The sequence below is a fragment of the Streptomyces pseudoechinosporeus genome, from assembly GCF_054783935.1.
On record NZ_BAAGPS010000017.1, the window covers coordinates 1 to 57,671 of the forward strand.

General features: G+C 69.6%; 41 protein-coding genes and 1 pseudogene (1 of these 42 running past the window's edge). 13 read left to right on the forward strand and 29 right to left on the reverse strand.

Going from position 1 to position 57,671, the window contains the following annotated elements; genetic code table 11:
* Positions 1-604: 604 nt before the first annotated feature.
* From ACYVO6_RS22045 to ACYVO6_RS22055, 3 genes are all read right to left on the reverse strand, one after another.
* Positions 605-1,024: a type II toxin-antitoxin system VapC family toxin gene (locus ACYVO6_RS22045; protein WP_461063637.1), complete on the reverse strand. Its 420-nt coding sequence runs from the start codon at positions 1,022-1,024 to the stop codon at positions 605-607.
* Positions 1,021-1,251, reverse strand: coding sequence for a FitA-like ribbon-helix-helix domain-containing protein (locus ACYVO6_RS22050; protein WP_461063639.1), 231 nt, complete (start codon positions 1,249-1,251; stop codon positions 1,021-1,023). Before ACYVO6_RS22050 ends, ACYVO6_RS22045 begins: the two co-directional genes overlap by 4 nt.
* 73 nt (positions 1,252-1,324) lie before the next feature.
* Complete coding sequence (locus tag ACYVO6_RS22055) at positions 1,325-2,314, reverse strand: hypothetical protein (protein WP_461063641.1); 990 nt, start codon at positions 2,312-2,314, stop codon at positions 1,325-1,327.
* A gap of 180 nt (positions 2,315-2,494) precedes the next feature.
* On the opposite strand from ACYVO6_RS22055, the gene ACYVO6_RS22060 reads away from it, so the two are divergent.
* Entirely contained in the window at positions 2,495-4,765 is a 2,271-nt protein-coding gene (locus tag ACYVO6_RS22060) for a heavy metal translocating P-type ATPase (protein ID WP_461063643.1), read from the forward strand.
* Between the two features lie 107 nt (positions 4,766-4,872).
* Positions 4,873-5,091 (forward strand): heavy-metal-associated domain-containing protein, encoded by a 219-nt coding sequence (locus ACYVO6_RS22065; protein WP_033325961.1) that lies wholly within the window; start codon positions 4,873-4,875, stop codon positions 5,089-5,091.
* A gap of 268 nt (positions 5,092-5,359) precedes the next feature.
* Here the strand turns inward: ACYVO6_RS22065 and ACYVO6_RS22070 are convergent, their stop codons facing one another.
* The 4 genes from ACYVO6_RS22070 to ACYVO6_RS22085 all read right to left on the reverse strand — a co-directional run bounded on the left by ACYVO6_RS22070 (position 5,360) and on the right by ACYVO6_RS22085 (position 11,555).
* Complete coding sequence (locus tag ACYVO6_RS22070) at positions 5,360-5,773, reverse strand: VOC family protein (protein WP_461063645.1); 414 nt, start codon at positions 5,771-5,773, stop codon at positions 5,360-5,362.
* A gap of 144 nt (positions 5,774-5,917) precedes the next feature.
* The gene (locus ACYVO6_RS22075) at positions 5,918-7,357 is read right to left on the reverse strand and encodes an NAD-dependent succinate-semialdehyde dehydrogenase (RefSeq protein ID WP_461063647.1); all 1,440 of its coding nucleotides are present in this window, start codon (positions 7,355-7,357) and stop codon (positions 5,918-5,920) included.
* Positions 7,354-10,299, reverse strand: coding sequence for an FAD-binding and (Fe-S)-binding domain-containing protein (locus ACYVO6_RS22080; RefSeq protein WP_461063793.1), 2,946 nt, complete (start codon positions 10,297-10,299; stop codon positions 7,354-7,356). Before ACYVO6_RS22080 ends, ACYVO6_RS22075 begins: the two co-directional genes overlap by 4 nt.
* Positions 10,287-11,555 carry an aspartate aminotransferase family protein gene (locus ACYVO6_RS22085; RefSeq protein WP_461063649.1) on the reverse strand — a complete coding sequence of 423 codons (1,269 nt, stop codon included), beginning with the start codon at positions 11,553-11,555 and terminating at the stop codon, positions 10,287-10,289. The genes ACYVO6_RS22080 and ACYVO6_RS22085 overlap by 13 nt, the downstream gene beginning before the upstream one ends.
* 239 nt (positions 11,556-11,794) lie before the next feature.
* On the opposite strand from ACYVO6_RS22085, the gene ACYVO6_RS22090 reads away from it, so the two are divergent.
* From ACYVO6_RS22090 to ACYVO6_RS22110, 5 genes are all read left to right on the forward strand, one after another.
* Entirely contained in the window at positions 11,795-13,513 is a 1,719-nt protein-coding gene (locus ACYVO6_RS22090) for a PucR family transcriptional regulator (RefSeq protein ID WP_461063651.1), read from the forward strand.
* 331 nt (positions 13,514-13,844) lie between these two features.
* Positions 13,845-15,218: a WD40 repeat domain-containing protein gene (locus ACYVO6_RS22095; protein ID WP_461063653.1), complete on the forward strand. Its 1,374-nt coding sequence runs from the start codon at positions 13,845-13,847 to the stop codon at positions 15,216-15,218.
* 22 nt (positions 15,219-15,240) lie between these two features.
* Positions 15,241-16,473 (forward strand): WD40 repeat domain-containing protein, encoded by a 1,233-nt coding sequence (locus ACYVO6_RS22100; protein WP_461063655.1) that lies wholly within the window; start codon positions 15,241-15,243, stop codon positions 16,471-16,473.
* A gap of 278 nt (positions 16,474-16,751) precedes the next feature.
* The gene (locus ACYVO6_RS22105) at positions 16,752-17,951 is read left to right on the forward strand and encodes an AAA family ATPase (RefSeq protein WP_461063657.1); all 1,200 of its coding nucleotides are present in this window, start codon (positions 16,752-16,754) and stop codon (positions 17,949-17,951) included.
* Positions 17,952-17,971: 20 nt separating this feature from the next.
* Entirely contained in the window at positions 17,972-19,600 is a 1,629-nt protein-coding gene (locus ACYVO6_RS22110) for a VWA domain-containing protein (protein ID WP_461063659.1), read from the forward strand.
* A 22-nt stretch (positions 19,601-19,622) separates the two neighbouring features.
* Here ACYVO6_RS22110 and ACYVO6_RS22115 read toward each other — a convergent pair.
* Positions 19,623-20,279 (reverse strand): annotated as a pseudogene (locus ACYVO6_RS22115) (helix-turn-helix domain-containing protein); the annotation flags it as partial.
* Positions 20,280-20,439: 160 nt separating this feature from the next.
* On the opposite strand from ACYVO6_RS22115, the gene ACYVO6_RS22120 reads away from it, so the two are divergent.
* Positions 20,440-20,877 carry an ATP-binding protein gene (locus ACYVO6_RS22120; RefSeq protein ID WP_461063661.1) on the forward strand — a complete coding sequence of 146 codons (438 nt, stop codon included), beginning with the start codon at positions 20,440-20,442 and terminating at the stop codon, positions 20,875-20,877.
* 60 nt (positions 20,878-20,937) lie between these two features.
* Here the strand turns inward: ACYVO6_RS22120 and ACYVO6_RS22125 are convergent, their stop codons facing one another.
* Positions 20,938-21,219, reverse strand: a complete 282-nt coding sequence (locus tag ACYVO6_RS22125; RefSeq protein ID WP_461063663.1) for a hypothetical protein — start codon at positions 21,217-21,219, stop codon at positions 20,938-20,940.
* 233 nt (positions 21,220-21,452) lie between these two features.
* Between ACYVO6_RS22125 and ACYVO6_RS22130 the strand changes: the two genes are divergently transcribed.
* Entirely contained in the window at positions 21,453-22,058 is a 606-nt protein-coding gene (locus tag ACYVO6_RS22130) for a hypothetical protein (protein WP_461063665.1), read from the forward strand.
* Between the two features lie 122 nt (positions 22,059-22,180).
* On the opposite strand, the gene ACYVO6_RS22135 is transcribed toward ACYVO6_RS22130, so the two are convergent.
* From ACYVO6_RS22135 to ACYVO6_RS22170, 8 genes are all read right to left on the reverse strand, one after another.
* Complete coding sequence (locus ACYVO6_RS22135; protein WP_461063667.1) at positions 22,181-24,358, reverse strand: DEAD/DEAH box helicase; 2,178 nt, start codon at positions 24,356-24,358, stop codon at positions 22,181-22,183.
* A complete protein-coding gene (gene brxD / locus ACYVO6_RS22140; RefSeq protein ID WP_461063669.1) occupies positions 24,358-25,698 on the reverse strand; it encodes a BREX system ATP-binding protein BrxD in 1,341 nt (446 codons plus the stop codon). Before brxD ends, ACYVO6_RS22135 begins: the two co-directional genes overlap by 1 nt.
* A gap of 30 nt (positions 25,699-25,728) precedes the next feature.
* Positions 25,729-28,641, reverse strand: coding sequence for a BREX-2 system phosphatase PglZ (pglZ, locus tag ACYVO6_RS22145; protein WP_461063671.1), 2,913 nt, complete (start codon positions 28,639-28,641; stop codon positions 25,729-25,731).
* On the reverse strand, positions 28,638-32,510 hold the full coding sequence (gene pglY, locus ACYVO6_RS22150; RefSeq protein WP_461063795.1) for a BREX-2 system ATPase PglY: 3,873 nt from the start codon (positions 32,508-32,510) through the stop codon (positions 28,638-28,640). Before pglY ends, pglZ begins: the two co-directional genes overlap by 4 nt.
* Before the next feature lie 374 nt (positions 32,511-32,884).
* The gene (locus ACYVO6_RS22155) at positions 32,885-33,193 is read right to left on the reverse strand and encodes a hypothetical protein (RefSeq protein WP_461063673.1); all 309 of its coding nucleotides are present in this window, start codon (positions 33,191-33,193) and stop codon (positions 32,885-32,887) included.
* A 78-nt stretch (positions 33,194-33,271) separates the two neighbouring features.
* Positions 33,272-34,147 carry a hypothetical protein gene (locus ACYVO6_RS22160; RefSeq protein WP_461063675.1) on the reverse strand — a complete coding sequence of 292 codons (876 nt, stop codon included), beginning with the start codon at positions 34,145-34,147 and terminating at the stop codon, positions 33,272-33,274.
* 294 nt (positions 34,148-34,441) lie between these two features.
* Entirely contained in the window at positions 34,442-34,624 is a 183-nt protein-coding gene (locus tag ACYVO6_RS22165; RefSeq protein WP_461063677.1) for a DUF397 domain-containing protein, read from the reverse strand.
* Positions 34,625-34,641: 17 nt separating this feature from the next.
* Positions 34,642-35,472 (reverse strand): helix-turn-helix domain-containing protein, encoded by an 831-nt coding sequence (locus tag ACYVO6_RS22170; protein WP_461063679.1) that lies wholly within the window; start codon positions 35,470-35,472, stop codon positions 34,642-34,644.
* Positions 35,473-35,677: 205 nt separating this feature from the next.
* Between ACYVO6_RS22170 and ACYVO6_RS22175 the strand changes: the two genes are divergently transcribed.
* A complete protein-coding gene (locus ACYVO6_RS22175) occupies positions 35,678-36,262 on the forward strand; it encodes an ATP-binding protein (protein WP_461063797.1) in 585 nt (194 codons plus the stop codon).
* Here the strand turns inward: ACYVO6_RS22175 and pglX are convergent.
* The 3 genes from pglX to ACYVO6_RS22190 all read right to left on the reverse strand — a co-directional run bounded on the left by pglX (position 36,189) and on the right by ACYVO6_RS22190 (position 44,868).
* Positions 36,189-39,806, reverse strand: coding sequence for a BREX-2 system adenine-specific DNA-methyltransferase PglX (gene pglX, locus ACYVO6_RS22180; RefSeq protein WP_461063681.1), 3,618 nt, complete (start codon positions 39,804-39,806; stop codon positions 36,189-36,191). The two genes, ACYVO6_RS22175 and pglX, sit on opposite strands and share 74 nt — an antisense overlap.
* On the reverse strand, positions 39,803-44,509 hold the full coding sequence (gene pglW, locus ACYVO6_RS22185) for a BREX system serine/threonine kinase PglW (RefSeq protein ID WP_461063683.1): 4,707 nt from the start codon (positions 44,507-44,509) through the stop codon (positions 39,803-39,805). The genes pglX and pglW overlap by 4 nt, the downstream gene beginning before the upstream one ends.
* Positions 44,510-44,736: 227 nt before the next feature.
* Positions 44,737-44,868: a DUF397 domain-containing protein gene (locus ACYVO6_RS22190; RefSeq protein ID WP_461063685.1), complete on the reverse strand. Its 132-nt coding sequence runs from the start codon at positions 44,866-44,868 to the stop codon at positions 44,737-44,739.
* Between the two features lie 208 nt (positions 44,869-45,076).
* On the opposite strand from ACYVO6_RS22190, the gene ACYVO6_RS22195 reads away from it, so the two are divergent.
* Positions 45,077-45,205: a DUF6408 family protein gene (locus ACYVO6_RS22195; protein ID WP_461063687.1), complete on the forward strand. Its 129-nt coding sequence runs from the start codon at positions 45,077-45,079 to the stop codon at positions 45,203-45,205.
* 74 nt (positions 45,206-45,279) lie between these two features.
* On the opposite strand, the gene ACYVO6_RS22200 is transcribed toward ACYVO6_RS22195, so the two are convergent.
* The 5 genes from ACYVO6_RS22200 to ACYVO6_RS22220 all read right to left on the reverse strand — a co-directional run bounded on the left by ACYVO6_RS22200 (position 45,280) and on the right by ACYVO6_RS22220 (position 52,655).
* Entirely contained in the window at positions 45,280-47,412 is a 2,133-nt protein-coding gene (locus tag ACYVO6_RS22200) for a DUF2075 domain-containing protein (RefSeq protein WP_461063799.1), read from the reverse strand.
* 275 nt (positions 47,413-47,687) lie between these two features.
* Positions 47,688-49,571, reverse strand: a complete 1,884-nt coding sequence (locus tag ACYVO6_RS22205) for a DNA/RNA helicase domain-containing protein (RefSeq protein ID WP_461063689.1) — start codon at positions 49,569-49,571, stop codon at positions 47,688-47,690.
* A 193-nt stretch (positions 49,572-49,764) separates the two neighbouring features.
* Positions 49,765-50,601 (reverse strand): DUF429 domain-containing protein, encoded by an 837-nt coding sequence (locus tag ACYVO6_RS22210; protein WP_461063691.1) that lies wholly within the window; start codon positions 50,599-50,601, stop codon positions 49,765-49,767.
* 226 nt (positions 50,602-50,827) lie between these two features.
* Entirely contained in the window at positions 50,828-51,643 is an 816-nt protein-coding gene (locus ACYVO6_RS22215) for an N-formylglutamate amidohydrolase (protein WP_461063693.1), read from the reverse strand.
* 112 nt (positions 51,644-51,755) lie between these two features.
* Positions 51,756-52,655: a class I SAM-dependent methyltransferase gene (locus tag ACYVO6_RS22220; protein ID WP_461063695.1), complete on the reverse strand. Its 900-nt coding sequence runs from the start codon at positions 52,653-52,655 to the stop codon at positions 51,756-51,758.
* Between the two features lie 211 nt (positions 52,656-52,866).
* Here ACYVO6_RS22220 and ACYVO6_RS22225 point away from each other — a divergent pair, with 211 nt between their 5' ends.
* On the forward strand, positions 52,867-53,565 hold the full coding sequence (locus ACYVO6_RS22225) for a winged helix-turn-helix transcriptional regulator (RefSeq protein ID WP_461063697.1): 699 nt from the start codon (positions 52,867-52,869) through the stop codon (positions 53,563-53,565).
* Between the two features lie 33 nt (positions 53,566-53,598).
* Here the strand turns inward: ACYVO6_RS22225 and ACYVO6_RS22230 are convergent, their stop codons facing one another.
* From ACYVO6_RS22230 to ACYVO6_RS22245, 4 genes are read right to left on the reverse strand one after another with little or no spacing between them, the layout of a single operon-like run.
* A complete protein-coding gene (locus ACYVO6_RS22230) occupies positions 53,599-54,399 on the reverse strand; it encodes an ABC transporter permease (RefSeq protein WP_461063699.1) in 801 nt (266 codons plus the stop codon).
* Positions 54,396-55,211, reverse strand: a complete 816-nt coding sequence (locus tag ACYVO6_RS22235) for an ABC transporter ATP-binding protein (protein WP_461063701.1) — start codon at positions 55,209-55,211, stop codon at positions 54,396-54,398. The genes ACYVO6_RS22230 and ACYVO6_RS22235 overlap by 4 nt, the downstream gene beginning before the upstream one ends.
* Positions 55,204-56,037, reverse strand: coding sequence for an ABC transporter permease (locus ACYVO6_RS22240; protein ID WP_461063703.1), 834 nt, complete (start codon positions 56,035-56,037; stop codon positions 55,204-55,206). The genes ACYVO6_RS22235 and ACYVO6_RS22240 overlap by 8 nt, the downstream gene beginning before the upstream one ends.
* Positions 56,034-57,020, reverse strand: a complete 987-nt coding sequence (locus ACYVO6_RS22245) for an ABC transporter substrate-binding protein (RefSeq protein ID WP_461063705.1) — start codon at positions 57,018-57,020, stop codon at positions 56,034-56,036. The genes ACYVO6_RS22240 and ACYVO6_RS22245 overlap by 4 nt, the downstream gene beginning before the upstream one ends.
* A gap of 241 nt (positions 57,021-57,261) precedes the next feature.
* On the opposite strand from ACYVO6_RS22245, the gene ACYVO6_RS22250 reads away from it, so the two are divergent.
* Positions 57,262-57,671: the beginning of a LacI family DNA-binding transcriptional regulator gene (locus tag ACYVO6_RS22250; protein WP_461063707.1), read on the forward strand. Its footprint extends 649 nt past the window's final position; 410 of the gene's 1,059 nt are visible here — the first part of the coding sequence; it begins with the start codon at positions 57,262-57,264; the stop codon falls past the right edge of the window.

Genomic DNA, 57,671 nt, shown 5'->3' on the forward strand with positions numbered 1-57,671 from the left:
GCATCCGCCTGGCCACTCCCGACGAATTCGCCACCCTCATCGCCGACTTCGTCGACTGAGCCCATCGGCAGGGGGCATGCCGCAGCTCACATCGGCAGCCAGGACCGGCCGGGAACAACCCACAACGGTTGACCGTTCACCTACATGTGGCTGCGGAGGGGACAGTGTCCCCGGGCCTCACCTACAGCCCATGGGGACGATCGTCCGGCTGAAGCCCCATGGAGCCCTCCGCCGAGAGGCGACCGCCCTCCGCAGACCACCACCCACGGCCCCGGCTGGTCTCCCCCGTCCAGCCGGGGCTTTGTACCTCCTGCGCCGGGGAGCTACTCGGCGGGCTCGTACGTCACGGACTCGAGTGGCCAGCCGAGAGCCACATCCCGCATTACGACCACAGGAGAGATTCGGAGCGTGACCGTACTGATCGCTGCCGGGCGGCGGTGGCCGTCACCCACCTGGTGGTGACGCCGCGAGTCCTGGCGGAACTCGACTATCGCTGGGCCCGAGTTCAGTGCCCGTGGCCGCCGCCCGAACCGTGCTCGTCCGCGGTCGGCTCCGGCACCGTCAGTTCCGCCGCTGCTGGCATGCCCCTCCCGTTAGCGGCCGGTCAAGGAGATGCCTCGAAGGTCTCGATCTCACAGCGCGACGCGCCGCTCTTTTCGATTCTGGCGTCACTCGTGATCAACGGCACGCCCAGGCTTTCGGCCAGGGCGACGTACTGGGCGTCGTAGGTGGACAGGTTGCTCGACAAGCCCTTGATGCGCTCCCAGAGGATCAAGGTCTCGTGCCGGTCGATCGCCAGGTCGCGATACGTCGCCAGGCCCTTGCGGAGCTGTCTTTCGTTGAGCTTGGGCTCACCGCCGCGTCGGCCGCGTGCCAGGCCGAGCAGCGCCGACATGATCTCGTAGTCGATCAGGTGTGGTGCGGCGAGCCGGTCCTCCTTCGCGACGCGGTCACGCACGCCGCGACCTGTGGGCCCCTCGTCGGTGAGGAAGAAGACGAGCGCGGAGCAGTCGACAACGATCACCGGCCCGCCCTTCCGTCATCGATCGCGGACAGTACGTCCGATGTGCTCAGACTGGCGCTGGCCTCGGCTTCGGCACGGGCGGCGACCTCGGCGAGCGTGGGCCGGGTGGCTTCACCGACGAGTACATCGAGCGCGTACGCCTGGAGCGACTTGCCCGCCTGCGCGGCGCGGGCCTTCAGTATGGCCAGAGCGTCGTCCGGAACATCCCGGATGGTTAGTGCAGTCATGCCTGCATTTTATCGGCGTTGCAGGCAAAATGCAGGCACACCCGAGCCCCGCGAATCAGGCACCGCCCAGGTTTCAGTGCCCGTGCCCGCCGTCCGAACCGTGCTCGTCCGCCGTCGATTCCGCCGCCGGTGCGGCTCCCGCGTGGACCGTGAAGGCCGCCGTACGGACCTTGCCCTCATGCTTGAAGTCGAGGAAGAGGCGGTACGCGCCCTTGCTGGGGGCCGTTGCCGTGAAGGACACCTCCGGGCCGGACTTCGTTTTCCCGTCGCCGGGCTCGCCGTTGGGGTGGACGTGGAGGTAGGCGAGGTCTCCTGAGCGAAGGGCGACCAGGTGGCCGTATGCGCCCAGGTAGGGCTGGAGGTTGCGCACGGGCTTGCCGTCCTTGGTGACGTTCAGCTTCAGTTCGCTGCCTGCGCCAGGGCGGAGCTCGCCGTTGAGCGTGACCTTGTAGTCGTCGACGATCGCGGTGGGGTTGGGCTTCGGCAGTTCGGCCGGCTTGTACGGGCCCGACACCGCGAGGTCGGAGCCAAGAGTCAGGCCCTCCGCGGCGCCCTTGGGCGTGAAGTCGGCGAAGACGCGGTAACCGCCCGCCTTCGGCAGCTCGACGGGGATCGACCAGGTGCCGTCGGCGGCACGGGTGGGGTGGAGGTGTCGATAGACCGTGAGGTCGCGTGAGGCGACGATGAGGTGCAGTTCCTTCTCGTGTTCCCGCTGGTACGCGGTCACGTTCCGTCCGGTGCTGTCCTTGACGATGGCGAAGCTCAGCTCGGTGGCCGCGCCGGCCTCGATGCGCGAGGTCTTCAGGTCGAGCGTGTAGCCGCCCTCGGAGGTCTGCAGCCCGCCGGGCAGTTCCGCCGCGTGCCCGCCGGCCGCCTCCGTTCCTCCGCCGTCTCCGCCGCCCCCGTCGTTCTTCGCGCTCGTCGCGTGGCTGTCGTGCTGCGCGGTCTCGGTGGTCTTGTCGTCGGACACCACGGGGTCGAGGGCGTTACCCACCCCGTAGGCCGTGCCGAAGGTCGCGGCGAGCGCGGCGGCGAAGGTCGTGATCTTCAGTGCGGTGTGCATGGCCTGGTCCCTTCTCAAGGGCCGCCGCTCGGGGGCGACCGACGCTTTCCAACATACCCCCAGGGGGTACACAGTCAAGTCAAATCGACTCTTGCATTGAATACGGGAGGGGGGTATAGATGGAAACCGAGAGCTTCATACCCCCTGGGGGTACCAATCAGCAGGCTGCGAGGAGCGGACATGGCCACCACCACACCCGGCGCCGCCGAGGTCGAACTCGCCATCGGCGGCATGACCTGCGCCTCGTGCGCGGCCCGGATCGAGAAGAAGCTCAACCGCATGGACGGCGTCGAGGCGACCGTCAACTACGCCACCGAGAAGGCCAAGGTCACGTACCGCGGCGAGGACGTCTCCGTCCAGGACCTGATCTCCACGGTCGAGGCCACCGGCTACACCGCCCACGAGCCCGCGCCCGTACGCCCCGAGCCCGCGCCCGGCGGCGAGGAAGAGCCCGGCTCCGGTGCGTACGACGAACTGCGGCCGCTTCGCGAGCGTCTGATCACCGCCGTCACCCTCGCCGTGCCGGTTGTTGCGATGGCGATGATCCCGGCCCTGCAGTTCGAGTACTGGCAGTGGCTGTCCCTGACGCTGGCGGCGCCCGTCGTCACGTATGCCGCCTGGCCCTTCCACCGCGCCGCCTGGACCAACGCCCGGCACGGTGCGGCCACCATGGACACGCTGATCTCGGTCGGTACGTCGGCCGCGTTCCTCTGGTCGGTGTGGGCCCTGTTCTTCGGAACGGCCGGCACGCCCGGCATGACACACCCCTTCGAGCTGACCATCGCCCGCAGCGACGGCGCCGGGAACATCTACCTCGAAGCCGCCGCCGGAGTCACCGCCTTCATCCTCGCGGGCCGCTACTTCGAGGCCCGGTCCAAGCGGAAGGCGGGCGCGGCTCTCAAGGCGCTGCTGGAGCTCGGTGCGAAAGAGGTGACGGTCCTGCGTGCCGACGGTCGCGAACTGACCGTCCCCACCGCCGAGTTGAAGGTCGGCGATCGCTTCCTGGTGCGCCCCGGCGAGAAGATCGCCACCGACGGTGTCGTCGTCCAGGGCTCCTCCGCCGTGGACGCCTCCATGCTGACCGGCGAGTCCGTACCGGTCGAGGTCACGGTCGGCGACGGCGTCACCGGTGCCACGCTCAACGTCGGCGGACGCCTCGTCGTCGAGGCGACCCGCGTCGGCGCCGACACCCAACTCGCCCGTATGGCCAAGCTGGTGGAGGACGCGCAGAACGGCAAGGCCGCCGCCCAGCGGCTCGCCGACAGGATCTCCGCGGTCTTCGTGCCGGTCGTCATCGGCCTCGCCCTGGCCACCCTCGGCTTCTGGCTCGGCAACGGTTCCGGGCTGACCGCCGCCTTCACGGCCGCGGTCGCCGTCCTGATCATCGCCTGCCCGTGCGCCCTGGGTCTCGCGACGCCGACCGCGCTGATGGTCGGCACCGGGCGCGGCGCGCAGCTCGGCATCCTGATCAAGGGCCCCGAGGTTCTGGAGAACACGCGCAAGGTCGACACGATCGTCCTCGACAAGACCGGCACGGTGACCACCGGCCGCATGACCCTCCTGAACGTGCACACAGCCGACGGCACCACCGAGGACGAAGTACTGCGGCTGGCCGGCGCGTTGGAGCACTCCTCGGAGCACCCCATCGCGAAGGCGGTGGCCGCGGGCGCCGCGCAGAAGGTCGGCGAGCTGCCCACCCCGGAGGACTTCGCGAACGTCGCGGGCCTCGGCGTCCAGGGCATCGTCGAGGGGCACGCGGTTCTGGTCGGCCGGGAGAAGCTGCTCGCCGAGTGGGAGATCCGGCTGACCGGGAACCTGGAGCGCGCCCAGGCGGAGGCCGAGGCGGCCGGACGTACGGCGATCGCGGTCGCCTGGGACGGCGAGGCCCGTGCGGTTCTCGAGGTGGCCGACGCCGTCAAGGAGACGAGCCCTGAAGCGATCACGCGGCTGCGGGCGCTCGGCCTGACGCCGATCCTGCTGACCGGCGACAACGAAGCGGTCGCGCGGTCGGTCGCCGCCGAGGTCGGTATCGACGAGGTCATCGCCGAGGTCCTCCCCCAGGACAAGGTGGACGTGGTCAAGCGCCTTCAGGCGGAGGGCCGTTCGGTGGCGATGGTCGGCGACGGCGTCAACGACGCGGCCGCGCTGGCGCAGGCGGACCTGGGGCTGGCCATGGGTACGGGCACGGACGCGGCCATCGAGGCCGGCGACCTCACTCTCGTACGGGGCGATCTGCGGGCCGCGGCCGACGCGATCCGCCTCTCGCGCCGAACCCTCGGCACCATCAGGTCCAACCTGTTCTGGGCCTTCGCCTACAACGTCGCCGCCCTCCCCCTCGCGGCGGCCGGCCTCCTCAACCCGATGATCGCGGGAGCGGCGATGGCGTTCTCGTCGGTCTTCGTGGTGGGCAACAGCCTGCGCCTGCGGGGATTCCAGGCGGCGGGCTCTTGACAGGAGATATACCCCCTAGGGGTATGATGAGACATATCGAGTAGAGACACGAAACGAAGAGACAAGCGAAGACAAGCGAAGAGACAAGAACCGACAGGAGCAGAGTCATGGTGCAGGACATTTACGAGGTCAAGGGCATGACGTGCGACCACTGCGTCAAGGCCGTCTCGTCCGAGGTCGGCGCGCTCGACGGCGTCACGGGCGTGGAGGTCGACCTGAAGACCGGCCGCGTGACGGTGTCCAGCGGCGAACGCCTGGCGTACGACGCGGTCGCCGAGGCCGTGGACGAGGCCGGCTACGACCTGATAGCCCGCCGCGAGCAGTAGGGCACGCAGCCGGCCATGCGCAGCAGCCCGGAACGGTCCCGCCCGTGTACGTCTCGTACGGGCGGGACCGTTTTTCGCTACGGCAGATCGGCAGGTCAAAGCCGGTCGGGCCGGTCGGTTTTGTCCGGCCATACGCCCACGTGGTCCGGTTCCGCTGTCGGGCGGACCCGGTCGCGCAGGCCGTAGCGCCCGCTTCTGAGGGGACGGGCCCACGCGAGCCCGTCCCCTCAGCGGAACCGGAGGGATCCGGTTCCGTCCCGCTCTGCGCTCAGCTCTCCGGCTGACTGATGTTCACCATCCAGGGGATGCCGAACCGGTCCGTACACATACCGAATACGTCGCCCCACATCTGCTTCTCCAGCGGTACGGACACCGAGCCGCCGGCGGACAGCTTCTCCCAGTAGCCGCGCAGCTCGGAGTCGTCGTCGCCGGTCAGGGCCACCGAGAAGTTGCTGCCCGGCTGCGCCTCCTGCCCCGGAGCGCCGTCGGCGCCCATCAGGGTGAAGCCGCTCGGGGTCTCCAGCATGCCGTGCATGATCTTGTCGGCGTCCGGCGTGTCCCCCTGCCCGAACTCGCCGTAAGTGTTCATCAACAGCGTGCCGCCGAACACCTCCTTGTAGAACTCCAACGCCTGCCGGGCGTCACCGTTGAAGCTGAGATACGGATTGAGCCGCGAGGCCATGAAAACCTCCCTGATAGGGAAAATCGGTCAGATGCGCGCAGACTAGCGCGAGCCACTGACAACGACCTGCCGACTGCGACAGGGCTCAATGAAGCACCGGTGACGACTACGTCGCATGCCGAGATCAGCGCCTGGCGGCGCACGTCAGCGCACCGGCATCGCCAGGTACTGGTACTCCAGGAACTCGTCGATTCCGACCCTGCCGCCCTCGCGGCCGAGCCCCGACTGCTTGATGCCGCCGAAGGGTGCGGCCGGGTTGGACACGAGGCCGGTGTTGAGGCCGACCATGCCCACCTCCAGGCGTTCGCTGACGCGCAGGGCGCGGTCCAGGCCCTCGGTGAAGACGTAGCCGACGAGTCCCCAGGGGGTGTCGTTGGCGCGGCGTACGACCTCGTCCTCGTCATCGAAGGTGAGGATCGCCGCCACGGGGCCGAAGATCTCCGTGTCCATCAGGCGGCTCTCGGGATCGACATCCGCGAGCACGGTCGGCGGGTAGAAACGGCCGGGGCCCTCGGGAGCCGTACCGCCGACAAGCACCTCGGCGCCGCGCTCCACCGCGTCGGCGACCAGTTCCTCGACCTTGGCGCGGCCCGCGTCGTCGATCAGGGGGCCCACGTCCACGCCGTCGCGGGTGCCGGGGCCGACGACCAACGCCCCCATCCGGGCGGCCAGTCGGCGCCCGAACTCCTCGGCCACCGACCGGTGCACGAAGAAGCGGTTGGCGGCGGTGCACGCCTCGCCCATGTTGCGCATCTTGGCCACCATCGCGCCGTCCACGGCCTTGTCCAGGTCGGCGTCGTCGAAGACGACGAAGGGCGCGTTGCCGCCCAGCTCCATCGACGTACGTACGACAGTGTCGGCGCACTGCGCGAGCAGCAGCCGCCCGACGGCCGTGGAACCGGTGAAGGACAGCTTGCGGATCCGGCCGCCACGCAGCAGCGGCTCGACCACCTCGCCCGCACGGGAGGTGGTGACGACGTTGAGCACGCCGTCCGGCAGCCCCGCCTCCTTGAGGATCCCGGCCAGCGCGAGGCTGGACAGCGGGGTCTGCGGGGCCGGCTTGAGCACCATCGTGCAGCCCGCCGCGATCGCGGGGCCGATCTTGCGGGTGCCCATGGCCAGCGGGAAGTTCCACGGGGTGATCAGCAGGCAGGGACCGACCGGGCGGCGGGTGAGCAGCATGCGGTTGCGGCCGTCGGGCAGGGTGCCGTAGCCGCCCTCGATCCGTACCGCCTCCTCGGAGAACCAGCGGAAGAACTCGGCCGCGTACGCCACCTCGCCGCGGGCCTCGGCGAGTGGCTTGCCCATCTCGGTGGTCATCAGCAGGGCGAGTTCGTCGGTGCGGGCGAGGATGATCTCGTGCGCGCGGCGCAGGATCTCACTGCGTGCCCGGGGTGCCGTACGGGCCCACTCCTCCTGTGCCTCGACGGCGGCGTCCTCCGCGAGCCGGGCGTCCTTGGGTCCGGCGTCGGCGACATGGGCGATGATCTCGCCGGTGGCGGGGTCGTCGACGGGCATGGTGGCGCCGTCGGCGGCGTCCACCCAGGCGCCGCCGATGAACAGCTGCTTGAGTACGTCGGTCATGAGGTTTCTCCTGGCTGGTGCGAGTGCGAGTGGGCGGCGGGGTCGAGGAGTTCGGCGAGGTGTACGGCGCGGATGCCCCGGCCGCCGGCGAGGTGGTCCACCTGCGTGGCACAGCTGAAGCCGTCGGCCACGACGGGCAACGGGCCTTCGCTGTCCGGGAGTTCGGCTCGATCGGCGGGTTCGGCGCGACCGGCGGGCTCGGTGCGATCGGCGAGTTCGTCGAGGCGCGGGCGCAGGGCCAGATCGGCTACGGCCATCGAGGTGTCGTAGTGCTGTTCCTCGAAGCCGAAGTTGCCGGCGAGTCCGCAGCAGCCCTCGGCCTCTGCCAGCTTCTGTACGCCGAGCCGGCGCAGCAGGTCGGCCGGGCGGCGGCTGCCGAAGGTCGCGTACTCGTGGCAGTGCGTCTGGAGCAGCACCGATTCGGGGAGCGGCGGCGGGTTCCAGTCCGGCGCGGCGAGGTCGGTCAGGGCGCCGGTGAGGGTGTGGACGCGGGCCGCGACACGCCGGGCGGCATCGGTGCCGAGGAGTTCGGGCACGTCCCGCTTGAGGGCGGCGGCGCAGCTGGGTTCCGCCACGACGATCGGCAGGCCGTCGCCGCTGTCGAGGCGGGCGACCGTACGGGCCATGACGCGGCGGGCCACGGACAGTTGGCCGGTGCTGACCCAGGTCAGTCCGCAACACAGGCCGTCCTGCGCCGTGTTGGGGATTCCGGCGTCGGCGAGTACGCGCGCGGTCGCGCCCGCCACGTGGGGGCGGAAGGCGCGGGTGAAGCTGTCGACGAAGAGCAGAGCCTTCGACGGTTCGCTCGTCTTCGCCGCGCGCAGGACCTTGCGCCGGACGCGCCGGGAGGCGAACGCCGGGATCCTGCGTTTCGTCGTCACGCCGCCGAGGCGGGCGAGCAACGTGCCCACCGGTCCGCGCAGCAGGGCATTCACCGGCCGGGCCGCGTATCCGGCGAGCGCGGAGGTCAGGGGCAGCCAGCCCAGCGAGTAGTGGGAGCGGGGGCGGAGCCGTCCCTTGTAGTGGTGGTGCAGGAACTCCGCCTTGTACGTGGCCATGTCGACGCCGACCGGGCAGTCGCTGGAACACGCCTTGCAGGACAGGCACAGATCGAGGGCGTCCTTGACCTCGGTCGAGCGCCAGCCGTCCTGGACGGTCTCGCCGCGCGCCATCTCCTGGAGCAGGCGGGCCCTCCCCCGCGTGGAGTGGTTCTCGTCGCCGGTGGCCCGGTAGCTGGGGCACATCACGCCGCCCGCGTCGCTGCGACAGCGGCCGACGCCGACGCAGCGGCGGGCCGCGCCGACGAAGCCGTCCTCGTCGTGCGGGAAGGTGAACTCCGTGTCGAGGAGCGGGAGTTCGCGCAGGGCCAGGTCGGCGTCGAGGGCGGCCGGGGCCACGATGACGCCGGGGTTGAGCAGCCCGTCCGGGTCGAAGATCTCCTTGAAGGCGGCGAACGTCCGGATCATCTGGCGGCTGTACATGACCTCCAGCAGTTCACCGCGCGCCCGCCCGTCACCGTGCTCGCCGGACAGCGTTCCGCCGTGCCCGACGACCAGGGACGCCGCCTCGGTGAGGAACCTTCGCGTGGCAGTCCGACCGGTCTCCGTGGCGAGGTCGAAGTCGATGCGTACGTGGACGCAGCCCGCGCCGAAGTGCCCGTACAGCACACCGGTCAGCTCGTGCGTGGCCAGCAGCTTGCGGAAGTCCCGTAGATAGGCGGCCAGTTGCTCGGGCGCGACCGCCGCGTCCTCCCAGCCGGGCCAGGACTCCCCGCCGTCCACGAGACGGGCGGCGAGCCCTGCGCCGTCCTCGCGGACCCGCCACAGCGAGCGCCGTTCGGCCGCGCTGTCCACGACCCGTCCGCCGGTCAGCCGGCCCCGGTCCTTGAGCACGGCCAGGAGTCCGGCCGCGCGGGAGGCGACCAACTCCTCGTCGTCACCGTCGAGTTCGACGTACAGCCAGGCGCGCCCTTCGGGCAGTCCGGTGACGGAGTCCGGGCCGCGGCGGGCGCGCATGGTGGCGACGATCGCCTCGTCCATGCCCTCCACGGCGGTGGGCGACCAGCGCAGGATCTCGGGTACGTCCTCGGCGGCGTCGACGACGTCGTCGTAGCCGAGGGTCAGCAGCGCTGTGGCGGGAGCCGTCGCCACGAGCCGTACCGTCGCCGCCGTGACGACCGCGCACGTGCCCTCCGTGCCGACGAGCGCGCGGGCCAGGTCGAAGCCGTTCTCCGGCAGCAGACGGTGCAGGTGGTAGCCGGAGACCTGGCGCGGGATGCGGCCCAGCTCGGTGCGGATCGGAGCCAGGTTGTCGGCGATCAGGTTCCGTATGTCCTGTTCCAGCCGGGAGATGTGTCCTGCGGCATCGGGGTCGACCGGGTGCAGCCCGGTGTGGTCGGCGATGGCGCGCACGCCGTCGGCCGTCACGATCTCCAGGGCCTCGATGTGGCCGCTGGTCCGCCCGTGCCGTACCGACCGGTTGCCGCAGGCGTCGTTGCCGATCATGCCGCCGAGGGTGCAGCGGCTGTGCGAGGACGGGTCCGGGCCGAAGGTGAGCCCGTGCGCGCGGGCCGCGCCCACCAGCGCGTCGAGGACCACTCCGGCCTCGACGCGCGCCGTGCGCGCCTCCGGGTCGATGTCCAGGATCCGGTTCATGTGGCGGGAGAAGTCCAGGACGACGCCCGGTCCCACGGCGTTGCCCGCCATGCTGGTGCCGCCGCCCCGCGCGGTGACCGGGACGCCCGCCTCGCGGCAGGCCCGCAGCACCGCGCACACGTCGTCGGCGGTGCGCGGGAAGACCACGGCCCGGGGCGGAACCCGGTAGTTGGAGGCGTCGTAGGCGTACGGCCCGGTGCGTCCCGGACCCGTCTCCACCCGCAGACCGGGGGCGGTCCGGGCGAGGTCGGCCACCAGGCCGGCGAGCGCGTCCGTCATCGCTGTGATGCTCCTGCGGTACCGGCCTCGACCGCGGCCGTCCACGCCTGGAGCCCCTCGTCCACGGCCGTCTCGTCGATCACGAGCGCCGGGATCATCCGTACGACCTGGTTCCAGGCCCCGCACAGCAGCAGGAGCAGACCCTCGTCGACGGCGGCCTTCTGCACGCGGGCGGCGGTCTCGGGGTCGGGGCTGCCGTCCTCGGTGACGAACTCGCTGGCCAGCATCAGCCCCAGGCCCCGTACGTCCCCGATGGCGGGCGTCCGCTCGGCCACCGCCTCCAGACCCTGCCGCAGCCGGGCGCCCATGGCGTCGGCGTTCTCGACGAGCTTCTCGTCGCGTACGACATCCAGGGTGGCGCAGGCCGCGGCGCAGGCGACGGCGTTGGCACCGTACGTACCGCCCTGCGAACCCGGCCACGCCTTGCCCATCAGCTCCTCGGAGGCCGCGATGCCGGAGATCGGGAAGCCGCTGGCCAGCCCCTTCGCGGTGATCAGGATGTCCGGGGTGACACCGAAGTGGTCATGACCCCAGAACCGGCCGGTGCGGCCCACGCCGGTCTGCACCTCGTCGAGGATCAGCAGGAAGCCGTGCCGGTCCGCCCGCTCCCGCAGCCCCTCCAGGAACGCGCGGGTCGCGGGCACGTACCCGCCCTCGCCCAGCACCGGCTCGACGATGATCGCGGCCGTGTCGGCGGGCGAGGAGATCGTCTGGAGGGTGTAGTCGAGCTCCTTCAGGGCGAAGCGGGTGGCGGTCTCCTCGTCCCAGCCGTAGCGGTAGGCCGACGGGAAGGGGGTGACGACCACGCCGCTCATCAGCGGCGAGAAGCCGGAGCGGAAGCGGGTGCCGGAGGTGGTCATGGCGGCGGCGGCCACGGTCCGGCCGTGGAAACCGCCGTGACAGACAAGGACGTTGGGGCGGCCGGTGGCCTGCCGGGCCAGCCGCAGTGCCGCCTCCACCGCCTCACTGCCGGAGTTGGTGAAGAACAGGCTGTCCAGTCCGGACGGCAGCACCTCGCCGAGCTTGTCGACAAGCTGGCGCAGCGGCCGGTGCATGACCGTCGTGTACTGGCCGTGGACCAGCGTGCCGACCTGTTCCTGCGCCGCCGCCACCACCCTGGGGTGACAGTGCCCGGTGCTGGTGACACCGATCCCGGCGGTGAAGTCGAGATAACGGCGGCCGTCCTCACCGTAGAGGTGGACGCCCTCGCCCCGGACGGCCGTCACAGGCGTGGCCTGGCGAAGGTGCGGCGACAGTGCGGTCATGTTCGTCTCCCGGCCTTACGTCGTGATCTGCGTGGTCTGCTTACTCCTGCATCCCGAGCATTTCCGCGGCCACGCACGGCAACAACGCGCGATCTGTCCGGCGGGGAGGCGGTGTTCGGACGTTGTGTCAACCGCGCTGGGCGACGACCGGCTGTCCAGCGCCGCACCAGCCTCCGTCGGACTGCTCTTGCGCAGGTCAGCGACGCTTGTCACAGTGTCCGGGCGTGCAGGGAGGCACTGTGAGCGAGAACCACCGAACGACCCGCTCGCCGGACGCGGCTGAGCAGGATGCCACTGCGTCCGAGCGTAGACCCGCCGCAGTCGGCACGCTCACCGTCGCCGACGTGCTGGCCCTTCCCGTCCTGGCCTCGGGACAGCCGCGGGTCCTCACCGGCGAGGACCACCTCGACCGGCCGGTCCGCTGGGTCCACATCACCGAACTGACCGACCCCGCCTCCTTCCTCAAGGGCGGCGAACTCGTCCTCACCACCGGCATGCCCCTCCCCGAGGACCCCGCAGGCGTACGCCGATACGTGGACGAACTCGCCGACATCGGAACAGCGGCCCTGGTCATCGAACTCGTACGCCGCTACCACCGCCCGCCCGACGCCCTCGTCCAGGCCTGCCGCACCCGCGGCCTGCCACTGATCGCCCTGACCAAGGACGTCAACTTCCTGGAGGTCACCCAGGTCGTCCACGCGCTCCTCCTCGGCAGCCAGGCGGAGGCGATGCGCAGGACCCAGCGGATCCACGAGGCGTTCACCGCCCTGACGCTGCGCGGCGCCGGCCCCGAGGACGTCGTACGCGCCGCGGCGGAGATGAGCGGCCACACGGTCGTACTGGAGAACCTGGTGCACCAGGCGCTGATCTGCGAGCCCTCCGGCAGCACGGTGGAGGAGGCGCTCACCGGCTGGGAACAGCGCTCCCGGGCCACCCCGCCCGCCGAGCACACGGACGTCCGCGGACCTGAGAGCTGGCTGGTGACACCCGTGGAATACCAGGGCGAACGCTGGGGCCGGGTGGCGATGCTCCCCGCGCCGTCCGGCTCATCGGCTCACGGGGCCTCGGCATCTGCCAAGCCGTCCGCGCCGGAGGACGTCACCGTGCTGGAGCGGACGGCGATGGCCCTGACCATCGCCCGCCTCATCCACCCCACGCCCTGGGAACGGACCGCCCACCGAAGCGCCCTGCGGGACCTGGCCGAGCAGCGCCACCGCTCCCCGGCAGACGCCCGTGCCCGCGCCGCCGCCCTGGGCCTGCCGACCGAGGAGCATCACTTCCTCGCCGTACTCGTGGACATGCGCGGCACCCGCGACCTCCACGCGGAGGACGACACCGCGGAGCCGGAGACCCGCCTGTCCGCGGAACTCCGCACGGCAGGGCCCCCGGCACTCGTCGGCGAACTGGCCCCCGGCCGCCTCGGTATCCTGCTGGCGCTGCGCCCGGCCCAGCCCTGGCGGCCCACGGTCGAACGGCTGAGCCGCACCGCGCTGGACCTGGACCCTCACACGGTCGTCAGCGTCGGCTCCGAGGTCACGGACCTCTCCGACACCGCCCGCTCCTTCCGCGAGGCGGCCCGCGTGGCCGAGGCGACCCCGCCCGGCCGGCCCCTCCCCCCGGACCGTTCCTTCCACGAACTGTCCGACATCGGCCTGCGCCGCCTGCTGTACGCGCTCCGCGAGGACCCCCGGATCCAGGAGTACGCCGAACGACAGCTGGGCCGGCTCATCGACCACGACACCCGGCACGGCACCGACCTGCTGACGACCCTGCGCCATTACCTGGACGCCGCGGGCAACAAGACGACCACCGCTCGACGCGGCGCCCTGTCCCGGGAAACCGTCTATCAACGCCTGCGCACCATCGAGCGCCTCCTCGACTGCGACCTCGAATCCGGCGAACGCCGCACCGAACTGCACGCGGCACTCACGGCTCTCGACGTTCTACGAGCCCACTGACCCTCTACTGCTCCGACCGTGGTGGACTGCCGTCGGGACACCCGAAGCAGCAGGATCCGGTCGTCGGCGTCCTCCGGTGAACCCTTGCCGTCGGTACCACCCGAACCCCCGAAGTGCAGCCCGCGAGCATCAGCGTCAGTACGACGGCGGCGCAGGCTGCGGCCCAGGGCGCCTTCGAAATGGGATGGGGCACTGCAGGGTTCTCCTCGATCTGGATGCGGCCCGGGGTGCCTCACGTCTGGGGACCGGTCCCGACCGGCCGCGGCTACCGTCGCCGGGACGACTACGGGCGTGTACGCGGCCGTGCCGGCTTCACGGGAAGAGTGGCGACATGGGCGAGCGGGCGGCACACCCGCCGGGGGAGGACAACCCGTCAGCGGGCGAGCAGCTGCGGGCCGAGGTCGACGGCCTCCGCGAGGAGGTGGCGCGGCTCAGGCTCCGGGCGGAGGGACGACGACCAGGCGGCGTCGGCCCCGCGCCGGGGGGAACGGAAGACAGGGCGGACGGCGCACCCGTCGTCCGCCCGTCCCAGGGGTCGCCGCCTGGTCTAGGGCGCGGCGTCTCCCGCCGCGGCCTCCTCATCGCCGGGGGCGCTGCCGTGACCGTCGGGGGCGGGGCCGCCGTCGCCCTGCTCGCCCGCGGCGACGGCGAAGACCCGAAGGGCGTCGCGCCTGCCCGTTCCCGTGCCCCGGCGCCTGCCGCTTCCCGTCCCCCGGCGAGCATCCCCGCCCGACCCAGGCTCCGCCGCCTCGGAACACTCAAGGGCCACGCCGACGGCGCCCACGGGCTGTGGTTCAGCCCGGACGGGCGGACCCTGGTCTCCAGCGAGGCCGACGTGGGGAACCTGCGGCTGTGGGACGTCGCTTCCCGCAAGCCCCTCGGCGCCCCACTGACCTCGCCCTACGTCAACTTCCTGTCCGCAGCGGTCACCCCGGACGGGAGAACGCTCATCACCGGCGGCGGGGACAGGACGGAGTTCTGGAGCGTTCCGTCACGGCGCCCGAGTGGCGCTCCGCTCACGCTGTCGTACGACGACGCCGTGTTCAACGTCGTAGCCCTCAGCCCCGACGGCAGAACCCTGGCCACGGGCGGAATGGGCGAAAGCGACGACATCTACGGACCGGGCAACGGCGAGGTCCGTCTGTGGGACATGGCGTCGCGCAGGCAGGTGGGCCAGGCGCTCACCGGCCACGAAGGCGACCTCACCGGACTGGTGTTCAGCCCGGACGGCAAGACCCTTGCCGTCAGCAGCGAGGTGTACGAGGGGACAGTGCGGTTGTGGGACGTGGCGTCGCGCAAGCCGCTGGGCCGGCCACTGCGCCATGAAGGCGGCGTCACCGGCATGGTGTTCAGCCCGGACGGCCGGACGCTGGCCTCGGCCTCGGGAGGGGTCTCGAACTCGGGAGGAGTTCCGGGCGCCGTACGGTTCTGGGACGCGGCCACCGGCGCCGCGCGCGGCAAACCGCTGCGCCACGACAACTGGGGCATCAACGTGCTCGCGTACAGCGGGGACGGCAGGACCGTCACCACGATCGGCGCCTACGAAACACCCAGGATGCGTTTCTGGGACGCGGCCACGCACCGGGAACGCGCCGAGCCCCTGGACCCCGTCTGGCCGGACTCGGCCACGGCTTTCGCGCCCGACGGAGTGACCCTGGCAGCCGAAAATGCAGACGGATCGATCAGTCTCTGGCGGATCGAGTAGGCGCGGCACGATGGGAGCGGACATGAACGAGCCGGAGACCACGGATGCACGGGCCGAGGATCTCGACCGACTCCGGAACGAACGCGACCGGCTGCTGGCCGAACGCGAACGCCTCCGCCGAGAAGTGACCGAGCCGGACCCCCCGTCACCCTCCCGCCGGCGCCTGCTCATCGGCGCGGGCGCGGCCGTCGCGGCCACGGCCGTCGCCGTGCCCACCGGCATCGCGCTCGTCGGCGATGCGGACGACGGGGGCAAGGACGACGACAGGAAGCGAACCGCCCGCACCGGACCGGGCACCCCCACCCCCCTCCGCACACCCCCGCCCGTCGCCATCCCCGCCAAGCCCAGGCTGCGCCTGCTGGCGACGCTCAGGGGGCACGAGGGTGAGATCGTCACCTTCCGCTTCAGCCCGGACGGCACCTCCCTGGCCTCCAGTGACGGGGACGTGCGGCTGTGGGATGCGGCCACCGGCAAGGAGCGGGCCAAGCCCCTGTACTCCGGGACAGTCTTCATCGAGAGTCTGGCCTTCAGCCCGGACGGCCGGACGCTGGCGACCGGTGGTGGGGACCGGGTGCAGTTCTGGGACGCGGCCACGCTGCGTCCGCAGGGCCCGCAGATCACCAAGTCCGAAGAGGTGCAGGGCGCCGCCTTCCCCGGGGTCGCCTTCAGCCCGGACGGCAGGATCCTGGTCACCCACGGAGACATAGGGGACCCGGGGATCCAGCTCTACTACGCGGCCACCCGCAAGAAGGACGGCGAACCCCTGTCGTGGGACGAGGTCGCCACGCTGGTGTTCAGCCCGGACGGAAGAACGGTCGCCGGCGTCGACGAGTCCGGGACACAAGGGGTACGGCTGTGGGACCTGAACACGCGCAAGCAGCGTGCGCAGGCGGCGTACGACTTCTTCGGCGGCGTCCAGGCCATGGCGTTCAGTCCCGACAGCCGGACGCTGGCCGTCGCGAACGACTCGGGAGGGGTGCTCTTCTTCGACCCGGCCACCGGCAAGGAGAACGGCAGACCGCTCACCGGGCACACCGGCTTCGTCACCGGCCTCGCCTACAGCACGGACGGCAAGAGCGTACTCACCGCCGACTACGCGGGCTTTCGTGTGTGGAACGCGGCCACCCGCGACCGCCGGGCCGACCTGGAGGCCCCCGTGGAGACGATCAGCCAACTCGCCTTCAGTCCCGACGGCCGCACCCTGGCCACCGTCGGCTTCCAGGACCGCACGATCCACCTGTGGCGCCTGGAGTAGCCGAGACCCGCAGCGACGAGGCGAGTTATCTCGCCGACGGCCGACGGTCAGCTGGACGCTTCGGCCTTGATCTGTGCCAGAGCGTCGTTGAAGCCCTTCGGGGTGCCGCTGTTCCCGGCCACGCGGTCCAGGCGCACGCTGTCGATGTCCTTGCCGACGACGAGCAGGGCCCGGAGGGCCCCCGGTCTCCAAGTATCTTGCTCGGGTCTCCAAGTATCTTGCTCGGGCAGAGGGCGGTCGCGTCAGCCCAACAGGGCGGCGCAGGCAAGGAGTTGAATATGGGTTTACCGGACGCGCAGGACACGGCCAAGAGGCTGCGGGCGATCAGCGACGAGTTGTCGGACCGTTTCTACGAGCGTGCCGACGTGGTGCGGACGCTGGTAGTGACGCTGCTGGCCGGACAGCACTCGTTGGTGCTCGGCCCGCCCGGAACGGCGAAGTCCGAGATGGCCAGGGAGCTCACGGACAGGGTCGAGGGGGCGTCGTACTGGGAGATCCTGCTGTCGAAGTTCACCGCGCCGACGAGGATGTTCGGCCCCATCGACGTCGCCGCGCTGGCCCGGGGTGAGTACCGCCAGGTGTACGAAGGCCGTGCCACGACCGCGCATGTCGCGTTCATCGACGAGATCTTCAAGTGCTCCACGGCGGCGCTGAACGAGACGCTGGGCTACCTCAACGAGCGGATCTACCACCCCGAGAACGGCGGCGAGCCGATCCGCTGCCCCCTCATCGGGGCCATCACGGCGAGCAACGAACTGCCCGTCGGAGAGGACACAGCCGCGATCTACGACCGACTCCTTGTGCGGATCGAGGTCGGGTATCTGGAAGACCCCTCGAATTTCGCCGCGCTGGTCCGCTCCGCCGTCAGCCGCCCAGCGGCACCGACCCGGACCACCATCGAGCTGGCCGCGTTGCAGCACGCCGTGACCGAAGCCGTCCCGGCCGTGGACGTCCCCGACGGAATCGTGGATGCGGTGTGCACGCTGCGGGCCGCCCTGCGCCGCAAGGAACTCGTCGCCTCCGACCGCCGCTGGCGGCAGGCGGTGGGCCTGCTCCAGGCGTCCGCGTACCTCGACGGCCGCCCGGCGGTCGCCGAGACCGACCTGTCGGTGCTGACGCACGTGCTGTGGGACTCCCCCGCCGAGCGCCCGGCCGTCGAGCGCGAGGTGCTGCACCTGGTCAACCCCGACGCCAAGGAGGCGCTCGACCTGGCCGACACCATCGATGAGCTGGAGGCCCAGCTCGACGCCATGGCCGGGCAGTCCCGCGAGGCGTTGAGCGACTGGGTCATCAAGAAGGCCCACAATCAGTTGGCTATGGCGGGGAAGCGCCTTGAGAAGCTGCGCGAGGAGGCGGCGGGCGCCGGCCGCTCCACCGCCGCCATCGACCGAGTCACCGGCCGCCAGCGCGCCGTCCGCGCCCGCGTTCTCACCGAGGCGCTCGGCATGGACGCGAGCATGGTGCAGGCCCAGCTCTGAAGAGCGGGGAGCTCAGGGACATGGGCGAGACGGGCAAGGAAGCGAGCAAGCTGGGCGAGCTGACGGGCCGGGCCGGGAAGTGGCTGAGCCTGTCCGCCGCCGCTCCCGAGCGGCACACCGCGGCCGTGGTCGCGGACCGGTTCGAACAGATCACATGGCGCGACACGCACGAGCAGTCGGCCGGACTGCGCGAACTGACCGAGGAGCTGAACGAGCGCTACGACCACACCACCGACCTCCTCATCGACGCGTTCCTGGCCGCCTACAAGGTCAGCCCGCGGTTGCGCGAGCGCGCGGAGATGGCCCCCTCCCGGCTGGTCAACCACCAGGTCATCACATCGCTGGTGGAGTCACCGGAGTTCGCCGAGCTGCACCGGGAGACGGCAGGCGACCCCTACGCCGCCGCCATGGCCGTACTCGCCCAGGCCGCCGCGCTGCGCCGGTTGCTGGAGCGCTCCCGGGATACGCAGGAACGGGCCGAGCAGGCGAAGAATGCCCAGCAGGACGCCGAAGGCGCGGCGACCGCCGTGAGCGAGGCGCTCCAGCAGGCCGCCGACGAGGCCGACGAGGAGGGCACCTTGCCGACCCCGGCCGCCGACGCCGTACAACAGGCGATCGAGGCCGCCGAGGCAGCCGATGCTGCTGCGCAGCAATCCGCCCAGGCCGCCGCGCAGGCCCTCACGGCGGCGATCCCCGGCATCCGTGCCGCCGCGCGGAACGCGGCGGCGAAGGCCGCCGAGGCCGTACGCGAGGAGGCCGCGCTGATGCGGGCGTGGGGCGTCGGTCCCGGCGAGCTGGAGCGGATGCCGTTCGACCAGCGGGCCCGGCTCGCCGAGCGGCTGCGTACCAGCCGTCTCGCACAGTGGGCCGAACTGATCGGCCGTTTCCGGCAGATGGCGGGCGGTGAGCGCGCCCGCAAGGTGGAGAACGCCGCCGGGGAGCTGGTCGGCGTCACGCTCGGCAACGATCTCTCCCGCGTCATCCCCTCCGAACTGGCGGGCCTCGGCGTACCTGAGCTGCGTGCGGTGTTCGCCGCGCGCTACGCCGCCGGGGAGCTGATGCTCTACGACACCCAGGGCGAGCAGACCACCGGCCAGGGCGCCATCATCGCGTGCGTGGACACCTCGCACTCCATGTACGCGGACGGGCCCGGCGGAGTCACCCGGGAGGCGTGGGCCAAGGCGTGCGCCCTGGCGCTGCTGGATCAGGCCCGCCACGCGAAGCGTGACTTCGTCGGCATCCTGTTCTCCGCCGCCGACAAGCTCCAGGTCTTCCGCTTCCCGACCGACCGGCCCGCCGACATCGCCCAGACCCTCGACTTCGCGGAGACCTTCCTCGGCGGCGGCACCAGCTACCAGAGGCCGCTGACAGCAGCCCGCGAACTGCTGGAGGAGGAGTTCAACGACGCCGCCCGCAAGCGCGGCGACATCGTGATGCTCACCGACGACGAATGCGACGTCACCGAGGAATGGACGCGCGGCTGGAACGACGCCAAACACCTGCTGGGCTTCCGCGTCTTCGGCGTGGCCATCGGCACCCCGCCCGCCGCCGAAGCCGGCTCGGTCCTGGACGCCCTGTGCGACAACCTCCGCTCCATCGAGGACCTCACCGACGTCCACGCCGCCGCGGACCTCTTCCGCGTGATCTGACCTGGCCCCACAAGATCGCTCACGAATGCAACCCGCCTTCCAGCGGGACGTTTTGAAGCGTCACGTTGCGCGGAGCACTGTGCTCCAGCACGTGGTCCAACATGTCCCGCATTTGCTCCGCGTCCCCGTACCGACGCCGAAAAACATGCTCCTCGACGATGAAGCTGAAGGGGACGGTCGGCCGCTCGTACAGCATCCTCTGCCGCTCCGTCCTCACCGCGAGCAGAGCCTCCAGCCGCTCGTCCGAAACCACCGGAATCGTGCCCTCGAACACCGCCCGCGCATACCCCTCTGACTGCAACAACCCGGGCACCAGCCTGCACTCATACGTACACAGGCTCACGGCCATCCGCTCCAGCCGAGCCCACCGCCGGAACCAAGCCGCCAGCCCCGCCTCCCCCCGCGTCAGGAATCTCGCCGACTTCCGCAACGCACCCGTGTTGCCCGTCACCTCCTCCGACCGCTCCACGAACGCCTCATCCGCCATCCGCCGCCCCAACTCCACGGATTCCACGGTGTGTTTGGAGAACCGGACCAGCCTCCCGAACTCGGCCCGACTGAACCCGGCGTGCTCGCGCAGGGCCTGGACGACGGCCCCGAAGGTCCGCAGACTGTCGGAGGGGTCGGGCTCCCGCTCCCAGTCGGCGTCGCCCGTCGCTTCGGTGTGGTCGGTGGTCATACGCGGCTACCTCCAGGTGCGTTGGTGCGATGCCCCGCGATCGACGCACCCAGAGTGACGGAAAGATCCGCGTACCGTCCACCGAATGTGCCCGTACGCTGACGCACCGTACGGGGCGAGCCGCTGGCGCACACCCCCGCCCGGCCGCCACCGTGGCCCCATGAACGCGACCACACCCCAACTGCCTTCCACCGTACGCACGTTCGCGCAGCGCCTGTCCTCCACCCGCCGCGGAGCCCGCCTCGCCCGACTGCTCGCCGTCGAAGAACTCCGCACCTGGCCCGTATCACCGGCTGTCACCGAACGCGCCGAGCAGATCGTCGCCGAACTCGCGGCCAACGCCGCGCTGCACGGGCACGTACGGGGCCGGGACTTCAGGCTCACCCTCACGCTCGACGAGGCGACGGGCGTCGTACGCATCGAGGTCACCGACACCCGCGGCGAGAAGCTGCCCGCACTCCCTCCGGAACCGCGACCGGACGACGAGTCCGGCCGCGGCCTGCTCCTGGTCGCCGCGCTGGCCGACCGCTGGGGCACGGGGCCGTATGCGCCGAGCGGCAAGACCGTATGGGCCGAGGTGGGTTCGCGGTCCGGCTGAAGTCCTCACGCCAGCAGGTCAGTTGGGGAGACTTCCCCGGTCCGCCAAGGGTGAGCGCTGCTATGTCGTGTCTTCGCGCCGGGCTGCCTTGCGCTGCAGGGACTCCCGCCGCGAGCGCAGCTCCTTCTGTCGCTTCTGGCTTTCCTTGCGGCGCTTCGCGCGCTCGCGTGCGGCCGGACTCCTGAGCTTCGTGTGGTCCGGTAGCCACATCAGTGCCCACACCAACCCGACGATAAGGGCGATCACGATCACCCCCAAGACCGTCGCCAACGCAGGCGGCATGTCCGCAACGTCTGTGATCCGGTACCGGCCGATATTCAACGCCCCCGCCTCGTACTCCACTTCTGCGCGGCACCCTAACAGCGGACTGAATCGCTCCGGGGCACGGGAGAACGCGGTGCTCCGTTGCCGTCCGGTGACATTCGTTGCATATCTGCAGCAAGAGTGCAGAGCAACGGAAGAGCACCTTAATGAGTCTTACGAGACGTCATGACCGGAAGGTTCTTGGCGGGCCGCACGAGCGCGTCCCCTCCTTCCGCATCCGGTCGTCTCGACACACAACGCATGGGGGAATCATGAACGTCCGCATCCGCGGTACCCGGCTTGCGCTGGCCGCGCTGGCCACCGGGGCCGTACTCACTCTGGCTGCCGCCCCGGCGATGGCTGCGGGCTCTCCCCGGTTCCTGGAACCGGGTGAGCTGCCGCCGCACCCGACGTCGCCCTGGTACGCCGGTCCGGTCGTCGCCGGGCAGCCCGAGCACCCGCCGGTCTGCGTCGGGGAGGCGCTGCCGTCCATCTCCAGCCACCGTGAGTACTGGACCGAGTACGACACCAACGCGTTCCAGGTCACCGTGGTGGAGCGCAGTGAGCAGCGGGCCAAGGCGTTCGCCGCCCTGCTGCGCCAGAAGATCGCCGACTGTGCCGAGCGGCTCATGGAGGAGACTCCCGACCTCACGGCGACCGAGAAGAACTACGGCAAAATCGACGTCGAGGAGAGCGCGACCGTCCACGGCCTGCACACCGTCTCCGACTGGGGCTCCTCCGACGTCAGCCTGTTCTCGGTGGGCCGGGACGGCAGGACCGTGACCTACGTCCGGTGGGCGCAGATGGGCACCTTCGAACATGCGCAGGTCGCGGACTTCAAGGCGACCACGGTGACGGCTGTCAACAAGCTCTACTGAGCCCTGCCCGAGCCGCCCGTCCTGCAGAGGCGAGGCGGGCGGCTCCACCCGGCCGTCCCGAGCACCAACTGGGCGGAGACCGATTGCTTCCCGCTGCTCATAGAGCGCCCAGGTGAGCTCACTCAGCCGGCTTCGCCCATGTGGTGAAAGCGGACGGGTTCCGCGAGGGCGGCCCGCGCCCCCTCGAAGTCCGCGAGCCGGGCCGCGACCGTGGCGATGGCGAGTCGTTCCGGGAGCGCGGCCGAGAATTTGAGTCCACGCACGGCACGCCTGTCGACGTCGGGCAGGACGAGCCCCTCGCCCGCGCTCTCTCGGGCTACGCGCCAAGCATCCGTTGTCAGGTCTTCGCGGAGCCGCAGCCAACAGTCACTCGGCCGCTGTACGGGGTCGGCGATCGACGGCAGAGTGGCGGCGAGGGTGGCGTTGGCCCGGTATCCGGCCCAGGTCCACCAGCGCACGTCGTCACCGACCCGCGTCACCAGCGTCCCGCCGGGGTGGACGGTGTCCGGCCCGTCGGCCTCGCGTTGCTCGGTGAGGCACGCCTCGGCGCGGCGGGTGACCGACACGGGCGGGTCGGCGCCGAGCAGCACTTCGCGCATGGCGCGCGTCAGCGCGTACGACAGTCCGGCGATGCCGCCGTTCATCCACTTGGCGACGCCACCGCCGTCCGCGGGTTCGACGAAGACCCGCTTGCGGGTCCAGTCCACGAAGGTGACCTGCCAGCTGCGCCCGCCCAGGAGCAGCCGTCTGGGCCCCGGCCGTTCCTCGGTGAGTACGGTCGGGTCGGTCCTGCCGATCTCCGTGCGCCCGGAGAGGACGGTGAACTGCGGCGGCGCGGTGAAGGACGCGGTCAGTTCAATGAAGTGCCGCTTCCCGAAGCGGCGTTCCGCCTCGGGCCCGACGAACAGCAGTCCGCCGTCCTCGTCGAGGAAACCCTCGTCGCGCAGGTGGCGCAGGATGGGCGCAGCCGAACGGTCGAAGGGAGCGAGCCCGTTCCACTGCTGAGGCCAGAGCTGGTCGCCGAGCTTGTGCTGTTGCAGGGTCACGGCGAGGAGCTGCTGCGCAACGAGGTGCCGGGGCTCGGGCGGCGCGTTCACCGGCTCGACCCAGCCGCGCGCCCACAGCAGGAGCAGACCGGCTGCCTGCAACAGGGTCTCCTCGCGCGTGGTGAGGAAAAGACAGTTGCGTACGGTGTCGGCGCGGCGACCGGTTCGTCCGATGCGCTGCAAGAAGGAGGCGACACTCGCGGGCGAGTCGATCTGGATGACGCGGTCCAAGTCACCTACGTCGATGCCAAGTTCCAGCGTGGAGGTGGAGACGATGACGCAGTCCCGCGCTTCGGCGAACGCTTGCTCCGAGCGAGCGCGTTCATCGGCGGAGAGGGAGGCGTGAGAGAGGAAGACGGTCACCTCGCGCGCCCGCAGTGCCGCGCCGAGCTCTTCGACCTGTCGGCGTGATTCACAGAAGACGAGACGCTTCTCGCCTCGGTGAAGTGCGCTGACCAGTTTGGCGGCGTTCTCCAGTGACCCCACATAGTCGAGTTCCACCTCGCCCGCGGGCCGGGGCGTCTCCTCGGCGGAGGCGCTGTCGGCGGACTGGGGCGCGCGGGTAATTCCGAGGACGTCAGGAGCGATGACCCGGCCCGGCCGCTTCCCTTGTCCAGCCCCTTGCAGCCAGTTGAGCAAGTGCTGGGGGTTGCCGACCGTCGCCGACAATCCGATCCGCTGGATGGGCCGTCCGGTGACCCGCTCCAGCCGTTCCAGTACGGCGAGCAGATGCCAGCCCCGGTCGTCGCCCGCGAAGGCGTGCACCTCGTCCACGACGACGGCTCGCACGGTGCCCAACAGGCGCGCATGGTCGGTCTTGACGCCGATCAGCATGGCTTCGAGGGACTCCGGCGTGGTGAGCAGGATGTCAGGTGGTTCGGTGCGGATGCGCTGCCGCTGCGACTGCTTGGTGTCGCCGTGCCAGAGGGCCGCTCGCCGCCCCAGCCACTGTGCGTACGAATCGACGCGCGTGACCAGGTTGTTGAGCAGCGCCTTGAGAGGGCACAGGTACAGCACGGAGGTGCCGGTCCACTTGTGCTGCGTCATGGCGGACAGCATCGGGAAGCAGGCCGCCTCGGTCTTTCCGCCGGCCGTCGGCGCGAGCAGCACGGCGTCCTCGCCGTCCATGAGCGGTGCGATCGCCTCGCGTTGCAGGGGGCGCAGGTCGGGCCAGCCCAGGGTGTTGACGATGTGGTGCAGGACGACGGGGTCGAGTCGTTCGAGGATGTCGGGTCCGCTGCCGTCGGCGGTCATCACACATCCAGCTCGATGTCATCGGCGGAGGGAGCAGAGCCCGACACCGCGGCTGCCAGGTTCCGTTCCACATCGGTGAGTTCACTGCTCGCGACGGTGAGTTTGTAGTGCCGTCGCGGGTCGAAGTCCTCGAACTGGTCGACGCGGTCGAGTACGTCCCCGACGAGTTTCTTCAGGAACAGCCGGGGCGCCACACCGACCTTCCCTCCGAGTGCCCCGCCGACGGCCCTGGCGAGATCGGCGACGTAGGTGTCGTCGACGACGGCCTCGATCCGCTCGGGTGACTCGGCCCCGGCCGCGTACAGCTCCCGGATGGTGACGCCGAGGCTCACCAGCGACTCCTGTGTGAAGCCGGAGAGCCTGAGCTGCACGGCACGGGGATTGTCGAAGCGCGGGTCGGTCGTGAAGTCGGTGGCGAGGCGCTGGGCGAGCGGCGCGAGCCGCTGGACGCCCTGCTGCCCGTCGTAGAACGCGGGCGTTCCGGTGATCACGAGGTACAGGCCGGGGAAGCGCCCGGAGTGCACTTCGTCGATGAGCTGCCTGAGGGCGTTGAGTGCCTTGTCGCGAGCGTCCGAACGCACTCGCTGAAGGGTTTCCACCTCGTCGAGTACGACAAAGAGGCCCGCGTGCCCGGAGTCGCGCAGCACGGTGAGCAGTCCCTGCAGGAAGCCGAAGGCACCGAAGTGGTCGAGGTCGCCGCGTACCCCCGCGGCCCGGCGTGCGGAGGCGGCGACGTGCGGCTGCCCGCCCAGCCATGCCATCACCGCCGCGGCCGTCGCCTCGTCGCCCTCGGCGAGGGCAGCGCGGTAGCCCCGCAGCGCGGCGGCGAAGGACGGCGCGTGCCGGGACACCTCGGCGAGCCGCGCCACGAGCAGCTTCTCCACCTCCTGAGGCAGCTCGTCCTCGGTGGCACCCGCGGCGAGGGAGTCCTCCTCCAGCGCGTAGAACCAGGCGTCGATCACCGGCCGCAGCGCGCTGGGCGGGAAGCTCGCCGTGGTGAGGCGTTCGGTGAGCCGCCGGTAGACGGTCTCCAGCTTGTGCAGGGGGGTCTCGGTCTCCGAGATCTGGATCTCGGCCACGGCGAAGTTACGGCGCTTGGCCCGCTCCCCCAGCCACCGGGTGAAGAACGTCTTGCCCGACCCGTACTCACCTCGTACGGCCTTGAACACCGAGCCACCCGACGACACCGCCTCCAGCTCCGCGTCGAGCGCCCCCTCGAACCGGTCGAGTCCGGTGGCGAGCAGATCGAGCCCGCTCTCCGGTACGGCTCCGCGCCGCAAGGCGTCGATGACGGTGCGGCGACGCGCGGCGGAGACGGAAGTCGTGCGGTTCTCGATCACCTTGCCAGTTTCCCATCCGGTCCGGTGCGGTCAGTCGATGGCGAACTGCATGCGAAGGAGTTCGCGATTCAGCCGCAAGGTACGCCCGTCGGCCAAGGTTTCCAGTACCTGTACGCCGTCGTAGTTGAGGAGCTGCCGCAGGACCGCGGCGAAGCCGTCGCCCCGCGTGGTGGGCATGCCCGCGCGCTGGGCGAGTGCGGTCACGGGCAGGGTGCCGCCCGCGTCGAGCAGGGCGGCGAGCGCCTTGTGGACCTGCTCCTGCTGGGGCTTGCGGGCCAGCCCGCCGAGCTGCGCCTGGTACGTCTCCGAGTCGAGCAGTGCCTTCACGAGCGCTTCGGTCCGGGAGAAGAGGGTCGGGGTGAGCAGGGCGTCGTCGCCTCCGGGAGTCAGCTCGACGTCGAAGAGAGCGTCGTGCGTCCGAGCGAGTTCCGCCTGCTGCTTCTGGGCCTTCGCGGTCGTCTTCTTCGGGGAGGCGGCTGCGGGAGCCACGCCGACCGCCTGAGCCGTACGCTCTCCCGGCAGCGGCCTTGCGACCTCCTCCGGAGCCCACCAGACCGGCCGCTGATCCCCCAACTCCCGCCACCCCTTGGGCGGTTCCGCGCTGAACGGCAGGAAGGCGAGCACTGGAATGGTGAACTCGGCGAGGGAGGCCCCGCCGTGGTAACCGGCCTTGAGTGCGGTGTAGCGGGAGTCCGCATCCCACAGCGCAACGATGGACGCGCCGGGTTCGGGCCACACCACGCGCCGTCCGGAGAGGGCGATCTCCCGTTCGGCGAGCGGGCCGCCGCCTGGCAGGCGGTGCCGCGCGGACGCGGGGTCGGTGGCGGTGCCAACCTTCGTGCCGTGCCGGTCGACCACGTGGCCGTGGTCGCTGGTGACGATGACTGCCATGCCCTGCTCCACCGCCACCCGCAGCAGGTCGCGCAGACCGGGTACGTCATCCACCCGCCAGGTCCCGTCTCCCAGCTTCTGTTCCTTGCCGAGCCGGTCGTCGATGGCGTTGAGGACGACGGCGACATGGGTCCTGCCGTCGGTGAGCGCCTCCGTGAGCGCCGGGCCGAAGGTGTCGCCCGCGGTCTCGGTGCGCAGGTCGTCCTTGTGGAAGACGGCGGCAGGGGCGCCACCCCACAGCTTGAGCGTGGGGAAGAGCCGCTTCTCGTCGGCCTGGGTGCCCTTCATCAGGGTGCCCGCGAAGAGTGAGGTTCGGGACACCGCCGTCAGGGTGGGCAGTGCGGCTGCCATCGCCCGACGATGCGGGGCACCCTCGGGCAGCGGGTCGAACTCCGCCCAGGAGGCGCGCAGTTCCTCGCCGAGTTCGTTCGCTATGGCCGCGCTCATGCCGTCGAGGACGAGCATCAGCACTCGCCGCTCCTCCCCGCGTCGCACGACCGGTCCGACCACGCGGTCGAGGAAGGTCTCGACGGTGAGCATGCTGCCGGGCTGGGTGCCGGCCTCCGTCCAGGTGGCCAGCGAGCGCGCGAAGGCCGCGTCGATCTCCCGCCGCCGGTCCCTGACGCGCGTGCCGAGGGTGTCGTACGCGGCCTTGAGGACGGGGTCCGGGTCGCCACCGGCCTCGATGTGTTCCAGGGCGAGGTCGGTCCAGCCGGTCTCGGCGACGTGGCGCGCTATGGCGTCGGCGACGGTGGGCGATTCGGCGGGCGGGTCGGTGGCCAGCCAGCGGGCGAGGCGCTGTCCCATGCGGGCGCGTTCGATGCGCGCGGAGTCCTCCGGTTCGGTGGCGAGCCGATGGTCCTCCAGGCGCCGGACGGCGTCCGCCACCGCTCCCGTGTCGCCCGCCGCGAGGGCCTGTCCGACGGCGGTGAACCGGGCCTCGAGTCCGCCGCGCAGGACGGGGCTCGCCGCGACGGCCCGCTCCGCGCCGAACTGGCGGGCCAGCACGGCCGCCCGGTCGAGCACGGTGCCGGTGGTACGGCGTGCCTCGCGGACCTGGTCGGCGTCGCCGCCGCCCGTACGGTGTCCGGCTGCCAGCAGCGTGGTCACGTACTCCTCGGCGGCCCGGCCGAAGACGGTCACCAGGGCGTCGAGCTGTTCGCCGACCGCCGGGGGCTGGTCGCCGAAGTAGCGTTCGGCGCGGCCCCGGGCCTGGTACGTCTCGGGGGCGGGCTCGGCGTGCTGCCACAGTGCCGCGCATACGAGGCCGAAGGCGGCGGCGTCCGCGCCGCGTTCGGCGTCCACGAGGGCGAGCAGGGCGCGTCCGGCGAGGCCCGCCTGGTCCTCCTCACCGAGGAAGTCGGTCAGTCCGGTGCGCTCGGGGCCGCGCAGTCCCAGCAGCCGTTCGGGAGCGCCGGGCCGGGTCGACCAGTGCAGCAGGCTCTGGGCGTCGAGCCGGTCGTCGCCCGGGCGTCGCGTGCCGCCCTCGGTGTCGTAGCGGCCGAGGCGCAGGCGGCGCTGGGCGAGCGCCATGAGGGCGTACTGCCGGGACAGCCAGCCGCCGGGCACGGACGGCCAGCCGCCGGGCGGGGTGGCGTCGAGCAGGGCTTCGGCGGCCCAGTTGACGTCCTTGAGCCGGGGGTCGATCTGCCGGGCGCCGAACGCCTCGCGGACGACGTCCCAGCTGTCGACCGTGTCGATGCGCAGCTTGTGGACGCGGGCGAGGATCGCCGGGTCGAGTTCGTTCTGCTCGCGGTCGGTGAGGACGACCAGGACGGCGGGGCCGGGGCGACGGCCCGCCAGGTGGTCGAGGACGAGTTCGTGGACGGCGAGCGGAGAGGTGGCCACCGCGACACCGGCGGTTCGGCCCTCGCCCCAGGCGGGTTCGGCGGGGCCGTCCCACTGGGGCGTGGACCGCAACAGGACGATCCGGCGCCGCCCGTCCTCCCCCGTCAGGGATGCGGCAAGGTGCGACTGCGAGGACAGGTACTGGGTGACGGTCGCGGTGTTGAGCCGGACGGCGCCCGGGGCGGCAGCGACGGTGTCCGTCATTCGACAACCTGCCAGGTGATCTCGATGGTCGCGTCGGGGTGGCGGGCGGCCAGTTCGGACAGTTCCGCCTGGATGTCGGCGGAGGCCCGTGCCACGGTCGTACGGCGGAATCCGGACTTCCGCGCGGTGCCACTCCCCGAGGAGGGCGTCTCCTGTGGGGTGAAGGGGATCCGCGGGTCGCTCGTCGGAGTGCCCAGGTCCTGGTCGTCGGCCGTGGGCTGGGACGTGACGGACGCGGGCGGCTGAGCGGCGGCCTGGCTGCGCTTGACCAGGGCGACGACCTCGCGCTGGGTGCGGGCCAGGGCGTCGCGCAGGTTCGCGGTCCGCTGGTCGTCGCGGGCCACGTTGCGCAGCGAGTCGAGCAGCGCCTCGCCCTCGGGGCCGAGTCCGGCGGCGAGTTCCAGGGTGCTCCAGGGCGCGGAGGCGACGGCCTCCGCGACGCTGCGGGCCTGCTTGATGGAGGTGCCGTACCGGTCGGCGCTGGTCTCGCCCAGGTCGAAGGAGGCGAGGGCCTCCACGGTCTTCTTCGCCCCGGCCGCGCCCTTACCGGCCTCCGCCGTGAGCGCGTCCAGCAGTTCCAGGGAGCGGCGGGCGAGGGCGAGCCGTCCGGTGTCGGCGGTCTGGTCGAGGCCGAGGAAAGAGGCGTGGGCCTCCAACTGGTGCACCAGGTCGGCCGCGTGGTCCCGGTGGGCGCGGGCACCCTCGATGATCTGGCGGGCGAACTGGTTGACCATGCGGCCGCGCCGCAGGGCGGGCGGCTTCTGCCCGAAGACCGTCTCGAAGCGCTGCCGTGCGGTGTCCCAGTCCGACTCGGCGGGCAGCGGCTGGCTGCGCAGCGCGTCGTGGTCCTTGATCGCGGACAGTTCGGGCGCGGGGTCGAGGACGGAGCCGCCGCGCACCCACACCCGGTCGTCCATCTCGGCGAAGGCCGCGACGACGAGCCGGGCGAGGAAGTCGGGCAGGCCGCGCGGGTCGGGCTTGTCCGTCCAGTCGGTCAGCGTGATCAGGGACAGGTCCCCGGTGACACCCTGGGCGCTGGCGAGCTGGCGGAAGTGGTCGGCCCAGTAGCGGGACAGCTCGAAGTACGCCTCCTTCTGCTGCCCGAGGCGCAGCGGCCCGGCGATCCGCTGCATGAGCTTGCGGTCGGCGGCCGGGACCTCCACCCGCCCGTCGCGGGCCTCGGCGGCGGCCCGTACGTGGGTGAACACCTTGCGGGTGTCGGTAGGCTTGACGGCGGTTTCGGTCGCGTCGGGGTCAAGGTCGGGATGCGCCGGGTACTGGTGGGCGAGCAGCTTCCCCGCGACGTGCCGGATGCCGTCGTGCAGGCTCTGCCCGAAGGACAGGGTGAGGCCGTCGACGTCGGGCAGCGCCACGAGGTGGTCGTCGAAGTCGGGCACGACGTCGGCTGCCTGCTTCTGGGCGAGTCCGTACGCCTGCTTGAAGGCGCCCTTGACCTGCTTGAGCAGAGCCTCCCGCTGGGTTTCGAGGAGGCCCTTGGCGCGGCTGCGGTTGTCGGCGTTGAGGTGGCCTGCGTACTGGGTGTCGAAGCGGTGCTCGTCGGCGAGGGCCTTGTCGATGACGACGAGACGCCGGAAGTCGGCGAAGCGCTGCGCGGACAGGTGCGCGGGCAGCCAGGCGACGGTACGGGACCGCTCGCCCTGCTGGCGCTCGCGCAGCCGCCGGATCCGGTTGACGTCCTCGACGGGGCCCCACTCCCCTTCGTCGAAGGGGAGGTCTATGGCGATACGCCAGCGGCCGTCCTCCTGCGGCATCAGGTCGTGGTCGGGCAGCTCGTCCTCGTCGGCGACGTTCCCGAAGACGATCTCGGCGGTGCGGGCGGTGCCGCGCCACACGAAGCTGAGCTGGTCGCTCAACTGGCCGTGTTCGACGCCCAGTTCCTCGGACAGCAGGCGGCGGGCGAGCGCGACCCGGTTGCCGGGGTTGTCGTTGACCTGGGCGTTGGCGATGACGGAGTCCACGTCGACGCCGGACAGCTCCAGCCGTACGCCGGGGTTGGCGTCGGTGCCGGTCTCCTTGATCTCGGGGAACCGGGCGGCCCACTCGGCGACCTTGTTCTTGATGATGCCGACCTCGGCGCCCGGGATGGGCGCGAGGACCGACCCGTGGTTGAGCGCGCCGAGCCGCCGGATGGTCAGCTCGGACAGGGAGGGCACGCTGGGCGCGAGCGCGGACAGCAGCAGGGTGCATACGAGCCGGTTGTCGCCGAGGAACATGCGGCAGCGATTGGCGCGTTGGGGGTCGGTGATGGCGTCCGGCCGGTTGAGGTACTGCTCGACGTCGTCCTCGGTGATGTCGTACGAACTGAGCAGGTACGGCCGAAGCTTGGTCTTGTACAGCTTGTCGGCGGCCTCGAAGACGACCTTCAGGCTGTCGGTGAACGGCTTGTCGCCGCCCTCCGCGATCACCGGGTAGAGGTCGCCGACGGGGATCAGCTGCCCGAGGCGGATCTCGTTGCGGTGGTCGGCGAGGAGCTCGCCCATCAGCTTCAGACCGGTGCGGGAGCGCTGCAACGCGGACGAGATGTGGACGAGGGTGTCCATGAACGCCGGCGAGAACGGGTACGTCAGCCGGAACGACTCCGCGTCCGCACCGGTCGTGCCCTTCTCCGAGCCGAGCAGGGTGTCCCACACCTGGGAGCCGACCCGCTTGGTCTGCTCGAAGGCCGCGTCGACCAGCTTGGCTGCCTCTTCGTCCTTCGGTTTGAGGAGGCGGGCGTGGGCGATCTGCGGGAGGTTGCGGTCCTCCAGGGTGATCTTGTCGAACCGTCCGGAGGCCAGGTTCAGGGTGTCCTGGATGGAGGCTTCCGCCGCGCCGGACACCTCCTCGCCGACCAGCTCACGCAGGTCGCGCTGGCGGGCGATCAACGACACGACGGGGATGGCGCGACGGGCGTCACCGCCCTCCACGAAGTTCGTGATCTTGCTGGCCTCGCGGGCGACGAACTTCTGCTCGTGGATGAGGGTGGCGAGCCAGAGGATCAGCTCGTCCAGGAACAGGATCAGTCCGTCGTAGCCGAGCGACTTGGCGTGCTCGGCGATGACGGACAGGCCGGCGTCGAGGGAGATGAAACCGTGCTCGTTCTCGACGGCGTTCTTGGCGAAGCCGGGGAGGAGATTGGTGCTGGCGTCGTTGACCAGCTTGGCCCGCAGCTCGGCCGGGGTGGAGGGGTTACGGAGGTTGAGAGGGGTGCCCCCCTCGTGGTTCTCCTCGGCGGCGAGCGCGGTGTCGAGGAGCTGGGGGGTCCAGGCGAAGCCCTCGCCCCACTCGTCCTCCTCGTCGTCCCCTTCGCTCGTGCCCAGGCCGCGGATGACCGCCTCGTCGCCCATGTTGGCGCGCATGGAACGGATGTCGGCGAAGAGGGAGTCGGTCCGGTACACCTGCGGGATCGGCGCCTCCGGGTGCAGCTTCTTGACGTGGTGCACGTACCCGCCGAGCACCCGCTGTTCGAGCGCCTTCGCGCCGAGCATGTGGTACGGCACGAGCAGGAACTTCTTGCCGTCCGTGCTCAGCCACTCGTGCTTGGTCAGCACCGGGTCGAACTCGGTACGGGAGCGGGCGGCAGGGTCGCCGCTGAGCAGCGCGTACAGCACGGCCATGAAGTGCGACTTACCGGAACCGAACGAGCCGTGCAGGTACGCCGCCTTGGAGCGGTGGCCGTCGAGCGCGGACTTGATGAGGTCCAGCGCCTCGTCGAAGTTCTCCAGCAGCCGCTCGGTGACGACGTAGTCCTTGAGCGCGTGCTGGGCGCCCTCGGGGGTCGTCGCCTCGGCGAGGGACAGCACGAAGTCCGAGGTGGAGATGGACTCCTTGATGTCGATGACATCGCGGAGGAGGGGCGGCTGGGCCATTGCGGGTCTCGCTCTCCCTGACGGTGGTCGGTGCTGCTCGTACTCGGTGTCGTGCGGGGTCCGCCGCCGAGGCCCGAGGCCGGTCCGAGGGATGGGGCGGGGCTCAGGGGTACGGATGGCCGGTGCGGCGGGCCGGCTGTCCTGGCCGGTGGCGAGGACGGAACTGGTCATGCGGTGACCGGACGGGAACGACGCTCACGGCGTCGGCCGGGTCAGGTCAGACGGGTTGGCGGCGTCTGCACTCTTCGTCCCCCTCGTACTGAACGTCACCCGTATGGCCTGCGCATAGCACCCTACATCCGTACTCCCATCGACCCCGTGCCCTATACCCTCGCGCACCGTCCGTGCGGGCCGCTCCCGTCCCGCCGTAAGCACTACGGCCGCCATCGCCCTGACCGGTAGGCGTCCGGCAGTTGTCGGCTCGCGACCGTGAAGGGATGTTCGGGGCCCAGGCCGCGTTCCCGCCGCTCGACGACGTCGGCCATCAGCGCGATCCCCTCCTCATCGGGTCGGACGAACGCCTCCACGGATTCGATGCGCTTTATGAGCGTGGTGAGGGATTCTACGAATTCTTCGACCGGGAGATCGTCACACTGGCCCGCCCCAGGTGTCCGGTGCTCCGACGGGTATTCGCGGTTCGCTGTGATCAGCGAGGCGAGATGACGAGCGATCCCTCGTGCCAACAGATCACCGCCCCGGCGTTGACGAGGACGCCCGCCGCATCGGCCACCCCTTCGGCATTCAGGAGTGCGCTTGCGGTGTCAGGACTGAGGTTCCTCCAGCTTGATGGCAGTGGCGTCCGCGCCGTGCTGATCAGGGTGTGCTGTGGTGAAAGGTCCGTGGTCTTCCACGACTTCGCCGTCCACGACTTCCCCATCCATCACTCGGTGCGACGGTTCCGCCAGTGGCAGGCTGGAGAGGTGCCTCTTGAGCCTCTTGGCCATCGGAAGGTAGGTCGCAAGAGTGAGCCCGCCAGAGACAGCAGCCCCTACGAGAGGGATGGCCTTCGAGACGGTCGTCGCGAAGGACTGCGTCGTCATCCTGACACCGAGGTAGCCCGCGACTTTTTTCACTATGGGGTAGATGACCCCATGGGTGAGTGCCTTCTGGGGCAGCTTCTTGGCGACCTGCTCCGCCATCATCCCCGCAACTTTCCCTACTGCGGCGTTCGCCGACTGGGTGCCGAACATCACGCCGAAGAACAGCGTGAGCACCCCCATGGTCGCGTCATCGACGTCATCGCCGTCGTCGGAGAACAGATCGGGCCAGCTGTAGAGGTACGCGAGTTTCTGCGCGATACGCAGCATGTGGCCGAAGTTCTGGGCCATGTCGGCGAGCACAGTGGCGGGAAGGGCGATGATGCCGGGTATGCCGGCAGCGGCGGAGAGAGCGCTGACCTTGGCGGTTTCGTAGCGGATGGAGTCGTTGGCCACCTTGTCGAGAACCTCGACAGTGATGCCCGCCGCGGCGGGGGTCTCTTCTATCGCTCTTCGGATGTCGTCCTCGGAGCATTGGCGAGCCAGCGCACTTCGGAGGTACGCCTCCCTGTTGATACGCACACCCGGAAGCTTTGCTGCGCTCACCAGCACCGCGGAGAAGCGCGATTCGGGGTTCTCGATCCCTTTGCCCTGTTTCATAGCAGGAACCTACAGTAACTCCGCGCTCCAAGGGCCGGACTGTGTCAGCTCCGTTGAGGCCTCGTGATGTGAGTGACGGTGGCGCGCGGGCTGGGTCCATCACGATGTCGATCGTCGCCCGAGAAGGCGACCGCCGTCGCGAACCGAGCCCCTCTGAGCGGACGTTGATCGCCGTGGCAGCCTGCGCCGGCGCGACACCCGGTGAGCAAGGCGCCAGGGCTGCTGAAGGTGCTGCGGAGGCGGACATGCGCAGGGCCCTCGGCAAGCACACGCCTGCCGAGGGCCCTGCCCCTGTCAGAGTGCCGCGAACTCGACGAACGCGGTCCACGCCGTGGGTTCTACGGTTAGTGCGGCACGGGTGGTGTCCTTGGAGTCGCGGACGTGAACCGTGCCGGGGCGGGCGGCGACCTCGACGCATTCGCCGCCCGAGCCCGTGCTGTAACTGCTCTTGTACCAGGCCGACTCAGGTACCGGCATTGTGAGCGGTTGGGCGTTCATCTCTCTCCAAGCAACTTCTCGATGAGGGCCAGCGACTCGCGCGGAGTGAGTGCCTGGGCCCGAAGGATGCCGTACTGCTCCTCGAGCTCCCGTACCTGCCTCCGCTCCGTGTAAAGACGGCTGTCCTTGTACGCCTCCACGTAAGCGATCCTCTGCCCTTCGTGCGTCTCGATCAAGGTGAAGGGGCCTTCCAACCCAGCATGCTCGTCCCGCTCGATCGGCATTACCTGGATTTCCACGTTGCGCCGATGCCCATGCAACAGAAGCTGCTCCAACTGGCCTTGCATCACGGCCCGTCCACCGAGCGGTCGCCGCAGAAGGAACTCCTCGATGACAAAGCTGAGGGTGGGCAACGAGGTCCGGGAGAAGATCTCCTGGCGTGCCAGGCGAGCCGCAACCCGCTCGTTGATGGTCTCCTCGTCCAGCAGCGGACGCCACATGGAGAATACCGCTCGCGCGTAGTCTTCCGTCTGCAAGAGCCCTGGTACTGCCTTGGTCGCGTACACATGCAGGGCCACCGCCTTCGCCTCCAACCTGGCCGCATCCCGAAAGAACGCCGGATACTGAGCCCGAGCCACCTCTTCCTTGCTCGCGCTCAACACCCCGCCCGCGTCCAGCACTTCATCAGCCCGATCGATGAACTTCGGCGGCGGAATACGTCTCCCCTGCTCGAACGACGCGATCGTCGAGGCCGAATACCCGGTCAGCGACCCGAGCCTCGCGCGGTCCATCCCCGCCCGCTCCCGGAACAGCTTCAACTGCCGCCCGAACACGTAGAGAATGCCAGTCCCGAACTCGTACTCCGGCTGCTGAACCTCGTCGTCCACGCCGCAACTCCTCCCGTACGACCATCACAGTCACCGCACTCCGCCCGCCCAACGCACGGCCCGTGAACCGGTCACGCCAACACCACGTACAAGCGCACCGCCCACGTGTACAGCCCGCACCCGTCAGCGCATCGTTCCTGTTCAACGCTACGCAGAGTCCGGGACCGTATACCGCATGAAGTCAGCAACTCCCCTCAACGGGCATATGCCGCAACACCCCGCACCCGAACGCGAGTTCACCATGAGCTTCACACCGACCCCGCGCGGCGCCCGCCTCGCCCGCCGACTGGTCTCGCACCGCCTGGACGCCTGGGGCCACCCCTACACGACCCCGGTCAACGAAACACTCACTCTCATCACGGCCGAACTCAGCGCCAACGCCGTACGGCACGGCCACGTCCCCGGCCGGGACTTCCATGTCCAACTCACCCTGGCCGAGGACACCTTCCGCATCGAGGTGACCGACACCCGCGCCGAGAAGCAGCCCCCGTCCACTCCCCCGATCCCTGACTCGTCATCCGAGTCCGGCCGTGGCCTCCACCTCGTCGCCGCCCTCGCGGACGACTGGGGCGTCACCCCTCGCCCGGCCGCCCCCGGCAAGACCGTATGGGCGAAGCTGCGCGTACCGACCGGAGGCCACCCGGGCACGCACCCGGTGGCCCCTCGTCAGGCGGACTCGGCATCGGCGTTCGGGCACAACACCGAGTCATTTCCGGCTACTTCTTCACGACGGCGCGACGACCTCGGGTCGCGGCCTGGGGACGCCAGTTGCGGAGGTCGTCGTCGGTGAGTCCGTGCTCGCCCTGTAGCTGCTGGCGGTAACCGGCGAAGAAGTCCGCCGGGGAGCCGCTGTAGAGCATGTCGAACTCGTTGTGCCACTGGGACAGCCACGGCTGAAGTTCCAGCAGGCCGGCGAGGAACGGCGTGATCTCCTCGGCGGTCAGCGCGGTGTTGGTGAAGTACGTGGCGAGGGCCTGCGCCTGCTCTTTGTGGTCCCAGCCGGCCCACCCGTACAGCTCGGGGGTGGCGGCGTGGGTCTGCCCATAGGAGATGAACCGCTCCCGCGGCACGTCCAGCTTGCCGCGCGCCTTCCAGTAGGAGACGCGCATGAAGTCAGCGGGGGTGTACTTCGGCGGTACGGGGATGGAGTCCCGGATCTTCCGCTTGGTCTGCTCGTCGGGCGCAGCGTCCTCCTTGCGCTGAAGATCCCACACTTCTTCCCAGTCGGGGCGCTTCATCATGCCGGACGGCTTGTAGCGCAGGGCGGATAGGAACGGCACGTGCTCGTCTGTGATCAGCTCGGCGACGACCTTCGCGAGTTCCTTGCGGGGCGCGTAGAGCTTGGCGACAGAGACGAAGTCCTCGTCACGCGAGAGGGCGTCGGTGAGACGGGTCAGAGTGAGGATGGCGGGCTGACCGTTCTCGTCGAACCAGTGGTCGCTGTTCTCCATGCGGTCGAGCAGCCAGGAGCGGAGGGCCTTCTCCTGGAGTGCGTCCCATCCTTCGGTGGCCCAGCGCCGCTTGTACTCGGGGCGCTCGATCATACCGATGGCGCGGTTGGACTCGATGGCATCGATGCGCTTCTGGACTACCTCGCGGTAGGAGGCAGGCCAATGAGCGGGGATCTCCGTGATGGGAGTGGAACTGTGGCGTGCAAACCACGCTGTCTCCGCCTCACCACGCTCGGCAAGCCGGGCAAGAACAATTTCGAAGGCGCGCTCCCCGAGGGCAATTGGGGGGATACTCAGATCCTCGGGGTCGCTTGAGACGCGGAGGTCTTCGCGGTGGAGTCCGTAAAGGAAGTAGACCTGCCAGTCCAGCTCCTCCTGAAGAGCGATCATGCGACGGCGGGTGGACTCCCACTTAACACGAGCTTCGCGCAGAAGGTCGGAAGTCGGCATAGCCTGGGCCGCCACGGCTGCGGGGCTCGTAGAGGCAAGTTGCTGAGCGAGGGCGTCGAGGGCCGTACCAAGAGCGGTGGGGTATGAAGACGGAATCGGGAATTCTTCCAGATTAGTACCAGTGAACTCGTATCGCTCCTCCCACGCCTCATCCTGCATACCACGCCCATTACCACCACCGGCCTTGGGTTGGCTGACCTGCTTCAGCCAAAATCCTGCCGCCGAACTGTTGAGCAATCCGAGCAGTCGCAGATATTCCTCCTCACTCGCCTCCTCCCGCAACTTGATCACAGGCGCGGACTGCTTGAACACCTTCCCACCCCGATCCAGCACGAAGTGATTGTGCGTGGCAACGAAGGCAAATGGGATTTTGAAGGGCGCCTTGTATCGCCCCTTGAAGAACATCGAGTACTCGAACCACGTCAATCCGCGAGCAATTTGTGTCTTACCAAAAGCCACTCGGTCACGAAGCAGCCTCCGGTGTGGCCACAAAACCTGCTTGACTGCGTCAGAAGCTTTTGCTTCCAAGCTAACAGGCGAGTACGGCCACAGCGACATGGTGGCATCGTCAGCCACATAGTCGCGAACTTCGGTACCTTCGACAATGAGCCGCTGATGCTCCTTCTCGATCCGAGCACGGCGCAAGTGCCCCTCACCGACCATATACGCACTGTCTTCGCGCGTTACCGCCCCCGTTCCAATCTCTGCAATGACTTCCGCAAGCTTGCACCGGCAAGCTTGATTGAGCTGATCAACCATTTCAAGCCCACCATCAGTCAAAATCCATGGTTGTCTGCCGAAGTACTTCTTGCGGTTCAGGTCGTCCACTGACACCCATTGACCCACCGAGCCGGGCTTATCGATCTGTTCGACGATCGCCCGCCAGACAAACCCCTCCTCGGCATTCCTCGGTGTGGAAGGCTCTCCCTGCACGCTGCGGACGGTCCGAATAACTGGCGATCGCGCGCCCCCGCCCCGCTGCTTGCCAACGAGGATGACCGTCGGCGTTCCGTGGCCCGGAATGTACGCACCTGATGTGTCGATGACCTCGGTCAGCTCTACCGCGTGCCCGAAGTAGCCCTCGATGAGCTTCGTCCCAAACTCGCGCTTCATGAACGAGTTAGCAGTAATCTGCCCGACCATGCCATAGCCTCGCCCCTCGGCGTCCCCGCGCCTGCCAAGTTCGAAAAACCTCTGGGCGAACGGAACCGAGAGCGCGTATGTGCCCGCACACGCCGGATACAGCTCTCGATACAGCTCGTTGAGCTTCTTATCCTTCACGGTGATGTAAGGCGGATTCCCCACCACCACGTGATACCGCCCCGGCCGCAGGATCTCGGGATATTCGTGCACATCCTCCGTGGCGTACTTGAACTCAGCCAAATCGTCCACGAAGTCTTCGTCCACCCCGCCGAACAGGTTGCCCTGCTGGGAGCGGCGGGATTTGATCAGCGAGTCCCCTACCGCCAGAGATACTGGCCAGTCGTACTTCGCCGCCTCCGCCAGCGTCCGCACACCACCCGCCGCCATCGCCGCAACCAGCAACCGGAAACGAGCAATGGCCACCGCGAACGGGTTGACGTCCACACCGTGCACCGATTTCAGCGCGGCCGCTACACGCTCATGCACGTCCATGCCCGGCTGCCCCTCCCCCCACAGCCGCACCAACCGCCGAAACGCCCCCAACACAAAGTGCCCCGACCCACACGTGGGGTCGATCATCTTCAGTTCCTCGTACCCGAACTCCCGCACCGCCGGGTTCATCGTCCGGTCGAGGATGAACTCCTCCACGAACTCCGGCGTCTGGAGCAGCGCGTACGTCTTCCGGGCGGCCTCACTCAGGTCCTGGTACAGGTCCCCCAGAAACCGCGTGTCCCACCCCTCCGTGCCGTCCTCGTTCAGCGGGTCGGTGAAGTCGTGGACGAGGACGCCCGCCTCATCCCTCCCCCGCCAGAACTCGACCAACTCCCGCGCACCGTCATGCGACAGCGGAACCTGGTACAGCGGGTTGTGCCGCTTATCGAAGAGGAGCCGTCCCGCCTGGCCCTGGCCCAGCTCGTCGAACGCCTTCTCCAGCCAGCCGCGGTACGTCGGATTGTCGTCCGACTCCACGTACGCGTCGTACCGCGACTCCGCTAGCTCCCGCCGGTCACCGTCCGGCCCCGTCAGGTACGGCTCCGGGATCAGCCGGTTGTCCTCGCAGAACCGTACGAAGACAGTCCCCAGCACCCACGCCACCGCGACCTGAGTGACCCGCTCATCGAGCCACGAGGTCCACGTCGCCGCCGTACGCCCCAGCTTGCGCGCCTGGTCGTACTCGGCCCTCAGCCGCGTACCGACGTCCCCCAGCGCCTTCACCTGTCGCCCGAGGTCGGCCTCGACCGCCTTGACCTGCTGCTTCAGGTCGTCCAACAGAGCCTTGCGGTCGATCACTTGGCGTCTCCCTCGACACTACTTGCCAAAACCTCGCCGGACCCGCGGTGGGCGTTGTCCACCCACGTGTCCGGAAGCTGGATCCACTCCCCCAGGCCGGCCTGGTACGGCACGGCCACCTGCCCGAGCCGGGGCTCGCGCGAGGGGTCACTCTGCGGGACCAGGAGCCACAGCCCTCGCCCGCCCTGCCGGGCCGCCGACGCCAGCCGGTCCAGGACGCCCATCGCGTCGTACCGGGCGAACACCCCGGCCTCCGTCAGCAGGACGGGACCCGAACCCGACACACCGCCACCACCGCCACCGCCGCCATTGCCCAGCAGCTCGACGATCCGGGGCTCGACCGAGCCCCACGCCGTCCGCGCGTACTCCGTGAACCGCACCGCACCCTTTGAACCCGGCTCGGCGGCGTCCGCCTTGAGCAGGGTCTCCCAGGTCGGCTTGGTGCCGGGCGTGACCTGTCCGTGCAGGGCCTCCAGGAACAGTTCGGTCACCGAGACCGCTTCCGCCCTCAGCCGTTCGCTGCCCAGTCCGGCCACAGCCTGGCGCACCGACCGCTGCCCGACCGTCAGCACCCGGTAACCGTCCCGGCGGGCCGACGCGAGCAGGCGTTCCTCCGCGCGTACCGCGCCCGCGAGCTGCGGGTCGTCCGCGTACCGCGTCACCGCGCCCGTACGGGTGGACTGCCGCCACGCACCCGTCGTGAGGTAGCTGGAGACGTCGTCCACCCGCGTCGGCAGGTAGCGGAGGATGCCCTCGTCCTCGTGCATGCTGAGCGACAGTTCGAAGCCCGCGTCGCGCAGAGCCTTGGTGAGTGGGCCGCCGGTCGGCAGTTCGTGGGTCGTGCCGCCGCGCCCGTCCGGTACGACCAGCTCCGGGAAGCGGGCGCGGACCCGTTCGTGCACGGCCTGTCCGGTCAGGCCGGGCTGTCGGCCCTCCGGCATGCCCTGGATGCGGCTCACGAGGCCGGCCTGCGCGAGCCGCAGTGCCCGTACGAGCGGTAGGTCACGCGGGTAGATCTCCAGGCGCGGGGTGGCGGCGGCGTTCAGGGACGCGGCGGCGGCCAGTTCGACCATGCGCCGGTCGTCCCAGTCGACGGCGCCGGGCGGCACCGTCACCGCGCCCAGTTCGGCCAGGACGGTCGCCGCCGTCGGCAGCGTGTCCAGCCCTGCGAGCCGGTCGGCCGTACGGCCGAGCTTCGTCGCGTAGTCCAGCAGGCCGGGTGCGGTCGGGGTGTCCGGCGCGTCGTCCTCGCGTACGTCCAGGGCCAGCAGACCGGCGCCCAGCGCCTCCTCCGTGGCCTTGCGGTTGGGCTGGTGCTGGAACTCGGCCTCGTCGGGGGCGAGTTGTTCGATCTCGACGACGGCGCGGACCGCCGCCAGGGCCATCGCGCGCCGCTGCTCGCGCTCGGCGAGCTGGCTGCCGCGTCGCACCGCGAGGGCATCGGCTATCTCGACGGCGGAGGCGACCCGCCCCATACCGGCGAGGAGGTCGAGGATCTCGGAGCGCAGGGCGCGGACGGCCGGGTCGGCCTTCCAGCGCTTGCGCTCCTCCTTGAGCATCTGCGGGATGCGCCCGGCGCTGAGTCCCAGCGCCTCGGCGACGTCCTTCTGCTTGGGCCAGACCCCAATGTCCGGCAGGACGCCGTGCTCGTCGGGCAGGCGCAGCAGCAGCCGCACCATCTCGGCCTTGTTCCGGTTGGAGCCGTTGTTGTTGACGACCGGCACGAGGATCGTGGCGAGCGCGTCGAGGCTGACGGAGCGCAGGGCGCGGGCGGACAGGCCGCCGGCTGCGTCGGCCGTCGCCAGGGTGCCCACGAGGGCGGACTCGGCGGCGGTGAGCTGTTCCAGCTCTTCCTTCGCCTCCGCCCGGCCCTCGGGTGTGAGCGGCGAGACGGGCGTGCCGCGCAGCTTCTCGCCCCACTCCCGCTGCCGCTTCTGCACCTCGTTGCGGGTCTTGGCGCCGAGGCCCGGGGCGTTGACGAGCTTGCGGCGGCTGTAGTCGAGGAGTTCACCGACGGTGGTGATGCCCAGGCCGTAGAGGAAGGACTGGGCCGCGCCCGTGAGACCGGAGACGGTCAACGGGGTGTCGCGGGTCACCTCGGCGGCGAGACGGTCGCGCTGCTGGTCCGCGGTCTCCGGCTCGGCGTCCGCGATGGCGCCCCGGGGGGTCTCCTCCGCTGCGGCGGAGCCCGCGACGGGGACCGCGGTGGGCCCCGTACCGGCCGGTGCCGGGTGCCGGGTGCGGTGGCTGGAGGGGACGGTCTGCGAGGCGTCGAGGAAGATCTTGCGCCAGGCGTCCCGCATGGGCTTGAGCTCGGGGAACCGCTTGCTCGCGTCGCGGTGCAGAGCCCTCTGGAAGAAGGCGACGAGCCCGTCCCGTACGGCCGGGTCGAAGGCTTCGGCCGCGATGGTCGGGTACGGCCACTCCTTCGGGTCCGTCATCCGGGGCAGGACGCTGCCGTCGCCCCACTTGGGCAGCTCGCGCGAGGCCATCTGGTGCAGGGTGACGGCGACCGCGTACCGCTCGGCGTGGGAGTCGTACGTGCCGCGCGTGATGACGTCGACGAACGGGTCGAGGTAGCCGTCGGTGCCCGCGTCGGTGTTCTTGGCGGGGTATCCGGCGAGCGAGAAGTCGATGAGGACCAGCTCGCGGGTCCGGTTGGGGCGGATGCGGATGGCGATGTTGTCCGGCTTGATGTCGCGGTGCCAGATGCCCTCGCCCTCCAGGAAGTCGACGGCGCCGAAGAGGTAGTCGCCGTACGCCTCCAACTGGTCGACCGGGAGCCGGCCGTCGTCGCGGATCTGGCGGGCCACCGTCTCCTCGCGGCGGCGGGACGCCTTCCGCTCACCCGGCTCCCCGCTGTCGTCCCGCTCGTCGCCCACGTACTCCAGCGCGAGGACGGTGCGGCCCGCGATGTGCAGGGGCTCGGGTTCGACGAGGCGGATGATGCCGGAGTGGGGGCGCAGACGGCCCATCATCTCGGCCTCGCGGACGAGGATGTCGCCCCGGCTGTCGGACAGCCCCACCTTCAGCACGGCCAGCGGACGGGTCCTGCGTGCCTCGGCCTGGAGGTCGCGGACGAGGAAGGCTCGGCTGGTGGAGCCCGTGCCGAGTCGGCGGCGGATCTCCCAGCGGCCGTCGAGCACATCGCCGGGGACCGCGTCGAGCGGGTCCTTCTCGGGTACGTCGGCGGTCTCGGACGTGGTGGCGGACGCGGGGGCGGTGAGGGAGTCCTCGACGACCTCCAGCATCTCCAGGAAGTCGTCGACGCTGTGCAGACGCCGGTCCGGGTTGTACGCCGTGGCCGCCTGCACCAGCTCGTCGACGTCCTCCGACAACCCGTCGACCAGGGAGCTGGGCCGCAGGCCCTCCCCGGCTTCCAGGCGGGCCCGAAGCTCGGCCTGGCTGGCGGCCGGGGCCTTGTCGGTGACCAGCAGATAGGTGAGGACACCGAGGCCGTAGACGTCCAGGGAGACCGGGTCGGGGCGGAGCGCGGTCAGCTCGGGCGCGAGGTAGGGGTCCTCGTCGTCGGCCAGGTGCATCGCGGACAGGGCGGTCGGCGCCAGACGCGTCCCGCCGCCTCCCTGGGAGGAGTCCGCACTGCGCTGGGTGGCGATCTGCCAGTCGGAGATCTGCAGCCTCGGGCTGAGCCAGGCGGCCTCCTCGCCGACCGCCTTCCCCGGGCCGCTGTCAAGACGGGGCAGGACGTGGATGGAACGGGCGGCCAGGGCCCGGTGGTGGATGCGCTTGGCGTGCGCGGAGCGCATGGTCTCGGCGAGCTGCCGGACCAGCGCCATCCGGCCGAGGATGTCCAGCTTCTCGCCGTACTGGACCAGGTACTCGTCCAGTTTCGTCGTCCGCCGGTCGTAGTCGAAAACCAGCGCGGGGCCCGCGGGGTGCCCGGTCGGGAAGTACTGCCGATAGGGGACGGCACCCTGGTGCTGGAAACGCTGCAGGACGGCCGCCTCGCGGCGGGCGGCGTTCTCCACGGACTGCCGCAGCGAGGAGTCCGAGCCGCGCTCGCTCAGGTACACGCGGACCCTGGCACGCCCGGGCAGCTCGCTGTGGCGGGCCTCGTAGTCGGCCCAGGTCTGGCCGGAGTCGAAGGGGCGGCGCTCCAGCTCGTAGGGGCCGACCTTGTACTCCGCCTCACTGCGGCGGATGCCGATCCGGTCCAGCGCGGTCTTGATCTCCCGGGAGTCGATCGCGGTGATCCGGCGCCGCTCGTCGCGCGGCGGCTGCTTGAGCATCTCGACCAGCTCGGCGATCGTGTAGACACCGTTCTGGTCGTGGGCGGGCAGCCGCACCCGCAGCGAGTCGTCGGTGAAGCAGACCGCCTCGCCGACCCAGACCCGCTTGCCGTTCTGGCCGAGCAGTCCGGCCAGCTCCTTGGCCTTCTTGTTGACCAGGTGCAGCGGGTTGCCGTGCGGGCGGCGATGACCACCGGGGGTGGTCTGCACCCAGGTGCCGTTCTGGGAGGTGACCGAGCCGTGCCAGTCCTTGAGCTCGATCATGCACATGCCGCCGGGGGCGACGACGAGCAGGTCGACCTCGCGGACATGGCCGGTGTTCGCGGTGAAGGTGAAGTTCGACCAGGCTCTCCACGGGTCGGAGTCCGGGAGCTTCTCGCGGATGGCCTCCAGGCCGCGGCGCTCATGATCGAACTCGGACTCGGTGACCGTGGCCCACCGGCCTTCCCGCATGTGCTGTCCCCGCTCCTCGATCCGCTCGCTCCGACCACCGTGGACGCACTGTCCCCGCTGGTCAAACCCCCGGGTCAGATCCTAGTCGCTGGGTGTGACATGAGGAGAGGGAGTGAAGAGGAGATAGATGAGACATTCGGTCTGCATGACGACGTTTCCTGCCTTCGCCATGCGGACTGCAGCGATACGGACGCGGCTCAGGCCGCCGCATATGCGATGAAATCCGCTCACTTAGAGGCGGATACGGAGAACTGCGGCCCATCCATCTCCTTGGAGTCGCGGACGTGGACGGCGTCGGTCCGGTACGCAACCTCCACACAGGGGTCACCACCCCAGGACGAGAGCCGCCGCTCGCCCATGCGCCGCCGGGCGTCAACTGAGCTGTGCGGTAAGGTGACTTCACGCTGCGCACCTTCCCGGAGGGGTACGAGGCGGAGTTCGCGGGCCGGTCTGACGGTCGTGAGCGACGAATGGTGAATCCACCACGTGGACCTCACTCAGGTGAGGGCGGATGCCCGGTAGGGCGGTCCCTGCCATTCCGAACTCACGATCCGGGAGTGGCCTTTCATGAATCCTGTCGAGTACCAGCCTGCGCGTCGTCCGTGGATCCGCGAGATCCTGGTCGGCGCCGCCGCGGGAGTCCTTTCCAACCTCGTGTTGGCGGGGCTCGCGGCGGCAGCGCGCCTGCTCATCTGAGCCAGGCGGTGGCGGGCCCGGCGAGCCCGCCACTCTTCCTCTCTCGTCGCTCAGTAACTGCGATCAGGCATTCCTCAGAAAAGAGTGGGCTGCCCGGAGAGTTTGTCCTTCTGCTTCTTTCGCCCGCCACCGGAACGCTTCCCTCGACGTTTTGGGCGCGGCAGGTGGCCGATCCGGGCTGCGACAGGCAGGTTTTCCCAAGTGGGACGCAGGCCGTGGATCTCCAGATCGCCAACCACAGTCTTGAGGTACGCCTGGGTCTCCTCATCCGTGGAGTAGAGCACCGTGGCACGGCTCGCCCGTGTCATCAGCACGTGGTACGCGTGCCGGACGCACCGGGCGAAGTCCTCCTCGCTGAGGCTCTTCCCCTTCAGCCTCGGATCGAAGGAGCCTGGGACCGCGACCCGCTTGACCCCGGTCTCCGGGTCCTTTCGTGCCTTGCCTTTCCGGAAGACCCACCGCCCGTCACGCCGCACCATGTCTTCGCCGAGAATGACCCCGCACCAGTCCCACTCAAGGCCCTGTGCCGTGTAGACGCAGCCGATCTGATTGATCCCGTCCGGGTGCACGGACCAGATCCTGGACGGCGGCACCGTACCGTTCTCACAGAAGCTGTCACTGTCGGCGTTCCAGGGCCGGTGCCAGTCTCCGATACGGACGTCGGCCTCCAGCCATTTCGACTTGCCCTTCCCTTGGGGCTTTGTCCACGGCCAGCAGAATCCGGCGACCATGCGGGCCGTCGCCCCCGCACTCGCCTCGGTGCTGATGATGCGTTCGAGTTCTTCCGGGCTGTCGGCCACCTCCACGTGCATCAGGCCGTCAGGAGTCCACTTGGCCGCTTCCCCGTCCGAGAGTCCCAGCACGGCGTGCACCCAGCGCACGTAGGCGTCGCTGCCGCCGCAACGCCACTGCTCGCGGAGCCGATACTGGGTCGGGCGGATTCCTCGCGCCTTCGAGGCGTCCTCGATCAGCTCCACCGTGCCGACCTCGTTGGGCCGCACCGACTGGCTTCCGTCAAGGAAGAATACTGTGACGCGGGACGCGTCCAGCAGCTCCTCCACCTGCGGCTTCGTTCCCTGTTTCTCAGCTGGGAGGTAGCGGTTGGTGGTGCGGTCACGCAGGCGGTGCGCCTCGTCGCAGATCAGGACGTCCAGGGGCGGATCGGGAGGTGTCACGAAGTGACTGAAGTAGGCGAAGCTTTCCTTGAACTCCTTTTGGGTGAAGCCCACTTGCTCCTTGATCGCTCCGTTGAAGGCACGGCTGCCGCTGGCGTACTTGACCGTACGTCCGGCGGCTTCGACATCGGCCTTGAGCTGAAGGCCGACTGCGCTCTTCCCGGTGCCGGCGCCCCCCGTCACGATGAACACCGCTTGTCTGTCATCAGGGACGAGCGCGGGCCGGTCGGGGTCCTGGAAGAGCTTGGCAACCCGGTCCAGTACGTCCTCGGCTACTTTCTTCTGCTGTCCCCGCAGGGTGAAGACGGTGTCCTCACCTTGTGACTTGATCATCGCGTCGAGCAACGGGGTGTTCCGCAGATTCATGCGGCGCAGGAGGTGTTCGGCCTCCGAGTCGGCCCCGTCCTCGGCGAAGTGTTGCCGCAGATCGGCGAGGAGTCTGGTACGGCTGTCCTTGGTGTACACGCGCGCGTACGCTCCCGTGGGCGCGTCCCCGCCCAACAGGGGCTGCGCCTCGTCATCGGTCGCATTGTGCAGGTAAGTGAAACCGCCGCACTCGACGGTGAGACCGCTCAGGGGACCTTTGTCCCCGGTGAACAGCTGGTAGGAGTCGCGGAGTTGTAACGCAGGGTGTCGCTTCGCGTCCTTCATCCCCGCAACGTGCACCAGCTCTGCTGTGGCCCACTCCACCCGTGTCACCGTGGACCACCGTTTCAGCTCCACGAGCTGGAACGACGGCAGATGCGTCTGGGGATGCCTGCCGACGAGCACCACGTCGATGAGGCGCAGGTCGTTGTGGTTTTCGGGCTCCTCCACAGTGGCCGCGCACTCGACGATCATCTCCACGTTGCCCCGGTCGGCGGCGACCAGGTCCCCCGCGAGGTCGACCAGGCTCTGCGCCCACGCAGAGCGTTCCGTCTCCGAGGCCTCGGAGCCCCGGAAGTACTGCCACCGTGCTGCGAGGTGGGGCACCATCCGGCGTCGTTCGTCAAGAGTGAGCAGATCCTGCGCCGATAACTTCAGCAGCAGCATGGACACGAGGTGGTTCCCCCAGGGCACGAGTGACTCGTGCGGATGGGGGCATGTCCTCGCGAAGGAAGCCCGTCGGGCCGCAACCGGTAGGAACGATCTTAGGCAACGCGTTCGTTCGTGCGGGCACCTCTTGCTCGAAGTGCTGCGGTGGGGCTCGGCAGTTGGCGGAAATATTGCGGTGGTGGCTGCCGTGGTGTCTGCTCTGGTGTCGGCGGCTCGCAGGCCCAGCCGAGGACGACCGCGCGGCTTACCTTGGTGGCGTCAGGCCGTGGCCCTCACACCGCGGCCACTTCTCGCTCCGCCCCCACCAGTTCGCGCAACTTCTCCTGGGTTTCCGGGTCCGTCGAGTACACGACGGTGCCGACCATGCCCCTGGTCAACAGCACCTTGTAGGTGTTGCGGATCAGCCGATCCACGTCGGCGTCCGGAGTGGACTTCTTGAACACCGGGTCCTTGGACGCCGTACGGTCCGTGACCCAGCGGTCGCCGCGCCAGAGCAGATCCGGGCCGATGATGACGCCGGACCAGTCGTACTCGAAGCCCTGGGCGGTGTAGACGCAGCCGATCTGTCCGAAACCCGCCGGGTCGGTTGCCCACAGGGCTGACGGTGGCGCGCCGGAGACGGAACGCTCGCCGCGCAGGTTCCAGGGACGCTCCCAGTCACCGATGACGACATCCAGCGGGAGTGGCTGACCCGGCTTGGGTTCGGGGGACCATGTCCAGCAGTAGCCGGCGGACATGCGAGCGCCGTAACCCTGGTCGCGGCGACTGTCCAGGAAGGCTTCCATCTCCTCCGGGCTCTCGGCGACCAGGAGCCGCATGCGGTCGTCGGGGTCCCAGGTGACGGGACCGCCCGGCTCCAGCCCGAGGAGTCGTACCACCCAGCGCAGATAGGCGTCGCTGCCGCCGCAGCGGAACTGGCTCTCCAGCGGGACGACATGACAGGCGATGCCCTTACGGGCGGCAGCTGCCTTGATCTCCGCGACGGTGCCCATTTCGCCGGGACGCACCACTTGGTGTTCGTCGAGGAGGAACACGGGGACGCGTGCGACGTCGATGAGTTCCTCTATCTGGGGGCGACCCGTGCGGTGGGCGGCGGGAGTGTAGCGATTGGCCGAGGTCTCGCGGATGCGGTGGGCCTCGTCGCAGATCAGGACGTCGAGGGTGTTCTTCTCGGTCGTCATGAAGCTGTTGAAGTACTTGAAGAGGTCCTGTACTTCGCGCTTGCGGGCGCCCGCGACCTTGCGCATGGTCTTGGTGAACGACTGGGAGCCGGTGGCGTGCAGAGCGGGGACGCCCTGCCGGTACAGCTCGCCGAGTACGGAGAGAGCGATGACGCTCTTGCCCGTCCCGGGGCCTCCGGTGACGATCAGGACTTCCTTGTGATCGGACCGCTTCGCCCTGCGGACGGCGTTGAGCACCATGCGGTACGCCACTTGCTGCTCGTCCAGTAGCACGAACTGCTCGCGCTCGCGCACCTCCTGGGCCGCGACGGACATCAGTTGCTTGGACGGGACCGTCTTGCCGGCGAGGAGTTCGTCGGCGGCGCTGGCACCCGGGTGTTCGTCGCTCAGCTTGGCACGGAGATGTGCGATGAACTCCCCCCGGCGCTCGGCAGTGAACAGCTGCCCTCGCTCGTCGAGTTCGATCTCACGCAGTCCGCTCGCCCCGGACTCGGTGGCGTTGTGGAGGTAAGCCACTCCGCTGACGCGCTGTGGGTGCTCGGCGACCGCGCCGTTGAAGTTGACGAGGTACTGGCAGTAGCGGCGTACCTGCTCGATGGGGTTGAGGACGGGGTGCGCATAGGCGTCGACATGGCACAGGACTGGGTCGTCCTCATCGGGAGTTGCCTGGCTCCACTGCTTCAACTCCACTACGACGTATGACGGTTCACCCGTTACGGGATGAATTCCGGCGAGCACGGCGTCCGCCCGCTTGCTGTTCAGCGGGAGGGCGTACTCGATCATGACTTCGACGTCGCCGAGCCCGGCTTCGTTCAGTGCGGCCGTCAGGTCGGGGATGCTCCGTTCCCAGGAGCGGACCTCGGAGGAGCCCGGTCGGTAACCGTGCATGTGGACGAACTGCTCGGTGAGGTGCAGGAACAGCGAACCATCGAGAGCCATGACAGCGACCGTTTCGGCGGACGCGCGGAACAGCAAGGAAATCCCCCAGGCAGCACGAAATGACTCGTGCGGGTGGGGGCATGTCCTTCGTGACTCCACCGAGGTGGAGCGGAAGCCCGGCGGGCCGCGACAACGATGCGATCAAGGGTACCTGGGCGACGGGTGGAGGCCAGGGCTCCCGGTTCTGTCTATGGCGACGCGCAGTGAACGGCTGGCTTTCCCCTTCGGTTCAGCTCGCCCCGCTGCCACGCCGCTGCTCGGGGCGGGCGGGCGCGATGATGGTAGGAGCGCATCCGGGCTGTGCGAGGCTGTCCGCTCCGAGGACTTGGCAGCGCTCCAGTCCGTGCCGATGCCACAGTGCGGCGGTCCACGCGCAGAGCAGCGCGTCGATGAGGTCTTCCCGATGCTTGTAGTCGACTGCCCGCTGAGGTGAGGGCTCATCGAGCAGCCGACGGGAGATCGGGTGGGAGGAGAGCAGGAGGGGCGGATCCGTGGTGGCCAGGCCCACCATGTGCGAGATCAGCTTGTCGCACTCCTCCGCCCGGACCGCTCGCCACTGCGCCGTCGGTACTCGCGCCGGCCGACGCTTGTACGTGGGGCGCTCCTGGTCGTAGCCCAGCTCCCAGGCTCCGACCAAGGCCGTGTACGGATAGCACTCGGAGACGACCAGCCCGCCCGTCGGCGGCCCGCCCCTGCCGTCGTCGTAGGCCCAGCCGGACTCCTGCAGCAACTCCCTCAATAGCACTCCGGCCCGGCGGGGAGAGCTCTGGTTGGTGCTGTTCGCGCTCACCTTCCAACGGCCGTACCTCTGGCCGACCTCCCGCTCGCACAGCCGCTGGCCGGTTGGGTTGTCGACGACCAGCGGCGCGTCGACAAAGGTCAGGGTCGATCCGTCGACGGCTGTCTTGGCCAGCCATGACATCGTCTCTTCGAGCCCAACGGTCCAGTCGCAGTCGATCACTACACCGCGACCGTCGATGGCAACTATGCCGGTCTCGTTGGGCTTGACACGGGCTCCGCCCTGCGCCCAGGCGAGGTCGATGCCGATGAGCCGCTCAATCCCCATGCGTCGGTAGTACCAGAGAACCGGCCACTGGCGTGACGCGGTCCTCTTCTCGCTGATCAACAGGGAGGACGGCGACCGAGGTGTTCACCCTTTGTAGCGCGCTCCGCCGTGGCGCCCGTGGACGGAGAGCGCGGGGCTCGGGACCCCGACCAATCGCTGACCCGCGACGGGCTGTATGTGTCGTGGTCGGGGAACCGAGCCCGTTCCTGGTGGAGGCAGGCATGCGTCAGAGCCGTGCCGTGCCAGCCGTACCAGCCATGTCGACCAGTTCGCAGAGCGCGCCCGCGAGTGCGTCGAGACCGGGACCGGCCGGGCCGCCCGGCTCCGACATGTAGACGTCCCGCCGGATCTCGATCATCAGGGCGCTGACCCGTGGGTCGTTCCCGTAATACTTCAGTGGGGCGTACGTCCCACTGAAGGGGCTGTTGACTCCCGTGCCGCCGAAGCCCGCGAACGCCTTCTCGGCGTGGGCCAGCAGATCGGCCGGGGTGTGGAAGGCGTCCCGGCCCAGGCAGATGGGCGGCCGGGGTCCGTCACCGTGGAGCTCGTAGGGCAGACGCTCGGTCGGGTAGGAGTGGACGTCAATGATCACGGCCCGCCCGATGGCGTCCAGCCGCTGGCTCACGGCGTCCGTCATGGCGGCGGCGTACGGGTGGAAGTACCGCTCGATGAGCGGCTGTCCGTCGTAGTCGGTCAGCCGCAGCTCCTCCCCGTGTGTGGTCCGCGTGTAGACCGCGCCCATGCCGACGGCCAGCATCTCCTCCCGCTCGTCCGGGAACCGTTCGGGGTCGACGACCAGCCGCGACAGCTGGTTGACGAACCGCCAGGGCTCGGTGGTGGCACGAGAGGCGGCCTCCGCCGCGATCCGAGCGGTGTGCGCGTCGGTGATGTGGTCCAACTCCCGCTCCAGCGCCCGATCGTCGAGCACGATCCCGGCCCGTACATCCGCAGGTATCGCTCGCGAGGAGTGCGGCACGTGCAGGATCACCGGAGAGTCCGGCGCGCCAGGCTTGAGCTGGTAGGAGGCCGACACGTCGTTCAATTCGAGGGTTCCTTGCTGTGTGAGCTGCTCACCTTCGGCTGGGCCAGGGGTGTGAAGGGCGGGCGGTGCTCATCCGGGAAACGCGGACGCCGCCACCCGTCCGTTCGCAGGGTCAAGCATGCACCTCATCACCTGACCTGCGGGCGGTGAACAGCAGGTACTCCCACTCCATGGCCGTGCTGCCCGCCCCTTGGTCGTATCGCCGGGCGAGTTCGGCGAGGTCGCGGTCCAGCGCGGCAGTGCGGGCGGGGTCATCGGCGATGGCTCGGTAGGTGGCGATCGTCGGGCCGTAGCGCTCCTTGAAGTAGTCGCGGAACTCCTCAGGGCTCTTGAAGCGGTCGACCAGCACCGTCTGTTTACGCGTCTCGATGTCAGTGACCCGGTCACCGAACAGGGCGCGAACGTGGTCCTCGTCTCCCCACAGGGGCGGGGGCTGCGCGCCCGGCGGGGGCGGCGGCGCGTAGGGCTTCATCGTGGCGAGCATCTGGCCGAGGAAGCCCTCGGGCGTCCAGCTGAGCAAGCCGATCGTGCCGCCCGGGCGGCAGACGCGTACGAGTTCGTCGGCGGCGGCCTGGTGATGCGGGGCGAACATGACCCCGACGCAGGACAGCACCGTGTCGAACTCGCCGTCCCCGAACGGCAATGCCTCGGCGTCCGCCTGGCGCCACACCACTTCGGCGCCGCGCTGCGCGGCAAGTCGCCGCCCGGCCTCGAACAGCTCCGGGGTCAGGTCACAGGCCACCACGCTCGCCCCGGCCAGCGCCGCGGGAATCGCGGCGTTGCCCGAGCCGGCCGCCACGTCCAGCAGCCTCCTCCCCCGGCCTTCGCCCCGGGGGGACCCCGTCTCGCTTCGCTCGCCACCACCGCGCACCCCGCACGCCTCGACCAGGACCTCACCCAGCTCGGGGATGATCTCAGCGGCCACGGCAGGGTAGTCACCCTGCGCCCACATCGCCCGGTGCCTGGCTTTCAGAGCACGGTCGACCTCGACCGCGTCGGTCAGTTCGCTCATGACAGCACTCCTTCTGGACACTTTCCGTGCACTACGACGGCTGTGGGAACCCCGAACTCGTTGTCCGCACTCGTTGTCCGCCACGGCACGGAGCCTAGGAACGGGGTATGCCGTCTACTAGTCCCAGATCTGTACTGGAGCGTCGTCATTCGACACCGTCCGGCTACTGCTGGGCTGGTTTGTCCGGCGGCGGGGGCATACTCTGCCCGGCATGGGGGCCTCGTATCGCCAGTTCTGCCCTGTCGCCAAGGCGATGGAGCTGCTCGACGAGCGCTGGACGCTGCTCATCGTCCGTGAGCTCGTCCTCGGCAGCCGACGTTTCAATGACCTGCGTCGCGGTGTGCCGCGGATGTCCCCCACGCTGCTGTCCAAGCGGCTGCACCAGCTGGTGCGCGCCGGCGTCGTGGAGAAGCAGACCGACGGCAGAGAGGTGCAGTACGTTCTGACCGCGGCCGGACGTGAACTGCGGCCGGTGATCGAGGCACTCGGTGTCTGGGGCACCCGCTGGATCGGACAGATCGGCGACGAGGATCTCGATCCGAAACTGCTGTTGTGGGACCTGCATCGAAACGTCGTCCGTGAGGCCGTCCCCGACGGGCGGACGGTGGTCCGCTTCAGCTTCCCGGACGTCCCCACGGGCACTCGGGACTGGTGGCTGGTGATCACTCCCGAGGACACCGACGTCTGCAACGTGGACCCCGGCTACGCGGTGACGGTAACGGTGACGGCCGGCCTGCGCCGCATGATCGAAGTCTGGCGTGGTGACCTCAGCTGGTCCGAGGCTCTGCGTGTCGGCGCGGTCAAGGTGGACGGCCCTGAGGCGCTGCGCCGCGCCGTACCAGAGTGGTTCACGCTGTCGGCGTTCGCCGCGGTGCCCCGGCCCGTCGCCGTCACGGCGGACTTGAAGTAGACCCGGGTGGTTGCCGCTTCGTCCGCGGCGCTGTCACTCCCGCGCTGTCCGCGGGAGCCAGCCGTTGACGCGGCGGTCGGCCCATTGAACGAGTCCGACCGCGCCGAGGGCCACCAGGACGACGGCGAGCAGTACGGCCAGGACGCTCTCGCTGTCGAAGCGGCCGCCTGCCTGGGTGAGGACCCGGCCGAGGCCGACGACGGCGATGAACATTTCGCCGTTGATCATTCCGGTGACCGCGCGGCCGATGCCGAGCCGGATGCCGGCCATGGCCAGCGGCAGGGCGGCGGGGACGACGACCTTGAGCAGGAGTTGCCGCTCGTTCGCCCCGTACAGGTGGGCCATCTCGGTGAGGTGCTCGGGGACCGCTCGTACGGCGGAAGCGGTGCTGATCACGATGATGAAGAGCGAGTACATGACCACGACGGCCACGATGGAAGCCCTGCCCGGGCCGAACAGCGAGAAGAAGACCGGGGCGAACACCAGGGACGGAGCCGTCAGCAGTGCGTACATGTAGACGCCGAGCGCGGCGTCCACCGGGCGGTATCGACCCATCAGCACGCCGAGTGTCAGCCCCAGGACGAGGGAGATCGCGAACCCGAGGACGAGGTTGGTGAGGCTGGAAGCCAGGCTGTTGAGGATCAGCCCGTCCAGGGTCATCTCCCACAGTCGGGCGACGACGGCGCTGGCCGGCGGGAGGAAGGCGGCGTCGGCGGACCACGCGACCACCTCCCAGAGGACCGCCCCGGCCAGCAGCCCGACCAGCGGCGGAGGCACCGCGACGCGCGAATTCCTCCGTACGCTCGTGCGGGCTGCAGGGGTCGTGGCGGTCATCCGGCCACCTCCTGGGTTGCCGCGGCCCGGGCAGACGTGCGGTGGTCGGGGTGCATGGTGCGCAGGCTCTCCCAGAGCCGCGAGGTGATCGCGGTGAACTCGGGCGACTGCTCCAGGCCCCCGACGTCGGCAGAGCGGGGCCGTGGGATGCCGATGGGGACGATCTCGGCGATCCGGCCGGGGCGCGGGCTCATGAGGACCACCCGGTCCCCGAGAAGTACGGCCTCCTCCATGCTGTGGGTGATGAAGACGACGGTCAGCCGCCGGCGTTCCCAGATGGACAACAACTCCTCCTGGAGGATGCGCCGGGTCTGCTCGTCGAGAGCGCCGAACGGCTCGTCCATCAGCAGGACGTTCGGCTCCACGGCCAGCGCCCTGGCCAGACCGACGCGCTGCTGCATGCCGCCGGACAACTCGCCGGGCAGCCGCGACTCGAACCCGCCGAGTCCGACCAGCTCGATCAGCTCCCTTGCCTTCTCGTGCCGGACCGCGCGGCTCTCCCTCCGGAGTTCGAGACCGAAGGCGACGTTGTCCAGCACCGTGGCCCAGGGCAGCAGCGCGAAGTTCTGGAAGACCATGGCCCGGTCGGGACCTGGGCGGCGTACGGGCTCGCCGTCGACGACGATGTCGCCCTCGTCCCAGTCGATGAGTCCGGCGATCGCGCGCAGCAGGGTGGTCTTGCCGCATCCGCTCGGGCCCAGGACGGTGAGGAACTCGTTGTCCCCGACCGTGAGGTTGACGTCCTTGAGGGCATGGACGTCGCTGCCCTCCCGCCCGGTGAATTTCTTGGTGACGCCTCGGATCTCAATCACGTGTACTCCTTGCGGAATTCCGGGGGGCCGCCCACGGAGTGGCTTTGCGCTCGACCCAGCGCGCGGCGGCGATCAGCGCGAGTGCCTCGATGAGAATGACGACGATGGTCGCGTACAACTTGGGCGCCTCGAAAAGGCTGCGGTACTCGAGAATGAGACCGCCGAACCCGACCGACACCATGAGCAGTTCCACGATGACCATTCCGGTGACGGCACGGCCGAGCGCGAGCCGGACGCCGGTCATGATGGCGGGCAGGGCGCCGGGAATGAGAATGCGCCGCCAGATCTGAGCCTCTGACGCCCCGTAGGTGCGGCTCATCTCGATGAGCGAGGCGTCGATCTGCCGTATGCCGGCACGGGCGTTGACGATCACCATGACGACCGAGAAGAGAGTCACCAGGATCACCCGCGACAGCAGCCCGAATCCCACCGACATCACCAGCAGTGGAATGACGGCGGCCATCGGCGTCACCAGCAGAATGCTGAGGTAGATGTCGGTGTAGCGCTCGACGGTGCGGAAGCGCCCCAGCAGCAGCCCGGCCGGTACGCCGAGTACGACGGCCGCGACGAAACCGAGGACCAGCGCCTGGTTGCTCAGCCAGAGCGCCTTCCACAACTCGGCCTCGCCGAGCAGTTCGACGGTCGCCACCGCCGTGTCGGAGAAGGGCGGCAGCAGGATGCCGCCCCAATAGCGCCCGTACACCTCCCAGGCGGTCGCGAACACGGCGAAGGTGAGCAGTTGGTAGAGGAGGGTGCCGTGAACTGCCTTCCGCAGCAGGCTGGTTGTGGGGCGGCGCGTCGTGGCGGAGACACCGGAAGCGGTCATGCGCCTTCTCCCCGTTCCTGCGCGGCCGGTTCCTGCTCGGCCGCCGCGCGGTCGACGAAGCTGAGATCCGCCACGTCCTCGACCGGCATGCGCTTGACGATTCCCGCGTCCACGAAGAAGTCGACCGTCCGCTGGACGCTCCGCGGAGTCAGCCCCGCGGCATCGAACAGCCCGGCCTCCACGTACTGCCGGCTGGTGACCTTCGCCGTCGCGTCGTCGTAGGCGTCCGGCAGGTACTTCTTCAGCAGGGACACGAGGTAGCCGGGGTCCGCGTTGATCTTCCGGTGCTCCGCGACGAGCGCGTCGATGAATGCCTGGCTGGGCTTGCGGTGTTCGCCGAGATAGTCCTCGTTCGCGTACACGGTCTGTGGGTGCAGCCCGGGAAAGACCTCCTTGAAGTCCGCCAGCCGGTGCAGTCCCTTGCCTCCGCCGGCCCGTTCCAGGGTGATGGCGTCGGTCACTTCAAGGGCGGTCGCGTCGATCTGGCCGGACAGCAGGGCCTGCGCGCGGGCGTCGGAGCCGCCGATGGTCAGGTATTCCGGTTCGGAGCCGGCTCGGCAGTCCTCGCTGACCCACTGCCGGACCATCGCCGTCGCGACGGAGCCCTCACTGAAGATCCCGAAGGGACGGCCGTCCAACTGGTCGCAGCTGTCACGGTTCTGGGCGCCGTAGACCGCCCATTGGTTGCCGATGGCATCGGCGACGATCCGGATCGGCGCCCCCTTGGACATCGCGATCAGCGCGGGGCTCGTCGCCTCCGCCGAGAACTGGTAGTCGCCGCGGACGAGGCCCTCGATGGCGAGTTCCGGCTCGGCGGCCTCCTCCACCTTGACGTCGAATCCCTGCTCACGGACCGCGTCGACGGCCGCGAGCAGCGGAACCGCGGCGATGTCCGGCTCGATCAGCGCCACTGTGAAGGAGTTGTCGCTGCCGCCACCGGAACATCCGGCCAGTAACAGGGTGGCGGAAACGATGGCGCCCAACGCTCTCCGGCATTTCAGACGGTGCCGGGAAGCAGGCGTTCTCACCGAGCGACTCGACAAGGGGTCGCTCCTCTCTGCGAAATGCCGCCGAGGCCTTGTGTCTTCGCCGGGACGGCGTGTGATACTGGGTATGCAATCGATTGCGCTTACGTATGCACAATCATGTGCGGGCCAGAACGAGCCCGTCAACCCAGTAGCGCCAGGAAAGTTCGCCCGCCGCCGACGAGAGAGGTAGCAACCGGTGACCGCATCAGAGGGCAAGGCATCCGGCCGTGCACGAGGCGGCCAACGCCGCCCGACCATGGCCGATGTCGCGCGCGAAGCGGGCGTGAACGCCTCGACGGTTTCACGCGCCATGGACGAGCGGCACCCCTTCTCGCGAAGCGCCACGGCCGCCCGGATCAAGGAGGTCGCGCAGCGTATCGGGTACTCGCCCAATCCCGCGGCAGCCAGCCTGCGCCGACAGAGCACGCGCACGATCGGCGTGGTCGTCTCAAGGCTCTCGGACGGGGTGATGGCGATCCTGTACGAGGAGATCGCCGAAGCCTGCCGGGACCACGGGCTGCACGCCCTCGTCGCGATCACCCACGACGAACCGGCTGCCGAAGCCGTCCAGGGAAGGCTGCTGCTGGACCGGATGGTGGACGGGCT

Excerpts from the sequence above, each read along its gene's own strand:
- ACYVO6_RS22065 (WP_033325961.1), top strand. The coding sequence starts at position 4,873 with ATGGTGCAGGACATTTACGAGGTCAAGGGCATGACGTGCGACCACTGC.
- ACYVO6_RS22085 (WP_461063649.1), bottom strand. The coding sequence starts at position 11,555 with ATGACCGCACTGTCGCCGCACCTTCGCCAGGCCACGCCTGTGACGGCC.
- ACYVO6_RS22100 (WP_461063655.1), top strand. The coding sequence starts at position 15,241 with ATGAACGAGCCGGAGACCACGGATGCACGGGCCGAGGATCTCGACCGA.
- ACYVO6_RS22195 (WP_461063687.1), top strand. The coding sequence starts at position 45,077 with ATGAATCCTGTCGAGTACCAGCCTGCGCGTCGTCCGTGGATCCGCGAG.
- pglY (WP_461063795.1), bottom strand. The coding sequence starts at position 32,510 with ATGGCCCAGCCGCCCCTCCTCCGCGATGTCATCGACATCAAGGAGTCC.
- ACYVO6_RS22070 (WP_461063645.1), bottom strand. The coding sequence starts at position 5,773 with ATGGCCTCGCGGCTCAATCCGTATCTCAGCTTCAACGGTGACGCCCGG.
- ACYVO6_RS22120 (WP_461063661.1), top strand. The coding sequence starts at position 20,440 with ATGAACGCGACCACACCCCAACTGCCTTCCACCGTACGCACGTTCGCG.
- ACYVO6_RS22050 (WP_461063639.1), bottom strand. The coding sequence starts at position 1,251 with ATGACTGCACTAACCATCCGGGATGTTCCGGACGACGCTCTGGCCATA.
- ACYVO6_RS22165 (WP_461063677.1), bottom strand. The coding sequence starts at position 34,624 with ATGCCGGTACCTGAGTCGGCCTGGTACAAGAGCAGTTACAGCACGGGC.
- ACYVO6_RS22220 (WP_461063695.1), bottom strand. The coding sequence starts at position 52,655 with ATGAGCGAACTGACCGACGCGGTCGAGGTCGACCGTGCTCTGAAAGCC.
- ACYVO6_RS22130 (WP_461063665.1), top strand. The coding sequence starts at position 21,453 with ATGAACGTCCGCATCCGCGGTACCCGGCTTGCGCTGGCCGCGCTGGCC.
- ACYVO6_RS22210 (WP_461063691.1), bottom strand. The coding sequence starts at position 50,601 with ATGGGGATTGAGCGGCTCATCGGCATCGACCTCGCCTGGGCGCAGGGC.
- ACYVO6_RS22225 (WP_461063697.1), top strand. The coding sequence starts at position 52,867 with ATGGGGGCCTCGTATCGCCAGTTCTGCCCTGTCGCCAAGGCGATGGAG.
- ACYVO6_RS22105 (WP_461063657.1), top strand. The coding sequence starts at position 16,752 with ATGGGTTTACCGGACGCGCAGGACACGGCCAAGAGGCTGCGGGCGATC.
- pglZ (WP_461063671.1), bottom strand. The coding sequence starts at position 28,641 with ATGACGGACACCGTCGCTGCCGCCCCGGGCGCCGTCCGGCTCAACACC.
- ACYVO6_RS22060 (WP_461063643.1), top strand. The coding sequence starts at position 2,495 with ATGGCCACCACCACACCCGGCGCCGCCGAGGTCGAACTCGCCATCGGC.
- ACYVO6_RS22175 (WP_461063797.1), top strand. The coding sequence starts at position 35,678 with ATGCCGCAACACCCCGCACCCGAACGCGAGTTCACCATGAGCTTCACA.
- pglW (WP_461063683.1), bottom strand. The coding sequence starts at position 44,509 with ATGCGGGAAGGCCGGTGGGCCACGGTCACCGAGTCCGAGTTCGATCAT.
- ACYVO6_RS22190 (WP_461063685.1), bottom strand. The coding sequence starts at position 44,868 with ATGGGCGAGCGGCGGCTCTCGTCCTGGGGTGGTGACCCCTGTGTGGAG.
- ACYVO6_RS22200 (WP_461063799.1), bottom strand. The coding sequence starts at position 47,412 with ATGCTGCTGCTGAAGTTATCGGCGCAGGATCTGCTCACTCTTGACGAA.
- ACYVO6_RS22055 (WP_461063641.1), bottom strand. The coding sequence starts at position 2,314 with ATGCACACCGCACTGAAGATCACGACCTTCGCCGCCGCGCTCGCCGCG.
- ACYVO6_RS22075 (WP_461063647.1), bottom strand. The coding sequence starts at position 7,357 with ATGACCGACGTACTCAAGCAGCTGTTCATCGGCGGCGCCTGGGTGGAC.
- ACYVO6_RS22240 (WP_461063703.1), bottom strand. The coding sequence starts at position 56,037 with ATGACCGCTTCCGGTGTCTCCGCCACGACGCGCCGCCCCACAACCAGC.
- ACYVO6_RS22135 (WP_461063667.1), bottom strand. The coding sequence starts at position 24,358 with ATGACCGCCGACGGCAGCGGACCCGACATCCTCGAACGACTCGACCCC.
- ACYVO6_RS22095 (WP_461063653.1), top strand. The coding sequence starts at position 13,845 with ATGGGCGAGCGGGCGGCACACCCGCCGGGGGAGGACAACCCGTCAGCG.
- ACYVO6_RS22230 (WP_461063699.1), bottom strand. The coding sequence starts at position 54,399 with ATGACCGCCACGACCCCTGCAGCCCGCACGAGCGTACGGAGGAATTCG.
- ACYVO6_RS22160 (WP_461063675.1), bottom strand. The coding sequence starts at position 34,147 with ATGAAACAGGGCAAAGGGATCGAGAACCCCGAATCGCGCTTCTCCGCG.
- ACYVO6_RS22110 (WP_461063659.1), top strand. The coding sequence starts at position 17,972 with ATGGGCGAGACGGGCAAGGAAGCGAGCAAGCTGGGCGAGCTGACGGGC.